Annotated in this window: 55 protein-coding genes and 1 tRNA gene (2 of these 56 cut by a window edge); 36 read left to right on the top strand and 20 right to left on the bottom strand. The window is 34.6% G+C overall.

The window, feature by feature from the left end:
- From ACFFGA_RS00495 to ACFFGA_RS00455, 9 genes are all read right to left on the bottom strand, one after another.
- Positions 1-1,623: the 5' portion of a xanthine dehydrogenase molybdopterin binding subunit gene (locus tag ACFFGA_RS00495; RefSeq protein ID WP_386058087.1), read on the bottom strand. Its footprint begins 708 nt before the window's first position; only the first 1,623 of its 2,331 coding nucleotides appear in the window; the start codon lies at positions 1,621-1,623; the stop codon falls past the left edge of the window.
- Complete coding sequence (locus ACFFGA_RS00490; protein WP_386058085.1) at positions 1,616-3,025, bottom strand: FAD binding domain-containing protein; 1,410 nt, start codon at positions 3,023-3,025, stop codon at positions 1,616-1,618. Before ACFFGA_RS00490 ends, ACFFGA_RS00495 begins: the two co-directional genes overlap by 8 nt.
- 56 nt (positions 3,026-3,081) lie before the next feature.
- Positions 3,082-3,354 (bottom strand): hypothetical protein, encoded by a 273-nt coding sequence (locus ACFFGA_RS00485; RefSeq protein WP_386058082.1) that lies wholly within the window; start codon positions 3,352-3,354, stop codon positions 3,082-3,084.
- Positions 3,355-3,419: 65 nt separating this feature from the next.
- Positions 3,420-3,893 (bottom strand): nucleoside deaminase, encoded by a 474-nt coding sequence (locus tag ACFFGA_RS00480; RefSeq protein WP_386058079.1) that lies wholly within the window; start codon positions 3,891-3,893, stop codon positions 3,420-3,422.
- Positions 3,894-3,953: 60 nt separating this feature from the next.
- Positions 3,954-5,408, bottom strand: a complete 1,455-nt coding sequence (locus ACFFGA_RS00475) for a membrane dipeptidase (RefSeq protein WP_386058076.1) — start codon at positions 5,406-5,408, stop codon at positions 3,954-3,956.
- A 41-nt stretch (positions 5,409-5,449) separates the two neighbouring features.
- A complete protein-coding gene (locus ACFFGA_RS00470) occupies positions 5,450-6,697 on the bottom strand; it encodes an NAD(P)/FAD-dependent oxidoreductase (RefSeq protein WP_386058073.1) in 1,248 nt (415 codons plus the stop codon).
- Positions 6,698-6,751: 54 nt separating this feature from the next.
- Positions 6,752-7,762, bottom strand: coding sequence for a 4-hydroxyproline epimerase (locus ACFFGA_RS00465; protein ID WP_386058070.1), 1,011 nt, complete (start codon positions 7,760-7,762; stop codon positions 6,752-6,754).
- The gene (locus ACFFGA_RS00460) at positions 7,763-9,346 is read right to left on the bottom strand and encodes an aldehyde dehydrogenase (NADP(+)) (protein ID WP_386058068.1); all 1,584 of its coding nucleotides are present in this window, start codon (positions 9,344-9,346) and stop codon (positions 7,763-7,765) included.
- A gap of 1 nt (position 9,347) precedes the next feature.
- Positions 9,348-10,265, bottom strand: coding sequence for a dihydrodipicolinate synthase family protein (locus ACFFGA_RS00455; protein ID WP_386058065.1), 918 nt, complete (start codon positions 10,263-10,265; stop codon positions 9,348-9,350).
- 136 nt (positions 10,266-10,401) lie between these two features.
- Between ACFFGA_RS00455 and ACFFGA_RS00450 the strand changes: the two genes are divergently transcribed.
- Entirely contained in the window at positions 10,402-11,268 is an 867-nt protein-coding gene (locus ACFFGA_RS00450; RefSeq protein WP_386058062.1) for an AraC family transcriptional regulator, read from the top strand.
- Here ACFFGA_RS00450 and ACFFGA_RS00445 read toward each other — a convergent pair.
- Positions 11,269-11,344, bottom strand: a tRNA-Phe gene (locus ACFFGA_RS00445). It abuts the gene before it with no gap.
- Between the two features lie 102 nt (positions 11,345-11,446).
- On the opposite strand from ACFFGA_RS00445, the gene ACFFGA_RS00440 reads away from it, so the two are divergent.
- The 7 genes from ACFFGA_RS00440 to ACFFGA_RS00410 all read left to right on the top strand — a co-directional run bounded on the left by ACFFGA_RS00440 (position 11,447) and on the right by ACFFGA_RS00410 (position 19,207).
- Positions 11,447-12,175 carry a type III pantothenate kinase gene (locus tag ACFFGA_RS00440; protein WP_386058060.1) on the top strand — a complete coding sequence of 243 codons (729 nt, stop codon included), beginning with the start codon at positions 11,447-11,449 and terminating at the stop codon, positions 12,173-12,175.
- A complete protein-coding gene (bamG, locus tag ACFFGA_RS00435) occupies positions 12,175-13,497 on the top strand; it encodes a BamG family beta-barrel-assembly machinery protein (protein ID WP_386058057.1) in 1,323 nt (440 codons plus the stop codon). The genes ACFFGA_RS00440 and bamG overlap by 1 nt, the downstream gene beginning before the upstream one ends.
- A gap of 15 nt (positions 13,498-13,512) precedes the next feature.
- Positions 13,513-14,877, top strand: coding sequence for a hypothetical protein (locus ACFFGA_RS00430; RefSeq protein WP_386058054.1), 1,365 nt, complete (start codon positions 13,513-13,515; stop codon positions 14,875-14,877).
- Positions 14,877-15,443 (top strand): LPS export ABC transporter periplasmic protein LptC, encoded by a 567-nt coding sequence (gene lptC / locus ACFFGA_RS00425; protein ID WP_386058051.1) that lies wholly within the window; start codon positions 14,877-14,879, stop codon positions 15,441-15,443. Before ACFFGA_RS00430 ends, lptC begins: the two co-directional genes overlap by 1 nt.
- Before the next feature lie 37 nt (positions 15,444-15,480).
- On the top strand, positions 15,481-15,672 hold the full coding sequence (locus ACFFGA_RS00420; RefSeq protein WP_386058048.1) for a hypothetical protein: 192 nt from the start codon (positions 15,481-15,483) through the stop codon (positions 15,670-15,672).
- A 3-nt stretch (positions 15,673-15,675) separates the two neighbouring features.
- Positions 15,676-16,965, top strand: coding sequence for a hemolysin family protein (locus tag ACFFGA_RS00415; RefSeq protein WP_386058045.1), 1,290 nt, complete (start codon positions 15,676-15,678; stop codon positions 16,963-16,965).
- A 94-nt stretch (positions 16,966-17,059) separates the two neighbouring features.
- Positions 17,060-19,207, top strand: coding sequence for a SurA N-terminal domain-containing protein (locus ACFFGA_RS00410; protein ID WP_386058042.1), 2,148 nt, complete (start codon positions 17,060-17,062; stop codon positions 19,205-19,207).
- A gap of 108 nt (positions 19,208-19,315) precedes the next feature.
- Here ACFFGA_RS00410 and ACFFGA_RS00405 read toward each other — a convergent pair whose 3' ends face one another.
- From ACFFGA_RS00405 to ACFFGA_RS00395, 3 genes are all read right to left on the bottom strand, one after another.
- Complete coding sequence (locus ACFFGA_RS00405) at positions 19,316-20,323, bottom strand: GYDIA family GHMP kinase (RefSeq protein WP_386058039.1); 1,008 nt, start codon at positions 20,321-20,323, stop codon at positions 19,316-19,318.
- A 135-nt stretch (positions 20,324-20,458) separates the two neighbouring features.
- Positions 20,459-20,602: a GIY-YIG nuclease family protein gene (locus ACFFGA_RS00400; RefSeq protein ID WP_386058036.1), complete on the bottom strand. Its 144-nt coding sequence runs from the start codon at positions 20,600-20,602 to the stop codon at positions 20,459-20,461.
- A 43-nt stretch (positions 20,603-20,645) separates the two neighbouring features.
- Complete coding sequence (locus ACFFGA_RS00395) at positions 20,646-21,947, bottom strand: hydroxymethylglutaryl-CoA reductase, degradative (RefSeq protein ID WP_386058034.1); 1,302 nt, start codon at positions 21,945-21,947, stop codon at positions 20,646-20,648.
- A 149-nt stretch (positions 21,948-22,096) separates the two neighbouring features.
- On the opposite strand from ACFFGA_RS00395, the gene ACFFGA_RS00390 reads away from it, so the two are divergent.
- From ACFFGA_RS00390 to rlmN, 8 genes are all read left to right on the top strand, one after another.
- Positions 22,097-24,328 carry a S9 family peptidase gene (locus tag ACFFGA_RS00390; RefSeq protein ID WP_386058032.1) on the top strand — a complete coding sequence of 744 codons (2,232 nt, stop codon included), beginning with the start codon at positions 22,097-22,099 and terminating at the stop codon, positions 24,326-24,328.
- A gap of 29 nt (positions 24,329-24,357) precedes the next feature.
- Positions 24,358-25,755 carry a peptide MFS transporter gene (locus ACFFGA_RS00385; protein ID WP_386058029.1) on the top strand — a complete coding sequence of 466 codons (1,398 nt, stop codon included), beginning with the start codon at positions 24,358-24,360 and terminating at the stop codon, positions 25,753-25,755.
- 73 nt (positions 25,756-25,828) lie between these two features.
- The gene (locus tag ACFFGA_RS00380; RefSeq protein ID WP_386058026.1) at positions 25,829-27,580 is read left to right on the top strand and encodes a peptide MFS transporter; all 1,752 of its coding nucleotides are present in this window, start codon (positions 25,829-25,831) and stop codon (positions 27,578-27,580) included.
- A gap of 82 nt (positions 27,581-27,662) precedes the next feature.
- Positions 27,663-28,232 (top strand): thioredoxin family protein, encoded by a 570-nt coding sequence (locus ACFFGA_RS00375; protein WP_386058024.1) that lies wholly within the window; start codon positions 27,663-27,665, stop codon positions 28,230-28,232.
- A 56-nt stretch (positions 28,233-28,288) separates the two neighbouring features.
- A complete protein-coding gene (locus ACFFGA_RS00370; RefSeq protein ID WP_386058021.1) occupies positions 28,289-28,615 on the top strand; it encodes a nucleotide pyrophosphohydrolase in 327 nt (108 codons plus the stop codon).
- A gap of 34 nt (positions 28,616-28,649) precedes the next feature.
- Positions 28,650-29,876 carry a 3-phosphoshikimate 1-carboxyvinyltransferase gene (locus tag ACFFGA_RS00365; protein ID WP_386058018.1) on the top strand — a complete coding sequence of 409 codons (1,227 nt, stop codon included), beginning with the start codon at positions 28,650-28,652 and terminating at the stop codon, positions 29,874-29,876.
- A gap of 71 nt (positions 29,877-29,947) precedes the next feature.
- The gene (gene queA, locus ACFFGA_RS00360) at positions 29,948-30,997 is read left to right on the top strand and encodes a tRNA preQ1(34) S-adenosylmethionine ribosyltransferase-isomerase QueA (protein ID WP_386058016.1); all 1,050 of its coding nucleotides are present in this window, start codon (positions 29,948-29,950) and stop codon (positions 30,995-30,997) included.
- A gap of 90 nt (positions 30,998-31,087) precedes the next feature.
- Positions 31,088-32,128 carry a dual-specificity RNA methyltransferase RlmN gene (rlmN, locus tag ACFFGA_RS00355; RefSeq protein ID WP_386058013.1) on the top strand — a complete coding sequence of 347 codons (1,041 nt, stop codon included), beginning with the start codon at positions 31,088-31,090 and terminating at the stop codon, positions 32,126-32,128.
- Positions 32,129-32,187: 59 nt separating this feature from the next.
- On the opposite strand, the gene ACFFGA_RS00350 is transcribed toward rlmN, so the two are convergent.
- Entirely contained in the window at positions 32,188-33,816 is a 1,629-nt protein-coding gene (locus ACFFGA_RS00350) for a T9SS type A sorting domain-containing protein (RefSeq protein ID WP_386058010.1), read from the bottom strand.
- A 134-nt stretch (positions 33,817-33,950) separates the two neighbouring features.
- Here ACFFGA_RS00350 and ACFFGA_RS00345 point away from each other — a divergent pair, with 134 nt between their 5' ends.
- The gene (locus tag ACFFGA_RS00345) at positions 33,951-34,928 is read left to right on the top strand and encodes a polyprenyl synthetase family protein (RefSeq protein ID WP_386058008.1); all 978 of its coding nucleotides are present in this window, start codon (positions 33,951-33,953) and stop codon (positions 34,926-34,928) included.
- 5 nt (positions 34,929-34,933) lie between these two features.
- Here the strand turns inward: ACFFGA_RS00345 and ACFFGA_RS00340 are convergent, their stop codons facing one another.
- On the bottom strand, positions 34,934-36,193 hold the full coding sequence (locus ACFFGA_RS00340; protein WP_386058005.1) for an aryl-sulfate sulfotransferase: 1,260 nt from the start codon (positions 36,191-36,193) through the stop codon (positions 34,934-34,936).
- A gap of 251 nt (positions 36,194-36,444) precedes the next feature.
- Here ACFFGA_RS00340 and ACFFGA_RS00335 point away from each other — a divergent pair, with 251 nt between their 5' ends.
- The 3 genes from ACFFGA_RS00335 to ACFFGA_RS00325 all read left to right on the top strand — a co-directional run bounded on the left by ACFFGA_RS00335 (position 36,445) and on the right by ACFFGA_RS00325 (position 38,993).
- Positions 36,445-37,008 carry an RNA polymerase sigma factor gene (locus ACFFGA_RS00335; RefSeq protein ID WP_386058002.1) on the top strand — a complete coding sequence of 188 codons (564 nt, stop codon included), beginning with the start codon at positions 36,445-36,447 and terminating at the stop codon, positions 37,006-37,008.
- On the top strand, positions 36,995-37,774 hold the full coding sequence (locus ACFFGA_RS00330; protein ID WP_386057999.1) for a hypothetical protein: 780 nt from the start codon (positions 36,995-36,997) through the stop codon (positions 37,772-37,774). The genes ACFFGA_RS00335 and ACFFGA_RS00330 overlap by 14 nt, the downstream gene beginning before the upstream one ends.
- A gap of 124 nt (positions 37,775-37,898) precedes the next feature.
- Positions 37,899-38,993, top strand: a complete 1,095-nt coding sequence (locus ACFFGA_RS00325) for a porin family protein (protein ID WP_386057996.1) — start codon at positions 37,899-37,901, stop codon at positions 38,991-38,993.
- Positions 38,994-39,055: 62 nt separating this feature from the next.
- On the opposite strand, the gene ACFFGA_RS00320 is transcribed toward ACFFGA_RS00325, so the two are convergent.
- Positions 39,056-39,382, bottom strand: a complete 327-nt coding sequence (locus tag ACFFGA_RS00320) for a DMT family transporter (protein WP_386057994.1) — start codon at positions 39,380-39,382, stop codon at positions 39,056-39,058.
- 210 nt (positions 39,383-39,592) lie between these two features.
- Here ACFFGA_RS00320 and dnaG point away from each other — a divergent pair, with 210 nt between their 5' ends.
- Positions 39,593-41,560 (top strand): DNA primase, encoded by a 1,968-nt coding sequence (gene dnaG / locus ACFFGA_RS00315; protein ID WP_386060589.1) that lies wholly within the window; start codon positions 39,593-39,595, stop codon positions 41,558-41,560.
- Between the two features lie 3 nt (positions 41,561-41,563).
- On the opposite strand, the gene ACFFGA_RS00310 is transcribed toward dnaG, so the two are convergent.
- Positions 41,564-42,193 carry a response regulator gene (locus tag ACFFGA_RS00310; protein WP_386057991.1) on the bottom strand — a complete coding sequence of 210 codons (630 nt, stop codon included), beginning with the start codon at positions 42,191-42,193 and terminating at the stop codon, positions 41,564-41,566.
- 133 nt (positions 42,194-42,326) lie between these two features.
- Positions 42,327-43,115, bottom strand: a complete 789-nt coding sequence (nadE, locus tag ACFFGA_RS00305) for an NAD(+) synthase (protein WP_386057989.1) — start codon at positions 43,113-43,115, stop codon at positions 42,327-42,329.
- A gap of 84 nt (positions 43,116-43,199) precedes the next feature.
- Between nadE and gldB the strand changes: the two genes are divergently transcribed.
- Together gldB and gldC are read left to right on the top strand one after the other, a co-directional pair.
- Positions 43,200-44,168 carry a gliding motility lipoprotein GldB gene (gldB, locus tag ACFFGA_RS00300; RefSeq protein ID WP_386057986.1) on the top strand — a complete coding sequence of 323 codons (969 nt, stop codon included), beginning with the start codon at positions 43,200-43,202 and terminating at the stop codon, positions 44,166-44,168.
- Positions 44,168-44,503, top strand: a complete 336-nt coding sequence (gldC, locus tag ACFFGA_RS00295) for a gliding motility protein GldC (protein ID WP_386057983.1) — start codon at positions 44,168-44,170, stop codon at positions 44,501-44,503. Before gldB ends, gldC begins: the two co-directional genes overlap by 1 nt.
- Before the next feature lie 60 nt (positions 44,504-44,563).
- Here gldC and ACFFGA_RS00290 read toward each other — a convergent pair whose 3' ends face one another.
- The gene (locus ACFFGA_RS00290) at positions 44,564-45,463 is read right to left on the bottom strand and encodes a hypothetical protein (protein ID WP_386057980.1); all 900 of its coding nucleotides are present in this window, start codon (positions 45,461-45,463) and stop codon (positions 44,564-44,566) included.
- Positions 45,464-45,712: 249 nt separating this feature from the next.
- Here ACFFGA_RS00290 and ACFFGA_RS00285 point away from each other — a divergent pair, with 249 nt between their 5' ends.
- Positions 45,713-46,336, top strand: a complete 624-nt coding sequence (locus ACFFGA_RS00285; protein WP_386057977.1) for a DUF4230 domain-containing protein — start codon at positions 45,713-45,715, stop codon at positions 46,334-46,336.
- 58 nt (positions 46,337-46,394) lie between these two features.
- Here the strand turns inward: ACFFGA_RS00285 and ACFFGA_RS00280 are convergent, their stop codons facing one another.
- A complete protein-coding gene (locus ACFFGA_RS00280; RefSeq protein ID WP_386057974.1) occupies positions 46,395-46,703 on the bottom strand; it encodes a rhodanese-like domain-containing protein in 309 nt (102 codons plus the stop codon).
- A gap of 48 nt (positions 46,704-46,751) precedes the next feature.
- On the opposite strand from ACFFGA_RS00280, the gene ACFFGA_RS00275 reads away from it, so the two are divergent.
- From ACFFGA_RS00275 to paaZ, 12 genes are all read left to right on the top strand, one after another.
- Positions 46,752-47,321, top strand: a complete 570-nt coding sequence (locus tag ACFFGA_RS00275) for a TetR/AcrR family transcriptional regulator (protein ID WP_386057971.1) — start codon at positions 46,752-46,754, stop codon at positions 47,319-47,321.
- 68 nt (positions 47,322-47,389) lie between these two features.
- Positions 47,390-48,463 carry a 2Fe-2S iron-sulfur cluster-binding protein gene (locus tag ACFFGA_RS00270; RefSeq protein WP_386057968.1) on the top strand — a complete coding sequence of 358 codons (1,074 nt, stop codon included), beginning with the start codon at positions 47,390-47,392 and terminating at the stop codon, positions 48,461-48,463.
- Between the two features lie 60 nt (positions 48,464-48,523).
- Entirely contained in the window at positions 48,524-49,480 is a 957-nt protein-coding gene (gene paaA, locus ACFFGA_RS00265) for a 1,2-phenylacetyl-CoA epoxidase subunit PaaA (protein WP_386057965.1), read from the top strand.
- Between the two features lie 38 nt (positions 49,481-49,518).
- Entirely contained in the window at positions 49,519-49,809 is a 291-nt protein-coding gene (paaB, locus tag ACFFGA_RS00260; protein WP_386057962.1) for a 1,2-phenylacetyl-CoA epoxidase subunit PaaB, read from the top strand.
- Between the two features lie 44 nt (positions 49,810-49,853).
- On the top strand, positions 49,854-50,606 hold the full coding sequence (paaC, locus tag ACFFGA_RS00255; protein WP_386057960.1) for a 1,2-phenylacetyl-CoA epoxidase subunit PaaC: 753 nt from the start codon (positions 49,854-49,856) through the stop codon (positions 50,604-50,606).
- Between the two features lie 53 nt (positions 50,607-50,659).
- Positions 50,660-51,160 (top strand): 1,2-phenylacetyl-CoA epoxidase subunit PaaD, encoded by a 501-nt coding sequence (gene paaD / locus ACFFGA_RS00250; RefSeq protein WP_386057957.1) that lies wholly within the window; start codon positions 50,660-50,662, stop codon positions 51,158-51,160.
- A gap of 62 nt (positions 51,161-51,222) precedes the next feature.
- The gene (locus ACFFGA_RS00245; RefSeq protein ID WP_386057954.1) at positions 51,223-52,005 is read left to right on the top strand and encodes an enoyl-CoA hydratase-related protein; all 783 of its coding nucleotides are present in this window, start codon (positions 51,223-51,225) and stop codon (positions 52,003-52,005) included.
- 42 nt (positions 52,006-52,047) lie between these two features.
- A complete protein-coding gene (locus ACFFGA_RS00240) occupies positions 52,048-52,983 on the top strand; it encodes a threonine/serine dehydratase family protein (protein ID WP_386057951.1) in 936 nt (311 codons plus the stop codon).
- Positions 52,984-53,046: 63 nt separating this feature from the next.
- On the top strand, positions 53,047-54,216 hold the full coding sequence (locus ACFFGA_RS00235; protein WP_386057948.1) for a 3-hydroxyacyl-CoA dehydrogenase NAD-binding domain-containing protein: 1,170 nt from the start codon (positions 53,047-53,049) through the stop codon (positions 54,214-54,216).
- Positions 54,217-54,334: 118 nt separating this feature from the next.
- Entirely contained in the window at positions 54,335-54,742 is a 408-nt protein-coding gene (locus ACFFGA_RS00230; protein WP_386057946.1) for a PaaI family thioesterase, read from the top strand.
- 110 nt (positions 54,743-54,852) lie between these two features.
- A complete protein-coding gene (gene pcaF / locus ACFFGA_RS00225) occupies positions 54,853-56,064 on the top strand; it encodes a 3-oxoadipyl-CoA thiolase (RefSeq protein WP_386057943.1) in 1,212 nt (403 codons plus the stop codon).
- A gap of 251 nt (positions 56,065-56,315) precedes the next feature.
- Positions 56,316-57,671, top strand: the 5' portion of a protein-coding gene (gene paaZ, locus ACFFGA_RS00220; protein WP_386057941.1) for a phenylacetic acid degradation bifunctional protein PaaZ. Its footprint extends 1,146 nt past the window's final position; only the first 1,356 of its 2,502 coding nucleotides appear in the window; the start codon lies at positions 56,316-56,318; the stop codon falls past the right edge of the window.

The raw sequence follows: 57,671 nt of genomic DNA, 5'->3' as shown, positions 1-57,671 counted from the left end.
AGCCATCAATGTTGCTTTTCCGTTTAAATCTGCTGTTGAACTCGCAGCAGAAGGTGAGGTGTTGGCAACACGAGTGGTATTGGTGGTTTCAATCTTAATTTTTTCTATAGGAATCGAAAATACATTAGCAGCAATTTGCATCATTTTAGTATTTACTCCTTGTCCCATTTCTACCGCAGCTGTGCTAATGCCAACACTGCCATCTAAATAAATATGAACCAACGCACGAGCATGATTCATTGGTGTGTTGGTAAACGAAATACCAAAACAAATAGGCATTAATGCGATTCCTTTTTTAAAGCTCGAATTATTAGAATTGAAATCTTTAACCTCTTGTTCTAAAGCATCTAAATCGTAAATGGATTTAGCAGAATTCCAGCTATTTTTGGCTTCTACTTTCTTAGCAATTTGTCCATACGAAAACGTATCGTTTTCATCCAATAAGTTAGCTTCTTGAATAGCTCTTGGATGTACACCAATTTCATGAGCAGCTTTTGCTATGGCTGATTCTATAACAAACATACCTTGAGGTCCACCAAAACCTCTAAATGCCGTGTTTGGCGGCAAATTGGTTCTGCAACTAGCAACGGTTACTTCAACATTTGGCACATAATAACTATTAGTGGCATGGAACAATGTACGCTCTGCAACAGCAGGTGACAAGTCGGCTGCAGCACCAGCATTTTGAAGAAATTCGGCCTCGTAAGCCAATATTTTAAGATCTTTTGAAAGCCCTATTTTATAAGTGCTTTCGTAAGGATGACGTTTGCCTGTCATGCGTAAATCGTCATGTCGATTCAATATTAATTTAACCGACTGATTCAAGTGATAAGTCGCCAAAGCTGCCATCACAGCCCAAGGTGTCGCTTGGTCTTCTTTGCCACCAAATCCACCACCTAGACGTGTGACATCAACTTCAATTTTATGCATGGCAACACCCAAAACACGTGCTACTGTTTTCTGAACAGCAGTTGGTCCTTGAGTAGATGAGGTAATTTTTATATTACCATTTTCCATCGGTTCTGCGTAAGCTCCTTGTGCTTCGATGTATAAATGTTCCTGACCGTTTGAGAAGGTTTCTCCTTCAAAAATATAGTCGCAGTTTGTGAATGCTTTTTCGGAATCACCTAAGCTAAAAGAACGTGGTGCATTAATAAAACTGCCTTTTGCCTTAGCTTCTTTTGCTGTTGTAATGACTGGTAGATCTTCAATTTCAATGTCGATTAAACCTCTTGCTTTTCTGGCAATAAATTCGGTTTTAGCAACAATTAAGGCAATTGGCATGCCCCAAAAATGAACATCTTTTTCGGCAAATAAAGGTTCGTCTGCAATGATGCCACCAATTTCATTTTGACCAGGAATATCTTTGTAAGAAAAAATACGTATGACACCTTCTAAAGCTTCTGCCTTAGAATAATCAATGTGTTTTATTTTTCCGTGTGCTTTTGGTGAATCAAAAACCACAGCGTGAAATGTACCTTGTCTCATATTAACATCGTCAACATACAAGGACTCACCTCGAACATGTGTGTAAGAATCAAGGTTTTTAATGCTTCGTTTTAATGATTTTGAAACCGCATCTAACTTTGTGTTGAGCTCGTTATTGGTCTTGTTTTTATGCATGTTGAACAAAATCGTTTAAAGTGAATTGCTTTGGAAATAACGCTGTAAAATGCGCAAAGAATAATTGTCTTCCTAACAGACGCTTATAGTCGCTCGTACCACGAACATCACTAATTGGACTGATTTCTTTTTGAAGTATCTCGTTAGCTTCTAGTATCGTTTCTGAACTCAAAGTCTTTCCTGCTAAAAATGCTGACGTATCGTGTAAATATTTCGGAATTGCGGCAACTCCTCCAATCGACACATTGGCATCTGTAATAGTTCCGTTATTAACAGTGATACTTAGGGCAGAATTCACGCTGGCAATATCTAAATGTGTGCGTTTGCAAACTTTTTCGAAATTGAAAAATGAGTGCTCTGTTGGTAACTTAAAACTGATGGCTTTTATAAGTTCTCCGTCTTTTAAATCGTATGTCTTATAATCCTGAAAGAAGTTTTTGAGCGCAATTGTTCGCTCTTTATGTTCTTCATTGATAATGGTGATATCGCTATTTAATGCCAAAAAGAAAATAGTCATATCTCCAATAGGCGATGCATTCACAAGATTGCCGCCAAGTGAAGCCATATTCCGAATTTGTTCTGAAGAGACTAATTTTAAATGCTTTTTTAAGTTTGGAAAATAAGAATTGAGTTCGGTGTGATTCCATAAATCGGAAACTGTAGAGTTGGTTCCGATGGTGCAAATTCCATTTTCAATTTTGATGCCTTTTAAATAATCCTTTTCGGCAATAAGATGCACGTCGTTATCTGCTAGATGATCTGCTTGTTGCACGTATAAATCCGTTCCGCCAGCAACATACTTTCCTTTAAGTTGGTTTAAATCGGCAATTTCAATGTCCTTCAAACGTTTTGGAATACTTTCAAAATACGCTGGAATAAAATCATTTTCAACGAGCCAACTAATAGAATTTTGTTTTTGATGTTCTAGTTTTTCAACGACTTGATGAGCCGCTTTTTCAATCGCTTTATAACCTGTGCATCGGCAAATATTTCCACTAATAGCATCTAAGGCATTGTTGTAATTGTGTTCTGAATGTGATAACGCAAAACCAGTTAATGCTACCACAAATCCTGGAGTACAAAAGCCACATTGTGTGGCGTAATTGGCTTTCATCGCTTCTTGTGCTGTGGTTAATTTGTCTTTTAGATTTGTGCCTTCAACCGTGACTATGTGTTTGCCATGTGCATTACCTAATGGTGAAATGCACGATGTAATGCTTTGGTAATTGATAACATCATTTTCTAAAGTACCGACCAAAACGGTACAAGCACCACAATCTCCTTCGCGACAACCAATTTTGGTTCCTGTGAGACGTTGCTCGTAGCGAACAAAATCCAATAAGGTCATTCCAGAATGTTCAGACGTTTTGATGGTTTTGTTATTTAGTATGAAGGTGATCATTTGTTTTGCTCTATATGTAGTTTTATGAAATAATTATTGTTCATAGTTATTTTAAATCACCAATTCTCCTTAATACTTCTTACTCTATCAATAAATGTAGAGGCTTCAATTTCATCAGTTCCAAATCTTTCTTTAAAACGTTCGGCTATTTTTTTTACCCACTTAGATTCAGGGTAAGAATCTAATCCTTCTGCTTCAACTACTTCTATGGCAAAATCATTAGCTTTATAATATTCCATTTTTGAAATACGATTGAAATCCTTAGGAGGAATACAAAATCCCCATTTGACACAAAGGTCACCAAGAAGGTATATTAGTTCTCGTTCCATGGGTGGAACATTCTTTCCAACTTTAAATCCCATTCTAGTTGTTATTTAGTTTTCTAACGTTTTAATTAATACTCAGTCTTGTCCTCTTTCTTAGCCCATTCTTGAAATGGTTCTAATGCAATTTCTCGAGCTAATTGTTCAAACGGAATACTTCGTTTTTCGTAAGGTAATGGAATTTCCTTGTAAATAAACTCGTCATCAAAACCAATATTAGCAGCATCTACTTGGTTACTTCCGTAATACACTTTATCTGGTCGTGCCCAATAAATAGCTCCTAAACACATTGGGCAAGGTTCGCAAGAGGTGTAAATTTCGCAACCATCTAATTGAAACGAATCTAAGTTTTTACAAGCATCTCTAATGGCTGTAACTTCAGCATGTGCTGTTGGGTCGTTGGTTGAGGTAACTTTGTTGTTACCACGACCTACAATTTTTCCATCTTTTACAACGACGCAACCAAATGGTCCACCTTCATTGTTGTTCATGCCTTTTAAAGCTGCGTTAACAGCTTCTTTCATAAATTGTTGTTTATCTGTCATATTCTTTTTTTCTTTTTAAACCCATCCCTATCCATTCCCAGGAAGGGAACACAACATACGTTATTTGAAGTTTCGTTTTAGAAATTCATCTGCATTTATAAATAGTAATCGATCTATAATTTCTTGAGCTGAAATCTGATTTTGCGATTTCAAATTACCACCATTTTTATCGAGGTAGTCTTGAGCTTTTTCAATTAAATACGGTTTAATATCTTTAATATTTTCTGCTGTCCAAAGCCCTTTTATCGGATTGACAATACCATCAAAATCTGAGCCTATGGCGACAGTTTCCCAACAAAATAAATCATTTTTGTTCAAAATTTCGGCAATATGCTGAACTTGATTCCAAATTAAATCCGATTTATTTTTATAGCGATGTTTCTTGCTTGGCCAATAAATTCGAGAATTCCGAATGGCACTTTTGCTAGCAATACGTCGTTCATCTAACTGTAATCCAAAAATACCTTTAGATTTTGCAATTCGCAAGATTTCCGAATCATAAAAGTTAATATCTACATCACTAAATGCTTTACTGAGCTTAGTATCTGATGCTTCCCATTCTACAATAGAACGTTTCCCATTAACCGCTCCATGACTCACAATAATCGGAATATTTTCTTTGGCATATTTGGTTTCTAATAACTGATAATAGGTTTTTCGAGACGCAGTACTCATATGTTTTACATCAATAAGTATGCGTTTGTTTTCGGAATTATCTAATAGTTTGTCAATGACTTTAAAACCCAATTCTGTGATGTCTGAGTTAAGTCCTCTGTTTTGTTGTTTCTTTATTAAACCAATGCCAATGCTTCTGGCATGACCACAAATTTCATTGTAAAAATGGTGTGCTAAGGTGATGAAAAATGGTCTGTGTTCCCAGTTTTTTACTAGGTCAATATGGTTTAAAACGGTCGTTTCATCTGCTGTGTTTTTATCTCTGTCTAGTCCTGTTTCAAAAGCATGAGCACCTTCAATGGTATTAACTAAACTGATGATTTTACTGTCAGTAGTTGATGTGTTAATGTTGTTTTCAATATCAGAATAACTATTAACCAATCGATAGGTATAGGTAACTCCATCAATTATTTGTGCCATATTATGCAATTGCATATAGTAGGCATATTCATCTTTTAAATCTTGAAAATAACTCGAATGATTTCTTAAGTTGTCAATACGTTTTTGACTCACTCCAGCAGCTAAATTCACTAATAAATCTGGAATAAATTTGAAGCCTAACATTTTGTCTTTCAGAAAATGTTTTTCAAAAGGGTAGAGGGAAATAACAGCAACATTACAACCAGCTTTTGCGATTGCAGTTAAATCTGTTTGCGTAAATTTTGTTAGTGTTAGAACTCGGTTGACTTGTCTTTCTAAAAAATTAGGTGGACTATAATGCCAAATAGAATTTTTACGACCACTGTTTAACCTGTTTTGTTTTGGTGGTTCGTATTTAAAACTCTTGCCATAAGGTTTTAATGAAGGATGGCAATGTAAATCGATATAAGATCTGCTCATAGTCTAGCTAATTATGACCACGAAAAGATACTTGTTTTTTGTTAGAATTTTCTATCTGGATGATATGGATTTAGATCAAGCGACGTTTTTTTGTCTGAAATAATCTCAGAAACTAAAAGCCCAGTTGCAGTTCCCATACTCCAACCCATCATAGCGTGGCCAGCAGCAATAGTTAGGTTCTTGCATTTTGAAGATTTACCAATATATGGTAATCCATCTGGCGAAACAGGTCTTAAGCCACAAGCAGCATCAGCTTTTTCTTCTTCAGAAATCTTAATATTTGGGAAATATCTGCTTGCAGCATTGGCAATTGCTTCAACACGATTTTTATTGATTTTGTGGTTTATTCCTGCGATTTCCATTGTACCAGCAAAGCGTGTAAAACCATGCATTGGTGTTACTGCTGCTTTAGCTTCAGCCAGAATTGATGGTAAAGTAATACCTGTTGGTTCAGTGGTGTTGATGCGATAACCTTTTCCTGCTTGCAGCAGTAAGTTTAGTCCTAGTTTTTTGCTTAGCAACGCACTCCATGAACCTGCAGCTAAAACAAATTCATCTGCCACTAAGGTTTGTTTGTCGGTTTTTACAGAAGTGATGCTTTGGTCGCTTATTGTAATGTCTATAACTTTTTCATTAGTATAGAAATTTACTCCTGCATTTTTTAGATGCGATTTCATCTCGTTCATAAATTCGTGAGGAGTAGAATGGTGGTCGCATTTATAATAGATAGCTCCAATAGCATTTATTTCTACATTGGGTTCCAGTACTTTTATTTCAGTAGGATTAACCTCTTTTGCTTCTAAACCCAATTCTACAGCCATTTTAGCCATTTCTAATTCTTCATCGAGCATTTTTTGAGTTTGACACAACATTAATAGGCCTTTCTTTTCATATTGAGATGTAAACCGTTCTGAGGTTTTTATCTCTTCGTAGAGTTTTTGACTTAACACCGAAATATCTCGAATTACAGGAGCTGATTTTTTAACATGGTTGGCGTTGCACGATTTATTAAATGCCCAAGTCCATTTTATAAAATCTGAGTCTAATCGTGGTTTTATGTACAGAGGGCTGGAAGAATTAAACATCCATTTTATGCCTTTTTTCATCACACCAGGTGCTGATAATGGGATGATATGACTTGGCGATAAATATCCAGCGTTGACATAAGACGCACCAGCATCTAGATTAGATTGGTCAACAACAGTGACGTGATGTCCTTCTTTTTTTAGGTAATATGCGGAACATAAACCTATGATTCCTCCGCCAATTATGACTATTTCTTTTTGCATATTTACTATGTTATGAGATCCTGAAACTAGTTCAGGATAATTTGATATTATAAATCAAATTACTTGAAAACCATAAGCATAAGGATCGTCTTTTGGGTCAATGGTTATGCTATTATGTCCATATATTTTTGCCCAACCCTTTATACTAGGTATAATTGCTTTTTTACCGTTTAATTCTGTTTCTTTTTCTATGCAACCAATAAAGGTGCTGCCAATATAGCTTTCATGGATAAATTCTTCACCAACCTTAAGCTTTCCTTTGGCATGTAATTGTGCCATTCGAGCAGAAGTTCCAGTGCCGCAAGGACTTCTATCTATGGCTTTATCTCCGTAAAATACGGCATTTCTACCATGTGAATTTTCATTGATAGGGTTTCCAGTCCATAATACATGAGATACATCTCTTATGGTTTCGTTTTCAGGATGGATAAAATGATTTGGATATTTTTGATTAATACGTTCTCTAATGACTTGCGAATATTGAACAATCTGCCCAGCTGAAAAATCCTGAACTCCAGAAAAATTTTCCTGTGGATCGATAATGGCGTAAAAATTTCCGCCGTAGGCAACGTCAAAAGTAAGCTCGCCTAGTTCAGGACAGTTAATGATTAAACCTTCTGCGGCCAAATAGCTTTTTACATTTGTTAGTTTTACCCAATCAACCTTATTATTGGTTTGTTGGTACTCAATCTCTACCAAACCAGCAGGAGCTTCCATTCTAATTTTCCCTGGGATTTTAGGATTTACTAACCCTTCTTCAATAGCTATAGTAATGGTGCCAATAGTTCCGTGTCCACACATTGGCAAACATCCTGAAGTTTCGATAAAAAGAATTGAAAAATCATTTTCAGGTTGGTGAGGTGGATATAAAATACTGCCACTCATCATATCATGACCACGAGGTTCAAACATTAAACCTTTTCGTATCCAATCAAATTCATTTAAGAAATGTTGCCGTTTTTCACTCATGGTTTTTCCAATGAGTTGTGGTCCACCTTCTTTAATCACTCTTACTGGATTACCGCAAGTGTGAGCGTCAATGCAAACAAACGTATGGGCAGCCATCTAAATCGTATCAGTAGTTTGTTTATTGTTTATCAATCTAGAAATCCCAAGTGGGTTTTCGTTCTTCAATTCATCAGGAAGCAAGTCGTTTGGCCAATTTTGATAACTAAAAGGTCGCACCCAACGTTTAATAGAATGAACTCCAACAGCCGTAAAACGACTATCTGTTGAAGCAGGATATGGACCTCCGTGAGTCATTGATGGGCAAACTTCTACACCTGTAGGTACACCATTAAAAATGATACGTCCAACACGGTTTTGTAGTGCAGAAACCACTTCAGGATAATTTGAAGCTTCGCCTTGTTCTGCAATGATAGTTCCTGTGAGTTGTCCTTCTAATTGTGATATGATTTGTTCCAATTGTTTTACGTCTTCACATTGCACAACCATTGAAAATGGCCCAAACACCTCTTGATGAAGTGTTGGATTATCCAAAAAGGTTTTGCCTTCAACTGTTGTGATGGTTTGTCTGGCATAATTGGTTTGCACTTCTGAATCATAATCGGCAACAACAGACAAGTTGGATTGCGATGTTACATTTTGCTTGTTGTTTTCATAAGCTCCAATAATGTTTGGGTGCAACATGCACGAAGGTTCAATCTTTATGATTTCATCTGATAAATTCTGAATAAAACCTGAAAGGGCTTCACTCTTAATTCCTAATAACAATCCTGGATTGGTGCAAAATTGACCTGTGCCTAATGTGATTGAACTAGCATAAGTTTTAGCCAGACTTTCACCTCTACTTTGCAAAGCTTTTGGTAGCATAATAACTGGATTAATACTTCCCATTTCTGCAAAAACAGGAATTGGCTCTTCGCGTTGGGCTGCTAAATCGTATAAAGCTCTTCCTCCTCTAATACTTCCTGTAAAACCAACAGCTTTAACTTTGGGATGCTTTACTAGTTGGGTGCCAACTTCAATTCCGCTAGAGTTTAGATTGGAAAATATACCATTTGGCATATCCGTTTTTTCTATGGCTTTTACAATTGCCGAAGCCACTAATTCGCCTGTGCCAGCGTGCATTGGGTGCGATTTTACAATTACAGGACAACCAGCAGCAAAAGCAGCAGCAGTATCTCCGCCAGCAGTGGAGTAAGCCAATGGAAAATTACTTGCGCCAAAAACGACAACTGGTCCTAGAGGAATCAACATTTTTCTGAGATCCGATTTTGGCATCGGTTGGCGTTTGGGTTGTGCTGTATCAATTGTGGCTTCTACCCAAGCACCATCGGCAACCAGTTCGGCAAACATTCTAAGTTGACCAATGGTTCGTCCGCGTTCGCCTTTTGCTCTTCCTTCTGGTAATCCGGTTTCTGAACAGTAGGTTTGTATTAATGTATCATCAAGTGCCAAAATTTCGTCTGCAATTGCGTTTAAAAACTTAGCTTTTTGTTGTCCAGAAATGGTTCTTAAAGTTTTAAAAGCTTCAGATGCCAATTGCACAGCTTCATTAATTTCATCTGATGTAGCTTCGGTAAAAACGTCCGCATTTTCAATATTCAACTGTGGATTAAAAGTTTTATAGGTTTTAGTTCCTTTAGCTGATAATTGATTTCCTATATAATTTTTCCCTGTAATCATCTTATAAATTTTTATACTCTGGTAAAGTTGGTCTGTTTTTTAAACCATCCTCAATAACTTTTAAAACATGTTTGCGTTCTTCTCCATGTAGTGGTAAGCGTGGTGCACGAACATTTTCTGTTCCTATTCCTGTTGCAACTTCTGCCAACTTTATATTCTGTACTAATTTAGGGTTTATATCTAACTCTAACAATGGCAAAAACCATCTATTGATTTCTATAGCTTCCTTAATTCTGCCTGCCTTTTGTAATTCGTAAATTGCACAGGTTTCTTTTGGAAACGCACATACTAATCCTGCGACCCAACCATCAGCTCCCATAATTAAACTCTCTAAGGCAATAGTATCTACTCCAGTTAATATTTTTAAACGGTCACCAAATCTGTTTTTAATTCTTGTGATGTTTGTAATGTCTCTGGTGGATTCTTTAACAGCTTCTATGTTTGGACAAGCCTCCAAAAGTTCGTCAAACATATCTAGCGTAACTTCGATTTTATAATCTACAGGATTATTGTAAATCATAATTGGTAAAGATGTACTGTTGGCTATAGCCTTAAAATATGCTACAGTTTCGTTGTCACAGGCTTTATACCGCATTGGAGGTAATAGCATAAGGCCTTGAGCACCATCTTCTTCGGCTTTTTTTGCACAGTGTATTGCTTCTTTTGTACTCTGTTCTGCAATGTTAATGAGTACAGGTACTTTTCCTTTGACAAAAGCAACCGTTTCTCTTGTCAAAGTTCGTTTTTCACTATCTGTCAGTGTACTGGCTTCACCTAAAGTACCACCTAACACAATGCCATGAACTCCTGCATCTAATTGTGCTTGGATATTTACTTTAAATGTCTTTAAATCTAGCTCATCGTTTTCTGTGAACTTAGTTGTAACTGCTGGCATTACGCCTTCCCATTTTATGCTCATAACTTATGATATTTTGTTCGTCAAAATTATACATGCCTTTACAGTTTTTGTAATAGTTTGTTATTTTATAGTGATATTATATTATCCATTTTTTATTATTTATTGTTATTTTTGAATAGTATTCAATCAATTTAATTTGAAAGCACTCCCATTTATTATTCCAAAACCAGACCAAGCCAACTTGATTTATCAGGTGGATAAGGTGAAAGTATTTTATGATAAGTTGCATCAGCATGAAGAAATCCAGCTAAGCTATATAGTAGAAGGTCAAGGTGCTTTAGTTGTTGGCGATACTGTAAATAATTACACTAGAGGAGATGTTTTGGTGATAGGAAGTGATATTCCGCATGTATTTAAAAGTGATAAGGATTCAGAAGCATCACACATGTTGAGTTTGTTTTTTACAGAAAAATCCTTTGGTCAATCGTTTTTTGATTTGGAAGAATTGAAAGGTATTCAGGCTTTTTTTGAACGTTCTAAATATGGCTTTAAATTAAATTCGAACCAGAATAAGGCCAAACGTCTCTTTCTTCAACTTGAAAATGCTTCAAAATTTAACCACTTTGTTATCCTGTTGCAGTTATTGGATCTTATGGTGAATTCAGACTATAAAAGTTTGTCTTCCTTTGTTTATGATAAAAAATATAGTGATGTTGACGGTGATCGTATGCGAAATGTATTTGAATTTACTTTGAATAATTATGATAAGGATATTTCTTTAGAAGAAGTGTCAAAGATTGCTAGTATGACAAAAAATGCTTTTTGCAAGTACTTTAAAAAACGTACCAATAAAACGTATGTTCAGTTTTTGAATGAGTTTAGAATAGAAATGGTATGCAAACTATTGAAGGAAAAAAGCGATCATTCTATAGCTGAGGTTGCTTATTTATCGGGTTTTAGGAATATGTCTAATTTCAATCGGATTTTTAAAACTATTAAAGGAGGGACTCCAAGTTTGTTTTTAGAAACCAAAAAACCCGACTCAATTGAATCGGGTTTTTGATGGTGGTGCCTCCAGGAATCGAACCAGGGACACAAGGATTTTCAGTCCTTTGCTCTACCAACTGAGCTAAGGCACCAATTGCTTAATTAAGCGGATGCAAATATATATGCATTTTTATTATTCACAAAAAGAAAGTTGTAAAATTTGATTTTATAAATTTGTACCATATAAAAAGCTTATGAATCTTATCGTTGATGTTGGTAATACCTTTGTGAAATTTGCAGTATATAATGACTATGATTTAGTGCATAAGGTGAGTTTTGAGCTTTTAGAGTTTAAAAAGCAATATAATTTATTGCAGAAAGCGTTTCCTAAGCTCAAGTCTGCAATTGTTTCTTCTGTTGGTCGTTTGTCAAAAAAACATGTTGAAATTATTGAAAAGGACTTAAAAGTTATAGAACTTAGTTACAAAACAAAACTGCCTTTCACCAATCTTTATAAGACTCCAAAAACGCTAGGTGTAGATCGTATGGCCTTGGTTAGTGCTTCTGTACGTCAGTTTCCAGATAAAAATGTTTTAATCATTGATGCTGGTACATGTATAACCTATGATTTTATTACGGATAAGAATGATTACTTAGGAGGTGCTATTTCTCCTGGAGTTCGTTTACGATATAAGACCTTGAATAATTTAACGGCTAATTTACCGTTATTAGAAACAAACCAGCCAAAAACAATAATTGGAAACTCTACGGAATCATCGATTCATTCTGGTGTTGTGTTTGGAGTAATTAAAGAAATTGATGGTGTTGTAGACCATTATCAGTTAAAATACCCAGATTTAACAGTTATTTTAACAGGTGGAGATGCCAAATTTTTGTCAAACCAATTAAAAAATAGCATATTTGCCAATTCAAATTTTCTATTGGAAGGTTTGAATTTTATTCTAGATTTTAATTCAAAATAATGATAAAAAAACTCATTGTAATCTGTATTGCAATTTTTGGCTATAGTGCTTTTGCACAACAGGGTACCGCATCTCCATATTCATTTTATGGTATAGGAAGCCTAAAATTTAAGGGTACAGCAGAAAATCGTAGTATGGGTGGTATAGGTGTTTACTTAGATAGTATCCATGTTAATCTTAGAAATCCAGCAGCTTATGTAGGTAAAAACGTTGAAACTTATCCTTTTGATGGAGAAAGTAGGCCTGTAAAATTTACAGTTGCAGGTACGATGACTGATGCTACTCTAAAAGGTTCTTCTGGAGAGGCAGAAACTAATAGCTCTACATTTGAATATATGGCTCTTTCTATACCAGTAGGTAAGTTTGGATTTGGATTTGGGTTGTTGCCATATACTTCTGTAGGTTATAAATTAGATGACGTTAATGATAATAATGATTTAGAAAGTCGTTTTGCTGGTGAAGGTGGAGTTAATAGAGTTTTTGCAGGTTTTGGCTATCAGATTTCTAATAAATTAAGTGCAGGTGTTGATATCAATTATAATTTTGGTAATATTCAAAACTCAGCAATTGTCATTGAATATATTTCAGAGGATGAACCTGCACAATACCAAACAAGAGAATTTAATAGGTCCGATTTAAGTGGTCTTAGTCTTAATTTTGGTCTTGGTTATAAAACCATGGTTTCTGATAAATTAGAACTGTCTGCTACAGCTACTTTTGCACCTAAATCTAAGTTGACTTCAGAAAATGAAAGAACTTTTTCTACGGTTTCTGTGGATTCAGAGACTTACGATGTTACTAGAGTTTGGCAAAGCCAAGAAGCCGATTTAGAAAGTGATGGTTTAGAAAGGACAGAATTAACATTGCCTGCCCAATTTTCGTTAGGTGCTGGTTTAGGAGATCCAAAATCTTGGTTTGTAGGTGCAGAGTATAGTACGCAAACTACTAGCGATTTTTTTAATCCTGTTTTTAGTAGTAACAATACTTCTTACGAAAATGCCTCTCAACTTTCTGTTGGAGGATTCTATATCCCTGATTATAATGCCTTTTCTGGCTATTTTAAGCGTGTGGTTTACAGAGCAGGTTTTAACTTTGGTAACACAGGTTTAGTTATAAAAGATGAATCGATAAAGGAGTTTGGCATATCTTTTGGTTTAGGTTTACCGATTGGGAACCGAAACCTATTTTCAAATGCCAATTTTGGTGTTGAACTTGGTAAACGAGGAACAACTAAGAAAAATTTAATCCAAGAGAATTTTATAAACTTTAACTTAAGTTTATCTTTGAACTCTAGATGGTTTAGACAAAAGAAGTATAACTAACAATAAAATAACAAGATGAAGACGAGAATTACTATACTGTTTCTAGCGCTTTTTGCGAGTTTTAACATTGGTTTTGCTCAGCAAGACGAAGAGTGCATGAACAATCTGTCAATTTTTGATAGTTACGTAAAGAGCAAAAAATATGACGATGCCTATGGCCCATGGAAAATTGTTCGTGAAAAGTGTCCAAAGTTCAACAGAGCCATTTATGCTCATGGTGAAAAAATACTAACGCACAAAATTGAAAATTCTTCAGGTGCAGAACAAGTGGCTCATATTAAGGATTTAATGAAGCTTTATGATCAAAGTAGAGAGCATTTTGCTTCAAAATATGACCTTGGTGAAATATTGGCCGATAAAGCAAATTTAGCTTATAAGTATAAGACAGAATTAAACATGACTGATGAGCAAGTTTATAACATGTTTGATGAAGCCTACAAAAAAGATGCTAAAAACTTTACAAGTGCAAAAGGACTTTATACCTATTTTTCTTTAGCTGTAGATTTATTTAAAAGTGATAAGAAGCCAGCACAAGAAGTTTTTGATAAGTATGATGATGTTAATGAAATTATAGAAAATCTTATAGCTGGTTATACAACGCAACTTAATAAGTATGCGGAGAAGGAAGCAGCTGGTACTGCTTTAACTAAGAAAGAAGAAAGATACAGGTCTAGTTATGAGTCTAACATAGATGCCTACGAAAATCAGATTTTAGGTAGTATGGACAAAAAACTTGGTGATATAGCAAATTGCGAAGTGTTAATTCCGTTATACCAAAAGAATTTTGAAGAAAACAAAAGTAATGGTGTTTGGTTGCAACGTGCAATGAACCGTATGTACTCAAAAGGATGTAAAGAAGATCCATTGTTTTTAAAGTTGGTAGAACAAAAAAATAGTATTGAGCCAACGGCTGATACAGCATTCTATTTATACTTGTTAACTGGAGAGCAAAAGTATTTTGACCAAACGGTTCAATTAGAAACTGATCCTTTAAAAAAGGCAAAACTTTACAAAAAACTAGCACAAGAGCTTAAAGGTAAAGGTAGCTACGGTAAAGCAAGACAGTATTATATGGAAGCTTTAAAGTTAAATCCATCTGATGGTTCGCCTTATTTAGCAATTGCAGCTATGTATGCAAAGAGTGCCAATAATTGTGGAGACTCTAACTTTAACAAAAGAGCAGTATTCTGGTTAGCTGCAAATGAAGCAGAAAAAGCAGGTAGAGTAGATGGACGTTTAAGATCTGCTGCGGCTCAAACAGCAAACAGCTATAGAGCTAGCGCACCTTCAAAGTCAGATATATTTACTGAAGGTAATTCAGGGCAAACAATTAAAATAGGATGCTGGATTGGACGCTCGGTAACAGTACCAAGTATTTAATGCAAATAAAACATTCACATATCATAAAAAACTTAGTCACAGCAATTGCTGTGACTTTGTTTTTTTCATGTGAAAACGATTTTGACGAGGTTCAAAAAGTTGGAGTTCTTCAAAATCAACCCATAGGAGAGGCTGAAAACATTGATTTAAAATATACAGAGCTTCAAGGTGATTCTGTACGTTTATTGGCAAACCTTATCAGTCCAAAAATGTTGGACTACTCCAATAGAAGTTTTGCGTTTAGTGAATTTCCTGATGGTATTTTACTAAAGGTATATGATGAAAAAAACAATTTAACTACCATTCGCTCACAATACGCTATCTTTTATACCGAAACCGATATTATTGATTTAAGAGGTAATGTTACCATAACAACCCATGATAATGAAGTTTTGATCACAGAGCAGTTATACTACAATGAAAAATTAGAGTGGGTATTTACTAACGAACCCTGGGTATTTACACGTTCAGAAGGGCCTCTTTATGGTATAGGCTTCGATTCAGATAAAGATTTTAAAAACTTTCAGATGTTAGAAATGGGAGGCGATTTTGAACTCGATAATTAACTATCTTTGTAGCTCTAATACTTAGATAAACTAACTGATGAAAATTCTAAAATTCTTTCAATACGCATACTTAATCTTTGCAGCACTTTTTCTATGGGATGCTGTTACTAACTGGTCTGTAGACAGAAACAGAGCTTATATGTCTTTGCTTTTTGTTGTTTTGGCCATATTTATGTTCTTTTTTAGAAAACGGTTTGCAAAAAAGTTTGAAGACCGTAATAAAAAATAATATATGACTGTAGATCTGGTCATCATTATAACCACACTAATACTTTCAGCCTTTTTTTCGGGTATGGAGATTGCTTATGTATCTTCTAATAAAATACATATAGAACTAGAGAAAAAACGGGACGATTTTTTAGGGCGGATTTTAGCCAAACTTACTGAAAAGCCTTCAAAATATATTGCTGCTATGCTTATTGGCAATAATATTGCGTTGGTAATTTATGGTTTAAAAATGGGTGATGTTTTGGTGCGTTGGTTTCAGTCCATGTTACCATCAGATAGCGCGGCATTAACGTATTTGCTTACCGATTTACAGTTGTTATCTCAAACAGTAATTTCTACTTTGATTATATTAATTACGGCTGAGTTTTTACCAAAAGTATTTTTTCAAATTTATGCTAACACTTTGATGAAAGTATTGGCTTTGCCAACCTACATATTCTATCTGTTGTTTACTTGGATTTCAGATTTTGTGCTTTGGATTTCAGATGCTGTATTAAAATATATTTTTAAAGCTCAAGGCGAAGATGTTGTATTAGCTATGACTAAGGTGGAACTAGGAAACTACATTAGTGAGCAGATGGAATCTGTAGAAAATCATGATGATGTAGATAGCGAAATTCAGATATTTCAGAATGCACTAGAATTTTCAGAAGTAAAAGCAAGGGAAGTTATGGTGCCAAGAACCGAGATTACTGCTGTAGATATTTCGGACTCTATAGAAAACCTAAGACAACTTTTTATTGAAACAGGAAGAACAAAAATCATTATATATAAAGATACTATAGATGATATTTTGGGTTATGTGCATGCCTTTGAGTTGTTTAAAAAACCAAAAAGTATCAAATCCATCATTATTCCTGTAAGTTTTGTTCCAGAAACAATTCTTATAAAAGATGTTCTTAACATTCTAACTAAGAAACGACAAAGTATAGCAGTTGTAATTGATGAATATGGTGGAACTTCGGGAATTATGACCGTAGAGGATATCATTGAAGAACTCTTTGGCGAAATTGAGGACGAACATGATACTGTGGAATTGATAGAAGAGCAGATCAACCAACATACTTATAGATTTTCAGCCAGATTAGAGGTCGATTATATTAATGAAACCTACAAATTAAATCTTCCTGATAGTGAAAATTACGAAACATTAGGTGGTTTAATCTTAAGTGAAGTTGAAGGAATTCCTGAGGAAAATGAAGATATTCAAATTGATAATTTCAAGTTTACCATTGAGGAGGTTTCCTCTACAAAAATCGACGTGGTGCATCTTAAAATCCTAGAAGTAGACTAGAAGTATTTTAGGCTTATAAAAACTACACTTCTCCTTTTATAATTAATAGGAAAGTACTATTTTCGCAGACTTATTTATACGAAAAAATTAGACTATGGCAGTTTTAAATAAAATTAGACAACGTTCATTAATATTGATATTAGTCATTGCATTGGCATTGTTCTCATTTGTAATTGGTGATTTATTCAAAAATTCTGATGCACTTACAGGTGGAGCGCAAGACGTTATTGCAACCATTAATGGAAAGGATATTCATAGAGATGAGTTTCAGCAAAAGGTAAAAAATTATCAAGATAGATCAGGAGGTAGAGTAACCAATACCCAAGCGATGAATACGATCTATAACCAAGAGCTTAGAAAAATCATTTTAGAGAATGAATTTGACGAGTTAGGTTTATCTGTTGAAAAAGATGAAATGCGCGATTTGCTTAAAACTAGCTTTTCTTCATACCCTGAATTTCAAGACGAAAATGGAAACTTTGATGTTAACCGATTAAATGCATTTATCGCAAACTTAAAAGACCTTAATGGTGCAACCGCTCCATTAGGTAACTTTTTGGTGAATTATGAGAGTTGGGCAAGCAATGAGCAAACTATTGCTACTAATGCTATACAACAGTCTTACTATAACATGATTAAAGCAGGTGTTGGTACTACCATCGCTGAAGCCGAAGATGAATATTTAGCCGATGCCAAAACGGTTGATATTAAATATGTTCAAGTGCCTTACACTACTATAGCAGATAGTTTGGTAGAGGTCACTAAATCTGATGTAAAGGCTTATATGAAAAATCATGAAGATAAGTTTACGGTTGATGCCAGTAGAGAAGTGGTTTATGTAGAATTTAAGGAAGAAGCTTCTAAAGCAGATGAAGATAACATAAAAGCAAGTTTATTAGCATTAAAAGCTGATAAAGAAGAGTATAACGAAAGCAGTAAAAACACTGAAACTATTCCAGGTTTTGATTCTACTAAGGATATAGAAGAGTTTGTGAACTCTAATTCAGATATTAAGTATAACGATTCTTTTTTAAGAGCTGCGGAGTTACCAGCTATTGCAAAAGATAGCCTAATCAATTTAGAAGTAGGTGAATATTACGGTCCGTATAAGGATGGTGAGTATTTTAAATTATCTAAAGTTGTTGCTGTAAAGGAAATGCCAGATTCAGTAAAAGTAAGACACATTTTAGTGCCTTATGCTGGTGGGCAAAGAGCTGACGCTTCTGTTACTAAGACTCCTGAGGAAGCTAAAGCAACGGCAGATAGTATTTTAGCTAAAATAAAGAGTGGTACTAAGTTTATGGATTTATTAGAATTATCTTCTGATAAAGTAAGTAACGAGCAAGATGGTGAAATAGAATTTGCATATAATGCAGGTATGGCTCCAGAGTTTAAGGCGTTTTCTTTTGAAAATAAAAAAGGTGATGTTGATGTAGTAGGTACCTCTTTTGGATATCATGTTATTGAGATTTTAGAGCAGAAAAGCTTTAACAAAGCTGTTAAGCTCGCAACAGTAGCCAGAAAAATTGAGCCATCGGATCAAACACTTCAAGACGTATTTAATAAAATGTCTAAATTCGAAATTGCTGCTAAAGATGGTGATTTTAATGAGTTAGCAAAAGAACGTGATCTAACCGTAAAGCCAATTACGTTTAAAGAATTAGACGAAAATATGCCAGGTTTAGGAAGTCAAAGACAAGTTGTGCGTTGGGCTTTTGAAGATGATACTGACATAGGTGATTACAAAAATTTCCCAATTTCAGGTTTTGGATTTATTGTTGCTAAACTTGTTGAAAAGAATGAGGAAGGTTTAATGAATGTAGAAGATGCTTCTGTAATTGCTGCTCCAGAAATTAAGAAAGAGAAGAAAGCGAAAATGATTCGTGAGAAACTATCTGGAACAACTATAGATGAAATTGCTAAGAGCCAAGGACAAAGCCCAAAAACAGCAGCGGCTATCACAATGAAAAACACAACGCTTGCTGGTGCAGGTGTAGAGCCAAAAGTTGTTGGTGCTGCATTTGGTTTAGCTCAAGGTAAAGTATCTCAGCCTATTGATGGTGAAAAAGGTGTTTATGTTTTAGAAGTAACTAAAATAACTGAAGCTACTAAGCTAGATAATTACACTTCAATAATTAACAGATTGAACACTGAGCGTAGAAATACAGTTCAGAATAAAGTATATCAAGCCTTAGAGAAAGCTGCTGATATTGAAGACAACAGAGCTAAGACGGTTTACTAATTAGCTTTAGAGTATAACTTTAAAAAGGCTTTGCAGAAATGTGAAGCCTTTTTTGTTCATTACTTATACTTTGTTATGCTGAATTTATTTCAGAGTCTATAGGTTTAATTAAAGCACCATCCCAGAATACGGAATAACAACATCGAACCCTTTAGAGGTGAAATAAGCCGTAGGATCAGTCTCAGAAGTTGCCAAAACAAAGTCTCCTCCCCAAGCACCTAAACTTTTAACAGATCCTTTAAAGTCTTTAAACAATCTCAATTTTATAGGCTTTTGGTCAATGAGTTTAGAGATAATAGCTTCGTGTGCGTTTATCAGGTTTTCAAATTCTGAAAGGGATTTACAAGCAATTATAGACTCAGTAATTTTATTAATATCTTCGATTATTGAAGCGTCAATCTTAGCTTTCTTTCGGTAAGTCGTTATACCATCTCTACTGTTTTGTTTTTGGTTGAGATAAACAAAATAGAGTTGAGATTTAAAGTTAGGGTCAAAATTAACTGGTTCAATTAATGGTTTTCTTGCAAATCTTAATTGATAAGTAATCGGAGTATTATGTTGTGCACAGGCAATATCATAACCACTACCTTTAAAGGTTTTTTCTAATAGTTTATAGGCATCAATATTTGCCCAATTAGCAATATTATTAATTAGAGTTGAAGATGTACCCAAACCCCAAAGTCGATTAAAATCTTGGTGTGTTGTAACGTTATAACCTTGTTCAGCATTTAAAAACTCTGAATTTAAACTATAAGTTTCCTGTATAATCTGAATTAATCGTTTTGAAACATCCGAATAATTTTTCGCTTTTACTCTAAGCCGAGCAGCTTTATCATTAATTAAAAACTCATCCTCAAACCAAACTTCGTCTAACTCATTACAGCTTTTCCAAACTATAGTATTTGTGTCATTCTCTTCTACAGTTAAACTTTGACCATATTTTGTTGGTAATGCCAAAGCTTTTGCTCCATCTAGAACGACATATTCGCCAGTTATTAATAGTTTACCGTTGCTTCTGAATGTTTTTGGTTGATTTTTCAAATTGAGTTTATGAGTTATTGTGTTGTTATTCGGTGGCTGAGCGTAGCCGAAGCCACAATGCATAATGACTATCATTCTTGCATTCTGATAATTTATTTAATTCTTCTAATTTATTTTGTATTAAAGCTTCTTTTTTTGCCCTACTCCAACCTTGAATTTGCTTTTCTCTATAAAAAGCATCATCGATTCTTTGATGTTCTTCAAGATAAACTAATTTAATTGGTAAACGTTTTTTTGTGTGATTTGCCCTTGTCCATTTTGATGTTTTGTTATGCGGTCATCAATATCTATAGTACTTCCTGTGTAATAGGAGCCATCTGAACATTCTAATATATATGTATATCCTATTGGCATTTTTGTTATGTGTGACTTCGACTACGCTCAGTCACCAGCGTAATTAACCTCTTATGTTTTCAATAGCTTCGGCTACGGCACTATGGGTTACAGTATTAGTTTTAAAATGCTCAACAAGTTTTGTTTTTTCCTCAGAAGTAGCTTCAAACTGATTTAGAATATTCATTAAATGCATTTTCATGTGTCCTTCCTGGATACCTGTGGTTGTTAGAGATTTTAGTGCACCAAAATTTTGTGCTAGTCCAGCAACAGCAACAATTTTCATGAGCTCTTTTGCCGTTGGGTTTTCTAATAACTCCAAGGAAAATTTAACCAGAGGATGTAAACTTGTTAAACCTCCAACTGTGCCTAAAGCCAGCGGAATTTCAATCCAAAACTTAAAAATACTATTATCAATAGTGCAATGCGTTAAGCTGGTATAAGTTCCGTCTTTTGAAGCATAAGCATGCACACCAGCTTCAACAGCTCTAAAATCATTGCCAGTAGCTAATATTACAGCGTCAATGCCATTCATGATACCTTTGTTATGGGTTACGGCACGATAAGGCTCAACTTCTGCAATATTAACAGCTTGTTTAAACTTTTTAGCAAACAACTCTGGGTTAGAAATGTCTTTGCTCTTTAAGTCTTCAACTTTACAGGACACTTCTGCTCTTACCAAGCAATTTGGTACATAATTAGACAAAATACACATCACAATATCTAAGTCTCCAACTAAAGCAGTTTTAGCTTCGGCCTTAAACGTCTTTGCAAACTGCTCTAGGCAAGAATTTATGAAATTTGCACCCATGGCATCAAGCGTTTCAAACGTGGCGTGCAATTGATAATAATTCTTTAATGCATTAGATTTGTTTCGCAGTTGTATATCCAAAATACCACCACCTCTGCGTTGCATATTTTTGGTGATGTCTTGAGTTTCGGAAATTAATTTAGGTTTTACAGTTTCAAAAAAACGGTTTAGCTCTTCAAAATTGCCATTGTATGTAAAATGTACTTGTCCAATTTTTTCAGTAGAAATAACTTCGGCTTTAAAACCGCCTCTATCCTTCCAAAACTTAGCCGCTTTACTTGCAGCTGCAACAACTGAACTTTCCTCAATAGCCATTGGTATAGTATAAAGCCTGTTGTTTATGGAAAAATTAGGAGCAACTCCTAGAGGCAAATAATAGTTAGTGATGGTGTTTTCTATAAACTCATCATGTAACTTCTGTAACTTATTATCAGTATTCCAATATTGCTTTACAAGCGTCCATGCCTTGTCTTTATCAGTAAAGTATGTATTTAAAAGCCATTCAATCTTTTCAGATTTAGAGAGCTTAGAAAAGCCAGAAATTGCGTTTGGCATGTTAAAATTGGTTTTAAAACACAAAGATACTTATCATTGGCATAAAATGTGTGCATAAACTACCATTATTGCCGATTTACTGTTAATAAAGGCGGATTTTTGCATATTTTTTAGTAAACTTGGCATTGCTTTATTGAAAAATAAAATATATGAATTTTAAACATTTTGTGGCCTTAATTGGTTTTATTACTACATCTTTAATTTATTCTCAGAATAAACAAATTACACTCAAAGATATTTGGAGTGGTACTTTTAGAACAGAAGGGATGCAAGCTTTGCATTCCATGAATAATGGAAAACAGTATTCAGTTTTAAATATCGATAGGCAGAATAGAACAGCGACAATAGATATATACGATTATAAAACTTTAGAGAAAGTAAAAACCTTGGTGTCATCTTCAGATATAGAAGAAATTCAAGGTTTTTTTGATTACAGTTTTAGTGAGGACGAATCTAAAATCATTCTTACAACCAATTCAAAACCAGTTTTTAGACGCTCTACTTTAGGCGAGTATTATATCTATGATATTGCTACAAAAAAAGTAACTAAAGTTTCTGATAACTTAGTGCAGGAGCCAACGTTATCTCCAGATGCAACAAAGATTGCTTATGGTTATGAAAACAATCTTTATGTCAAAGACTTAAAATCAGGACGTGTTGAGCAAATCACTACTGATGGTGAAAAGAATAAAATCATTAACGGTATTACGGATTGGGTTTACGAAGAGGAATTTAGTTTTGTTAGGGCTTTTGATTGGAATGCAAGTAGTAATCAAATAGTTTTTATTCGTTTTGATGAAACTGAAGTGCCTGAGTTTTCAATGGATGTTTATGGATCAGATTTGTACCAAACGCAGCAAGTATTTAAGTACCCAAAAGCTGGTGAAGCCAATTCTAAAGTATCATTGCATTTGTATGATTTAGGTTCGAAAAAAGTATCAGAAATTAAAGTCGATAAGTCTTATACGGATTTTTATATCCCAAGAATTAAATGGACTAAAGACGCTAATATTTTGAGCGCTCAGTATATGAATCGTCATCAAAATGAATTAGACCTTTGGATGATAAATACCAAGACTATGACATCGGATTTGGTAATGGCAGAAAAAGATAAAGCTTATATTGATGTAACGTTTAACCTAACGTTTTTAAAGGATAATAGTTTTATTTGGACCAGCGAAAAAGATGGCTACAATCATATTTACCATTATGCAAAAGATGGTACGTTAATCAACCAAGTTACTAATGGTAATTGGGAAGTGACAAACTACTATGGTTTTAACGAAAAAGAGAATACAATTTATTACCAATCTACTGAAAATGGGTCGATTAACAGAGATGTTTATTCCATTAAATTAAATGGTAAAAACAAAAAACGTCTTACTAAAACAGAGGGTACTAATAGTGCGTCGTTTAGTGCAGATTTCACGTATTTTATAAACACACATTCTAGCGCAACAACTCCACCTGAGTACACTTTAAATAGTGCTAAATCAGGTGACCTTGTAAAAGGAATTAAAGATAATGACAGACTTGCTCAAAAAGTCGGAGATTATGTGACTTCTAAAAAAGAATTTAGTACCATTAATGTTAATGGTAATGACCTAAATATGTGGATGATTAAGCCAGCAGATTTCGATGCTAACAAAAAATATCCACTGTTTATGTATCAGTATTCTGGTCCAGGATCACAGCAAGTGGCTAATCGTTGGAATGGTACAAACGATTATTGGTACCAAATGCTAGCGCAACAAGGTTATATTGTGGTTTGTGTAGATGGAAGAGGAACAGGTTACAAAGGAGCTGACTTTAAAAAAGTAACACAAAACGAATTAGGAAAATACGAAGTAGAAGATCAAATTGAAGCTGCAAAAAAGCTAGGAGCTTTACCATACATAGATGAAACCAGAATAGGAATTTGGGGCTGGAGCTATGGAGGTTTTATGAGTAGTAATGCGCTATTTAAAGGTAATGATGTCTTTAAAATGGCAATTGCTGTTGCACCAGTAACAAGCTGGAGGTTTTACGATACTATTTATACAGAACGTTACATGACTACTCCAGATGAAAACCCAAGTGGTTATGATGATAATTCGCCAATAAACCATGTAGATAAATTAGAAGGAGATTTCTTATTAATTCACGGTTCTGGTGATGACAATGTACATTTACAAAATACCATGCGAATGGTTGAAGCATTAATTCAGGCAGATAAACAATTTGAATGGATGATATACCCTGATAAAAATCATGGTATTTATGGAGGAAATACTCGTTTGCATCTTTACAAAAAGATGACCAACTTTATCCATAAAACTTTAGGTGATAAGATAGAAAAGAATGAAGAGGAAGAAGCAACATCATCTAAAATTAAAGGTTAAACTAACTAATACTAATTAATATAAATTTTATGTCAACAGCAATTAAACAACCGCATCAAAAAGAACTATTTGGACACCCAGTAGGTCTATTCATATTATTTTTTACCGAAATGTGGGAACGCTTTTCTTACTATGGAATGCGTGCAATTTTGGTACTATACCTTGTGGCACAGTCAAGTGGAGACAATGCAGGTCTTGGTTGGTCTAACGGTGAGGCACTTGCGCTTTATGGATGGTACACAATGCTGGTATATGTGGCCTCAATTCCTGGTGGATGGATAGCAGATAAATTTTTAGGACAAAAAAAATCGGTTTTATATGGAGGTATTCTCTTAGTAGCTGGTCATAGTATTTTGGCAATTGAAGAGATGTGGGCATTTTACTCTGGTTTAGGGCTTATAATAGCAGGTGTAGGAATGCTAAAACCTAATATTTCAACAATGGTTGGAGGTTTATATAAGCAAGGTGATATTCGAAGAGATAAAGGATTTACTATCTTTTATATAGGTATTAATATTGGTGCCTTTTTGTCGAGTTTAATCGTTGGCTATGTTGGTGAAGTACATGGTTGGCATTATGGTTTCGGACTTGCAGGAATAGGAATGGCTTTAGGATTAATCCAATATTTGGTAGGTCAAAAATATTTAAAAACAGTTGGTAATTTTACAGGCGATTCAGAAAATGAAGAAGAAAAAGCGGCCATGAAACGTCCTTTGACCAAAGTAGAAAAGGATCGTGTAGTAGTTCTATTTATTTCCTTTTTATTGGTTATTGTTTTTTGGGGAGCTTTTGAACAAGCTGGTGGATTGATGAATATTTATGCAATGGATAATACCAATAGAATGTTAATGGGATGGGAAGTTCCAGCATCATGGTTTCAATCTCTAAATGCTATGTTCATTATTTTCTTAGGAACCACAGTAGCAGCTTACTGGGCTAAGAGAAAACTAAAGGGTAAAGTAGCAACATCACTTTTTAAGATGATTGTTGGATTAATAATTATGGGAACTGGTTTCTTTTTTATGTCTGCTGCATCATCTCAGTTTGAAAGTTCTGGGTCATCAGCAATGTATTGGTTAGTATTGGCTTATTTATTCCATACTATAGGTGAGTTATGCATTTCACCAGTTGCGTTATCTTATATAACTAAATTAGCTCCTTTGAAGTACGCTTCGCTAATGATGGGTGTTTATTTTGCAATGACAGGTTTTGGTAACAAACTTGCAGGTTTGCTAGGTGAAGCTTCAGAAAGCTTGGGCGAGTTTACGATATTTACTGGTATTGCAGGTTTTTGTGTAGTATTTGGTTTATTGGTTATGGTTTTTAGAAAAAAGCTAGAAACACTTACTCATGGAGCAGAGGATAATGAAAGAGAAGTTCTTGAGACAGAAAAGTACGAATTGGCAGATCCAGACATTAATAACTAAAATAAACTTCTTTACCCTTTCATAAGATAATTTTATGGAAGGGTTTTTCTTTGACTAACTAAATAATCAATATATGAATACAGATATCGAAAATCTATTTAAAGACAAGGTCATAGGGCATCCAGCTGGACTATTTGTGCTGTTCTTTACAGAAATGTGGGAGCGTTTTTCTTATTATGGTATGCGAGCGCTATTAGTAATGTTTTTTACAGCATCTCTACTAGATGGTGGTTGGGGCTGGCCACGTGAACATGCGTTTGCAATTTTTGGTACCTATACCTCATTGGTATATCTTTCTACTTTGCTAGGTGGTTATATGGCAGATAAAAAAATAGGATATAGATGGGCAGTTGTAATAGGAGCTTTGCTTATGACATTAGGACATGCTTGTATGGCATTAGAAACCTCATTTTTCATCTATTTAGGACTCGCATTATTAGTATTTGGTAGTGGATTCTTTAAACCCAATATGACATCTATCATTTCAGAAATGTATGAGGGTAAAGAAGAGAAAAAGGATGGTGCGTACACAATATTTTACATGGGTGTCAATGCAGGTGCATTTTTAGGTATTTTGCTTTGCGGCTACTTGGGAGAAAAAGTAGGATGGTCATGGGGATTTGGTGTGGCTGGTATATTTATGTTTTTTGGTTTATTACAGTTTTGGTTTGCACAAGGTATTTTTGGTAAAATTGGTTTAAAGCCTGAAAACCAAATTGAAGAATTGGAAGAAGTGGCTGAAAATACTTCAGATAAGTTAAATCCATTCACAAGAACACAATTAGCAATTATCCTAATTGCGGCAATTTTAGGCTTAAGCTGGATTTTAAATGACCCTGTTTCCAAAATATCAGAAGGTGAGTACAATTTATTTGATTTCAACCTATTTGGTATTGCAGGAACAAATATTGTAATCCTTACTGCATTAATTCTATTTATAGTTCTGTTGGTGATTAGAATTCCAAAGTACTCTAAGATTACTCGAGATAGGATGTTGGCCGTTGTATTTTTTGCGTTTATAACCATTTTCTTTTGGGCTATTTTTGAGCAAGCTCCTGGCTCTTTAACTATTTTTGCTAGAGATTATACACAAAGGGTACTAACTGGTGATACAGCTTTAACTTTTAAAATAGTTAATTCTTTAATGACTATTATCCCTCTTGGGATTATTACATGGGTTTTGTGGTTGCTGTTCAAAAAGACATTTTCTAGATTTGCTTTATCAAACATTATCCTTAGCTTAAGTTTTGTGATTATATGGGCCATTGCTATTTGGATGTTGTATTCTGAATTTGTAAAGGACATTGCAGAAGTACCAGCGTCTTGGTTTGGTGTTCTAAACTCTTTGTTTATCATCACATTTGCGCCGTTATTTTCTAAATGGTGGGAAAGTAAATACAATCCTAACGCTAATATGAAATATGCTATTGGAATGATACTTTTAGGTATTGGAATGGCATGTGTGGCAATTGGAGCTTCAGATATTCCGGTAGGTGCTAAAACTGCGTCAGTGAGCATGATTTGGCTTATATTGGTGTATTTCTTTCATACTATGGGAGAATTGTGCGTGTCACCAGTTGCCTTGTCTTATGTAAGCAAGTTAGTACCTGGTAGAATGATTGCTATGATGTTTGGAATTTGGTATCTAGCAGTTGCCATAGGTATGAAACTAGCCGGTGTTTTTGGTGAGTCTTCAGAGGCGATTGCTCAATCAGAAGGTTTGAGTTATTTCTTTTGGTTGTTAACAGGTATTGCTGTTGGTTTAGGTCTATTGTCAGCTTTATTATATCCAGTAATTAAAAAACTAATGCACGGAGTACGCTAGTAAAACCGTTAAAATAACTTAAAATGCTCCTCATAAGGAGCATTTTTTGTAAGTTCGGTATAAGAATTGCAACAAATCAGGTATGAAAAAATTACAAATATTAATAACGTTTATAGCTTTTGGAACTCTATTATCTTTTCAAGAAGCTACCAAAACTACTGAAAACGAAATCAACTGGGTTACTATGGAAGAGGCGATTGCACTTCAAGAAAAAGAGCCTAGAAAAATATTTATGGATGTTTATACCAATTGGTGTGGTCCATGTAAAATGCTAGACAAAAATACATTTCATAATGAAGATGTTGTTAACTATATAAATGAACATTTTTACGCAGTTAAGTTTAATGGTGAAGGCAATGCATCTGTAACTTATAAGGATAAAACATTTGGTAACCCCAATTATGATCCTGCTAAAGCAAATAGACGTAATAGCGCGCATGAGTTTGCATCATATCTAAAAGTTAGAGCATACCCAACTATGGTGTTTTTTGATGAAGAAGCTAATTATATAACACCAGTAACAGGTTATTTAAAACCGCAGCAATTAGAATTGTACCTCAAGTTATTTCAAAGTGATAAATACAAAGAAATGACGACTCAAGAGCAGTTTAATGAATACTACAAATCGTTTAAACCTACATTCAAAGAGTAACTAAAGTATTTGTATGCTATATTTAGCTCACTTTCTACACAAACCAAAAAGCTATAATGAACATAAAAAACGCACAAAAAGAAGTTGATGAGTGGATTAATGCTCATGGAGTAAGATATTTTAATGAGCTTACCAATATGGCACAACTTACCGAAGAGGTAGGTGAAGTGGCTCGTATTATTGCAAGGCGTTATGGCGAGCAAAGTGAAAAGGAAAGTGATAAAGATAAAGATTTAGGAGAAGAGCTAGCAGATGTAATGTTTGTTGTGCTTTGCTTGGCTAATCAAACAGGAATAGACTTACAGCAAGCGTTTGATAAAAAAATGGAAAAAAAAGCAAAACGTGATCACGATAGGCATCATAATAACGAGAAATTAAAGTAGTTTTGTAGCTTCATTTTATTATCGATTCTCTCTTATGGACATTAGTATCCAAAAATCAAAACTTCTTAATCATCAAAGCATTCAAATAACTGGGTCAAAAAGTGAGTCTAACCGTTTGCTTTTACTCAAAGCGCTATATCCTCAAATTAATATAGAAAACCTTTCAAACTCTGATGATTCTGTTTTAATGCAAAAAGCATTGCAATCAGATGATAAGGTGGTTGATATTCATCATGCTGGTACAGCAATGCGTTTTTTAACAGCATATTTTTCAATACAAGAAGGACGCGAGGTTATTTTAACAGGTTCTTCAAGGATGAAAGAGCGACCAATAAGAATTCTGGTGGACGCCTTAAAAAGTTTAGGAGCAGACATCAGTTATGTGGAAAATGAAGGATTTCCACCTTTGAGAATCTGTGGGAAAAAGCTAACAGAACATAAAACTTTCCTTGAAGCCAATGTAAGTAGTCAATACATTTCGGCATTACTCTTAATAGCATCAAGTTTAGAAAATGGTTTGGAATTAAGCTTAAAGGGTAAAATCACATCTGTACCTTACATAAACATGACGCTGAGTTTATTGGATGAACTTGAAATTAAAACCGAGTTTAACGATAATGTTATTAAGGTAAAACCTAAAACCTCAGAACTAAAGCCTAAAACACTTGTGGTAGAATCCGATTGGTCATCAGCATCTTACTTTTATAGTGTGGTTGCGCTTAGTGAAGTAGGATCCAAACTTGAATTGGCATCTTATAAAGAAAACTCATTACAAGGGGATTCGGTACTGGCTGAAGTTTATAAAGATTTTGGTGTTGAAACGCATTTTAAAGGAAATTCAGTAACACTTACAAAATCATCCGACGTTAAAGAGCAAACATCCATTGATTTAGACTTGAGTAATGCACCAGACATTGCACAAACCATATCAGTAACTGCCTTTGGTTTGGGTATAGAGTCTAATTTAGTTGGGCTGCATACACTCAAAATTAAAGAGACTGACCGATTAGTAGCCTTAAAAGCAGAACTCGAAAAATTAGGTGCGGAAATTTCCATAACAGATGCATCATTGCATTTAAAGCCATCTAAAACTATTATAAGCAATGCATCCATTGCTACCTATAATGATCACAGAATGGCAATGGCATTTGCGCCTTTGGGTTTAAAAACAGCAATACATATTCAAAACGCAGATGTTGTAAGTAAATCCTACCCACAGTTTTGGGAAGACTTTAAGGCTATAGGATTCAATTTGAAATAAAACCTTCATTTACTTGACAAGGCCTATGTTGAGATTGTATATTTGCAAACTCAAAAAATAAATAAAATTATATGAAATTATCACACTTTAGTTTTGACCTTCCAGATGAATTATTAGCTGAACATCCTGCAGAACATAGGGATGAAGCAAGATTGATGGTTCTCAATAGAGAGAAACAAACTATAGAGCACAAACTTTTCAAGGATGTTATTGATTACTTTGATGAAGGTGACGTGATGATTTTAAATAACACCAAGGTTTTTCCAGCGAGATTATTTGGTAATAAAGAAAAAACAGGCGCTCGTATTGAAGTGTTTTTATTACGAGAGTTAAACCAAGAACAGCGTCTTTGGGATGTATTGGTAGATCCTGCACGTAAAATAAGAATCGGTAATAAACTTTATTTTGGCGATGACGAAACTTTAGTTGCAGAGGTAATAGATAACACCACTTCTAGAGGTCGTACCTTACGTTTTTTATATGACGGATCTTACACAGATTTTAGAAGAAAACTAACAGAATTAGGTGAAACCCCTCTTCCAAAGTATATTAAAAGAGATGTAGAACCAGAAGATGAAGAGCGTTACCAAACCATATTTGCTAAAAATGAAGGAGCAGTAGCAGCACCAACAGCAGGATTACATTTCTCTAAACACCTATTAAAACGTCTAGAGATTAAAGGTGTTGAAATGGCTGAAGTAACTTTGCACGTTGGTTTAGGAACATTTAATCCAGTAGAAGTAGAAGATTTATCTAAACACAAAATGGATAGCGAGGAGATTGTAATAACTCCTAGAGCTGCAGCTATTGTAAATAAGGGTATTGAAAACAAAAAACGTGTTTGCGCAGTAGGGACAACATCTATGCGTACTATTGAAAGTTCAGTGTCATCTAACGGTAGATTAAATGATTTTGATGGTTGGACTAACAAGTTTATTTTTCCTCCTTACGATTTTAGTATAGCTAATTGTATGATTACAAATTTCCATACACCAAAATCAACTTTATTAATGATGGTATCAGCATTTGCTGGTCATGATTTTATGAAGAAAGCTTACGAAGAAGCAGTAAAAGAAAAGTATAAATTCTATTCTTATGGTGATGCTATGTTAATCATTTAGTATATAATTATAAACAAAATAGGAAGCCTCTTAATTGAGGCTTTTTTTATGGGTAGTTAATACCATTTCAATTAAGTACTTTTGCATTAAATGGAAATAAAGAAGAAAGACATACGAGCACTTACCAAAGAGCAACTTAGAGAGTTCTTTGTAAAACAAGGAGATAAGGCGTTTAGAGGTAATCAGGTTTACGAATGGTTATGGCAAAAATCAGCACATAGTTTTGAGGATATGACAAATATATCATTAGACACAAGGCAGATGTTGCAAGACAATTTTGTTATTAACCACATTAAGGTAGACCAGATGCAACGCAGTTCTGATGGTACTATAAAAAATGCTGTGCGCTTACATGACGACTTAATTGTAGAGTCTGTATTGATTCCTACTGCAACACGTACAACGGCATGTGTGTCATCACAGGTCGGATGTAGTTTGGATTGTAAATTTTGTGCCACTGCGCGATTAAAACGAATGCGAAACCTTAATCCAGATGAAATTTATGATCAAGTAGTAGCGATAGATAATGAAAGTAGATTGTATCATAACAGACCTTTAAGTAATATCGTTTTTATGGGAATGGGAGAGCCGCTCATGAATTATAATAACGTGCTTAAAGCCATTGATAAAATTACATCTCCTGAAGGCTTAGGAATGTCTCCAAAGCGCATAGTAGTCTCTACTTCTGGTGTGCCAAAGATGATAAAGAAGATGGCTGATGATGAGGTGAAGTTTAAGTTGGCTGTATCCTTACACTCAGCAATTGATGAGGTAAGAACATCTATAATGCCTTTTAATGCAACGTTTCCGCTAAGTGATTTAAGAGAAGCTTTACAATATTGGTATGCAAAAACCAAAAATAGAATTACTTATGAGTATGTCGTTTGGGATGGTATTAATGACAAACGAAAAGATGTAGATGCTTTGGTAGAATTTTGCAAATTTGCACCAAGCAAGGTCAATCTAATTGAATACAATCCTATTGATGATGGTGAGTTTCAACAAGCCAATTCAAGGGCTTTAGATATGTATGTTGATGTTTTAGAAGCGAACAATATTACCGTAACCGTTAGACGCAGTAGAGGAAAGGATATTGATGCAGCCTGTGGACAATTGGCAAATAAAGGATAAGAATAAAAAAAGCGGCAATTTATTAATTGCCGCTTTTTATTTTTGTATATGATAATGGTTTAATTCTTTACAAACTTAATTGTCTTAGAATTTCCACCAATATTTACTTTAGCTAAATACACTCCATCGTTTAATGAAGAAACATTTATAGACTCTGAAGAAGTCGATAATGACTTAGAAATTACTTGTTGACCTAACAAAGAGTAAATTTCAATCCCGTCAAAAGGACTATTAGACGACTCAATGTTTAGTACTTCTAAATCTTTGTTATAATTGTAAGTAAAGTTATTTCTATCAAAATCGTTTACACTTAGTGTCTCTGTTATTTGTATACCTAATACAAAAAACACGTCACTATTTGCAGCACTTGTATTCGCATGTATACCAACATAGAAATCACCATCAGCAGGTGCAGTATATGTAGCTGTACTAGAATATGCTTGAGTAATTAAGTCATTACCTCCAGTGTCACCATACGCACCAGATTGAGTAATACCTGTATATGTGCCAATAGTAGATTGAGTTACAGCTGTTGACGAAGGTGTGTCTGCAATTACTAAATTAAAAGATTCATTTGCGGTACCATGAACATCAACACTATTATAAATAACGGTTACAGAATATTCTGCGCCCATTGTTCCACTAATAGCTGGAGTAAATAACCAGTCGTCTTTCGCTATACCTGCTCCACTAGGAAATACATTAGCAAAATTATCGAACGTACCATCGCCATCTAAATCATTTATTCCAGTGTTAAAAGACCAACTTTCATCATCTACATTACTGTCTTCAGTTGTATAACAAGAAAAGTATGCATTACTACTAGCCCAATCTTCTGAGTAAGGTAATCCGTAAGTAGAACAATCATAAGCAGATGTAAATGAAATAGGTCCAACCCACTGACTATCACCTTCAGATCCACCGCAATTTGTTCTTATATAAAAGTCATATGTCGTATTAGCTGTTAACGGAGAAAATGTATAAGTTGGAGAAGTTAATCCTGATACTGTTGTTCCGCCACCTTGTGTAAAACCATTTGCACCCCATTCAATCTCCCAAGTTGGTGTTCCAGGATTAATATCTGTCCAATTCAATTCAAATGAGGTAGTTGTAACTGATCCAGCAGTAAAGCCTTCAGGTACGTTGCAAGTTGGTGCTTCTTCAACTAGTATGTCATCAATGTCTAGAGAAGCGCCATCTGAGCCATAATAATTAAATAATAATTGAACATTACTATTCCCTGCATATGCAGAAAGGTCCAATGTTATTTCGTACCATTCATAACTAGTAAAGGTTCCTAAATCAGCTTCAGTCCATATTTGAGTTGTAGTAGTTCCATCGAAAACACTAACAATAGCATCGTAATTATCAAATGGCGTAACTCCCCAATAGTAGCTCATGTTTACATAAAAAACTAACTGTGGGTTAGTGGCACTAGACAAATCGATAACGGGAGAGGTTAATGTTTCATCTTGTAAACCAAGTGCGGCATCGTATGCAACTTGTGCAGAATTAGTGCCAGTATTAGGGTTGGTTGTACTAATAGTCCATGTCTCGTTTGCATTTGTTTGATTATGTGTCCATCCAGCAGGAGGTATAGTTCCGCTTTCGAACCCTTCAGTTAGGTATTGAGCCTGAGTGAAATAACCAAGACTGAGCGTTAAAATTAATAAAGTAATTTTTTTCATAAAGTTTGTTTTTTAGATTAATAGCGATAAAGTTACAAATAATTGTTTTTATGAGATGTTAAAAATCTATAATTCATATTTTAATAATAAAAGCTGTTGAGAATTTGTAATTTTACCAAAGTTTAAAGCTTTAAATGAAAATCACTGAACAAATAAAACAACCTATAGCTTATGAGATGGAACTTTTCGAACAAAAGTTTCAACTCTCTATGGCTAGTAAAGTAGCGTTGCTTAATAGAATTACCCATTATATTGTTAATAGAAAGGGTAAACAAATGCGACCAATGTTTGTGTTTTTGGTGGCTAAAATGATGAATAACGGTGAGGTAAGTGAACGTACTTACAGAGGAGCTTCGGTTATAGAATTGATACATACAGCGACTTTGGTTCATGATGATGTGGTGGATGACAGTAATAGACGGCGTGGTTTCTTTTCAATTAATGCACTTTGGAAAAATAAAATTGCTGTACTTATTGGTGATTACTTATTGTCTAAAGGTTTGTTGTTGTCTATAGATAATAATGATTTCGATTTGCTTAAAATCATTTCAGTTGCCGTCCGCGAAATGAGCGAAGGTGAATTACTTCAAATAGAAAAAGCCAGACAACTCGACATTACAGAAGATGTCTATTACGATATTATTCGTCAAAAAACAGCTACATTAATCGCAGCATGCTGTAGCCTTGGAGCAGCTTCTGTAAAACCAAATACACCAGAGGTAGAGACTATGCGTAAGTTTGGGGAATTAATAGGTATGGCATTTCAGATTAAAGATGATTTATTTGATTATGGTGAGGAAAAAATAGGAAAGCCAACAGGTATAGACATTAAAGAACAAAAAATGACCTTGCCATTAATTCATGTTTTAAACAACTGTTCTAAAAAAGAGAAATCTTGGTTGATCAATTCGATAAAAAATCATAATAAAGATAAACAACGTGTAAAGGAAGTTATCAATTTTGTTAAAGCAAATGGTGGATTGGAATATGCTATAACCAAAATGAAAGCATTTCAAAAAGAAGCACTAGATATATTAAATTCTTACCCAGAATCAGAATACAAATCGGCCTTAAATCTTATGGTGGATTATGTTATTGATAGAAAAAAATAGCCCTTTTAGAATAAGTTTAAGTTTGTGATATTGTCATCGTCCGGTAAGTAACCATAGCATCTCCAAAAAAGTTCGCCTTGCCCATTATATTTCCAAACAACCTCATTGTTTGGAGTTACCTCCCAAAAGCCATAGTCACCTTCGGCTATAAGAGTATTTCCGTTTTGCAAACGTACGGCTCCAGAGATTCGACCAAAGTAAAAATCTGGATCTGTAAAACTCCATACTATATTTGGCTCATTGTCCGTATTTGGTAGTAATGAAAAGTTTTCAGGCATATTTAACTCCATTACTGTAGATTGGTCAACGCCATTAACATATACCAATAGATTTCCTGCACCAGGTTCGTTTCCTTCTAGTAAGTTAGGAAAATGATTATTGTAAAAAAGGCGTTCTCCTTGAGTGTTTTGGTAGGCTCCTGGATTGCCAAATCTGTATAAAAGGTTACCTCCTTTATTATAATTTCCGCCAGAATTGGTTGTAGCTTCTGCAGTTGTTGTGCTATGATCTATTACCCAAACTTCATGATAATAATTGACGCTTAAATAAATAATATCTTTTTCTTCATCATAGTCAATACCATTAGCGTGCATTATGTCACCACTTTCTACAACATTGTAATTAGAATCTATTAGCTGAGGATTGTCACTTACATTTCCATAATTTGGTAATGTGTTAAAGCGGTCTTGAATAATATGATCAAAACTATGCCACTCCCAAACTATTTGGTTAGTATTAGGATTAACCTCAACTAAAACTTCAGGAAAGATATCAGTTGTAACAGTATCAACACCTGCCTGTGCTGCTTCACTGCTTGTAATTTTTTCCCAAGCAATAAATAAGACATTACCATTTGGTAACATTTCTACATCGTGATGCGCAATTACATTCTCAGACGAATAGTTATATTCCCAATCTGTGCTTCCGTCAGAATTAAGAATTTTTATAATACCTCCATATCCACCAAAAGAAAAACTAGGATTTTCTGCTTTAAACATGCCTAGTAATTTACCGTTTGGTAAAATTTCTAAATCATTACCTAAGTTATCTTCAAAAGTCCATTCGTGGACTTTAAAACCTTCTTTATTTAATAGATAGGAAGAGGTGCCACCATTTTCTACTGCCAGAACATATCCATTTTCAAGCTCATCCGCGTTGTAAACTTCAATATTTTCCGATAAAGTGACAGGTGGATTAGTTTGTTGATCATCATTATTATTGCAACTCATGAATAGAAGTGCAACAAGTACCAAAACATATTTCATAGCAGTTTTCTTGTAAAATTAACAGTAATAATGATAAGTACAATCAATAAGAAATATAATTTATTTATTGTCGATAAATGGTTTAAGCTAAACTTATCTTATTTTGCTTAATAAAATGTGATTAAAATTATTTTTGTAACTATTTAAAAATCAAATATTTATAATTTAATTGAAATATTTTTCACTTTCCAGACAACCCTTGGTAACAAAATTGCGTCTTTATAAATAGAAGCGCAATTGTAAATAATGAAATGAAAGTTATTCAACTTCATAAAAACGAAACTAAACTCATACAAAGAGCTGCTAAGCAAAATCGCGAAGCACAACATGTATTGTACGAGTTGCATGCGCCAAAAATGCTAAGTGTCTGTAGATACTATATAAAAGACGTACACCAAGCAGAAGAAGTAATGTTGAATGGTTTTTTTAAAGTGTTTAAACATTTAAAATCATTTAAAAATGAAGGTAGTTTTGAAGGCTGGGTAAGACGAATTATGGTAAGAGAGTCGATTTCTTATTTAAGACAAAAAAAGCAAATAGAATTTGCTACAGAAGACGAATATATTGAACATGACTATTCCAATAACATCAAAACCAATATTGAAGTCGCAGAGATTCAACAACTCATAGATAGCTTGCCAGAAGGGTATAGAATGGTGTTTGTAATGTATGCCATTGAAGGGTATAAACACAATGAAATTGCCGAGCTACTGAATATTACTGAAGGTACATCTAAGTCGCAATTGTTTAAAGCAAGACAAATGCTTCAGAAAAAAATTAAAGAATTAAATAACAACAGTTATGGCACCAATTAAATTTGAAGAACAATTAAAAGATAAGCTCGAAAAGCGAACCTTATCTCCATCAGCAGATGGTTGGGCTAAACTATCTGATAGATTAGATGCCGAAGAGAAAAAATCCAAAAGTCCATGGTTTTGGTGGGTGGGTATTGCCGCAGGTGTGCTTATTATGCTTGCCATCATAGTACAAGCTTCTGGCTCTAAAGGCATTCAGGATACTACGCCAAAGTTGGTAGAAGAAGAGAAAACAATCGAGCACAAAATAGACGATTTACAACCTAATCTTAATGAGGCGAATCCTACTGAACTAGCAATAGAAGATGAACAGATTGAAACTGAAGAAAACATAGAAGAAACTGTAAAAAAACCAGAAATTATTGATTACAAATCCGTAATTGATAAAAAGCCAAAAGCTAAAACACAATTAGTTGACCATAGTAAGTCTGAAGATGCTCAGGAAACAAATGAAGTCAATAAAGATCGACAAGCATTAATTAACCAAACGGAAATCAATAAAAATGCTGTGGTGCAAGCGATTAAGGATTTTAAAGCTGAAAACACAACAGTTACAGACAGAGAGGTAGATTCCTTATTAAAACTTGCGAGCAAAGAGCTTTTTAAGGCTAAGTTACAGAAAGAGACATCAAAAACGGTTGATGCAGACGACTTGCTCATGAGTGTGCAAGATGAAATGGGACAATCCTTTAGAAGCAAGGTTTATGAAGCGCTTAAAGATAGTTACGAAACCGTAAAAACAGCAGTTGCAGAACGTAATAACTAAAATCCCTTTGAAAAAAAAGGGATCTCATAAAAGAGAACTGAAAATTTTTATCAAATAAACATCAATAATCATTAATCAATTCACCTACGCCAAGGCCACGGTGAACAAAGAAAAACGAACAGTTATGAACACAATTACTAGAATAGCAGTGCATTTAGTCATATTACTAACATTTGCTATAACCCAAGGGCAAGAAACAAAAGTCGATAGTACACAAAAAGCATCGAATAGCTTAAAAATTGAAACACTTAAAAATTTAAAAAGCAAAATTGAAACTGAAGAGCGTGAGTTTCTAAAAGCCGAAATCGAAGCGATAAATCAACGCTTAGATGATGGTAAAATTACAGCAGCCGAAGCTGAAGACTTAAAGAAAGAAGCAGCTAAAAAAAGAGCATTAAATATAGAAAACCGACTTGCAATTATAGATAATAAAATTGCATTACTAGAGCGTAACAACACAGATTACAGCAATAACGATAATGATGGTTCTTATGTAATTAGCATTGGAGGCAATAATGAATATGGCGACGAATTTATTTTTATCGGCAATAAGAATAAAAGAAAACCGAAAAAGTACGACAGACGTACAACTACAGATATTGTATTTGCCTTTGGTTTTAACAATGCGTTGATAGAAGGTGAAAGTATTGACGATTCTCCATACAAAATAGGAGGCTCTGGTTTTGTAGAACTGGGTTATGCCTGGAAAACAAGAATTTTTGATAATACCAACTTTTGGAGATTAAAGTATGGGTTCTCTTTTCAATGGAATAAGCTGGATATAAAAGACAATAATTATCTGGTAAACACAGATGGAGATATCACCTTGGAAGAGTTTCCTTTAGATTTGAAAAAAGCAAAATTCAGAACGACAAACTTAGTGTTTCCTGTACATTTAGAATTTGGACCTTCTAAAAAAATAGAAAAGGAGAATTATTTTAGATATTCTACTTACAAAAAACTAAAAGTAGGGCTAGGTGGTTATGCAGGTCTTAATATTGGCAGCATGCAAAAACTAAAGTACAAGGAGGACGATAAACGCGTAAAAGATAAGCAACGAGGAGGTTATGAAGTTAGCGAGTTTGTGTATGGTGTTAGTGGCTACGTGGCATTAGGTGGAGTTGCACTCTATGTAAAGTACGATCTTAACCCATTGTTTAAAGACCAGGTTATTGACCAAAATAATATTTCAGTCGGAGTCCGTTTTGATATGGACTAAATCAATCAATTTTTGAGTGTTAAAAAAGCCTTGATCTAGAAATGGATTGAGGCTTTTGATTTTTAACTAGAAACTACTTTTAGTCCAACAATAGAAATAATTAAAGTAGAGATAAAAAATAAACGCCAAAAAGTAGCAGGTTCTTTGAAGAATAAAATTCCAATGAGGACTGTTCCTACTGCTCCAATACCTGTCCAAACAGCATAAGCAGTGCCAATAGGAAGCTCTTTGGTTACTTTTACAAGCAAAAGCATACTAATAGCCAAACAGATTAAAAACCCAATATACCAATATGTGGTTTCAATTCCGGTTGATTCTTTGGCTTTGCCAAGACAAGCCGCAAAAGCAACTTCAAATAAACCTGCAATAATTAGTAAAAACCAATTCATTTTAATTAGGGATGTTATTTGTTTTTATCAAGAGTTAAACGAAGTTCGATGAAAAACTTTAGAAAGTCAAATTACTTATGGTTATAAATTTTTAAAACAATTTCTTTGTCTTAAATTTACAGACTTGTCATTCCTGCGTAGGCAGGAATCCACAAAGAACTAATAAAGTTAATAAAATAGATTCCTGCCTTCGCAGGAATGACAGAAAATTTGATTTCACAAAACACCATAGCACAAGTATTTGAAACCGCTCGCGTAGAGGAGGTTATTGGTGATTTTGTACAGCTTAAAAAATCGGGCAGTAACTTTAAAGGCTTAAGTCCTTTTAGTGATGAGCGTTCTCCAAGTTTTATGGTATCTCCAGTTAAGCAAATCTGGAAAGATTTTTCGAGTGGTAAAGGAGGCAACGCTGTTACATTTTTAATGGAACACGAGCATTTTACTTATCCCGAAGCCATAAAATACTTGGCAAAAAAGTACAACATTGAAATTGAAGAAACCGAACGTACAGACGAAGAAAAGGCACAGCAAAATGCCAAGGAAAGTCTGTATTTGGTAAGTGAATATGCTAATGAGTATTTTCAGAAAATATTACACAAAACAGACCAAGGTAAAGCTATTGGTCTAAGCTATTTTAAAGAGCGTGGTTTTACAGAAGAAACTATTAAAAGGTTTCAATTAGGTTACTCTTTAGATGAATGGCAAGCCTTTACAGACGACGCTCTAGGTAAGGGTTATAACATCGATTTTCTTGAAGCTACGGGACTTACCATTGTAAAGGAAGAGAAACGTTTCGATAGGTTTAAAGGCAGAGTCATGTTCCCAATTCATAGTATGAGCGGTCGTATTCTTGGCTTTGGTGGACGTATTTTAACCAACGATAAAAAAGCTGCAAAATACCTTAACTCACCAGAAAGTGAAATCTACCATAAGAGTAAAATCCTCTATGGTTTGTATTTTGCAAAGCAAAGTATTGCTAAAGAAGATAATTGCTATTTGGTAGAGGGTTATACAGATGTTATTCAGTTTTACCAAACCGGAATTAAAAATGTGGTATCGTCTTCTGGTACAGCTTTATCAGCTGAGCAAATCCGTTTAATTAATCGACTTACCAATAATATTACAGTACTTTTTGATGGTGATGCTGCAGGTATTAGAGCATCCATTCGTGGTATAGATTTAATATTAGAGCAAGGAGTTAACGTTAAGGTTTGCACGTTTCCAGATGGTGAGGATCCAGACAGTTTTGCTAAATCCAATACTTTAGAAGAGCTTAACACTTATCTAAAGGAAAACGCTAAAGATTTTATTCAGTTTAAGGCATCGCTTTTGGTTAAAGAAGCAAATAACGATCCCATAAAAAAGGCTGAAACGATACGGGAAATTGTAAACAGTATTGCAAAAATACCAGATTCTATAAAGCGCGAAGTTTACATCCAAGAATGTGCACGCATTATGGATATAAGTGAAAATGTGCTGTTTAGCACACTAGCGCAAATAAGCAAGAAAGATTTTCAGGAAGCGAATAAAAATTTTAAACAAGAGCAAAAAGCTTTTGATGTGGTTAGAAATGAGCCGCAACCAAAGCGAAAAATAGATGTTCAGTTTGAGTTAGAACGAAAAATTATAGAAATCTTAATGCTTTATGGTGACAGAACAGAGCAATTTGAAGACTTAATCTTAAAGGAAGATGAAGTTTCAGGAGATTTAGTCTTAGAGCCTACAATGCATGAAGCTAAGGTTTTTGAAAAAATATACTTAGATCTTCAGGAGGACGAAATGCAGTTTACCAATGAGAAGTTTAAAGTATTGTATTATGCCATAATTGATAGGCTTAACCAGGACGAAAATTTTTCAACAAAAGATTTTATCAATAATCTAGACCAAGAGGCAGCTAGTACAGTTACCAGTATTTTAATGGAGGATGAAAAATACAATCTTCATGATTGGGAGCGTAATCAAATTATCCCTAAAGAAAAGGAACATTCAGTATCGCAATTGGTAAGTCAAACAATTTTAAGTTTACGTTGTTTTTTGATTGACCAAAAAGTAGCCGAATATAAAAATGAAACCTTAAGAGAATCATCCGATACTAGGGCTATAATTGAAGATGTAAAAGACTACGTAGGTCTTAAAATGTTATTGTCTCGTAAACTTGGAAAAGTCATAGGAGGCTAACAACTAAGTAAGGTTGTGATGCTTTGCTTGGTGAATTAAATCTACAATATTAGTAACGTTCAATTTCTTGAATAATCTCGCCTTATAGGTGCTCACCGTTTTTTCGTTAATATCTAGCTCTTCAGCAATTTCCTTATTTTTTCTACCAATAGAAAGTAGCTTTAAAACTTCAACCTCTCTTGTCGATAATTTTTTAAACAATCGGCTTCGACTTTTACGAGTGTCTTCATAACGTAGATGCTTATCCATCTTTTCGCTTAGTGAAATTTCACCATTGTTTATTTTTCTAACGGCAGCTTCAATTTCTTCTACACTTGCTGACTTGTTTAAGTAACCAGAAGCACCAGCTTTTAGTGTGCTTATAGCATAGATTTCCTCTGGTTGATGACTAAACATCAAAACATTTACAGACTTATTCTCTTTTTTTATAGCTCTTAAAGCTGTAATTCCATTAAGCTCTGGTAAATCAACCTCAGATATAATTACATCGACTTTATGCCGCCTTACAAATTCAAAAATTTCAATACCACTGTTTAATTTTCCAACAACTTTAAGATCTGGTTTACTATTTAAGAAAAGTTCTAGGCCAGTTCTTATAATAGGATGACTGTCAACAATCAAAATATGTATCATGACAATTGATTTTTTTGGTTAGGGTTAATTTGTACAATAGCAAAAACTAAGTCAAGAGTTCTGTGGAGATTTGTGTTGCAAAAGTAACCAAAAATTAAACAGACTCAGCAATTTATTCGATAAACGGCAAATTTTATCTTAAAATTTTAGGGATTTCGCAAATAGGTATTGGAACCATTTTGTGCTGATTTCTACTGTTATAGCCCATAAAAATTTTAAAAACCTCGTGTTTTCTACCTGTAAAATCATCAGCGGTTTTGCCTTCATCTTTCATCTGCATGGCCCATTCTAGTTCAGGGTAAGACGCTCCAATTTGATCTTCATCACTACGCGCATCACCAAATAAACCATCACTAGGTGCAGCTTTTATTATGGACTCTGGTACTTCCAAATACTTGCCAATTTCATAAACCTCAGACTTAAGTAAATCTGCAATTGGACTTAAATCTACACCACCATCTCCATACTTAGTATAAAAACCGACGCCAAAGTCTTCAACTTTGTTTCCGGTTCCTGCCACTAAAAGGCCTAATAAACCTGCATGGTAGTAAAGCGTGGTCATACGCAAACGTGCTCTTGTATTAGCTAAAGCCATATCTACAGTAGCTTGTTTTCCGTCTAAGCTAACTTCGGTTTTAAATTCTTCAAAAACTGGAGTTAAATCTACGCGTGTATCACTTACATTGGGAAAACGCCTTTTTAATTGTGCAATGTGCTCTTGTGCTCTAGTAACATGGCTTGCAGCTTGATGAATCGGCATTTCTATACATAAAAGGTCTAAACCTGTTTTTGCACAAAGTGTTGAGGTTACTGCAGAATCTATTCCTCCAGAAATTCCTATAACAAAACCATTAACTCTGGCTTTTGTAGCATAATCTTTTAACCAATCTACGATGTGATTTACAACCTTTTCTGTTTGCATAATGTTTAAAATTTAAATCAAAGAAGTGTACCTTTGCACAACAAAAATAACAGAAACGTGTTAGGATTAAAAATGTTTCGAAAAATGTTGACAAGAATTTACATTGTATTAATATTTGGTTTTGTTTTAGTGTCTTGTAATGAGGATTCTAAACTGGAAAATGAGATTTTAAAAATTGAAGCTAATTTTGTTGTAGAACGCTTTGATACGGCTTTTTTAAATGCGGAGCCAAGGGATTTGCCAAAATTGAAATCGGCTTATCCGTTTTTGTTTCCGCAACGTGTCCCAGATTCCATATGGGTAAAAAAGCTCAACGATACTTTAGAGAATGAAATTTTACAAGAAGTTAATAAAGCGTTTGGGAATTTTAAAGACACTAAGAGAGAAATAAAACAATTGTTTCAGCATATTAAGTACTACGATAAAGTGTTTTCATTGCCTAGAGTTGTAACATTGACAAATAATGTTCAGTATAGAGATAAAGTTATTGTAACGGATAGTATTGTTTTAGTAGCTCTGGATAATTATTTGGGAAAAGACCATAAGTTTTATGTAGATGGCGGCATACCTCAATATTTAGCTAAAAATTTTACTAAAGACCAAATAGTTGTCGATTTAGCGGAAGCCTATGCTAAGAAGTATGCTTACCAATCCAATAGAAAAACATTTTTGGATGAGATGATATACTATGGCAAATTGCTCTATTTTAAGGATAAGATCATTCCATTTAAAACTGATGCTGATAAAATTGGCTATACAGAAGATGAATTAAAATGGGCTGCAGCTAATGAGAGTCCAATATGGAGTTATTTTATAGAAAAGGAATTGTTATTTAGCACAGATAGTAAATTACCTAATCGTTTTATTGCAGATGCACCTTTCTCAAAATTTTATTTAGAATTAGACAATGAATCGCCAGGAAGATTGGGACAGTATATAGGCTGGCAAATTGTAAAAGCTTATGCAGATAGTACAGGCGAGGATATAATGACTATAATCCAAGAAGAACCAGAAGAAATTTTTAACAAAGCAAAATTTAAACCTAAGAAATAATGTCTAAAACCATAAAATCTAAGATAGAACTGAATGTAGAACTCGATGAAAATCGTGTGCCAGAAAAATTAAAGTGGTCTGCACAAGATGGTGGAGTTAACAATGAAGAAGCAAAAGCTATTATGCTTTCGGTTTGGGATAGTAATGCGCAGGAAACTTTAAAGATAGATTTATGGACTAAGGACATGCCAGTAGATGAAATGAAACTATTTTTTCATCAAACCTTAGTAACCATGAGCGATACATTTTTGCGTGCTACACAAGATGAAAAAATGACAGCTACAATGAAGGACTTCTGTGATTATTTTGCGGAGAAATTGGAGTTGAAGAAGTAATATAGCCTCACGCTATTCAAAACTTTATGATTTAGGGTATTGGTAATAACAAGGTTAAATCTATAGTGAGGAAATACTTTTTGTAGGAATCGTTGTGTAATAAGGTACAACATTAAAAAGGTGAGAAGAAGGTGAGTTGATGTACTCAGGGTTTTCAATCTGTTCTTCCATAAATTTAGCAGTGTCATAAACCTCCCAAGCAGTTAACTTGTTATACTTTCCGTTATTTGTTTTAGATTCAAGTTTGTTTTTTGAAATCAATTTATCGGCAACATCTCCTTTAACAAGTTTCATGGTTTTGTAAGAGCTATTTCCATTATTAATTTCCAAAGCTATCCAATAAAATCTTTCATTGAAGGTCTCCTTTTTTGGTTTCCAGTTTAACATGTTCGTTAAACTTGTTGAAGGTCTTTTTGTGTGCTCATTAGTGGTTTTAAGGACATCTGGACTGGTGTTTTCAGTTTCAACAACATCTTCGTTGAGGTCTTCATAAGCTAGTTGAGTCTCTTGTCTAAGCGGTATTGCTTTATATTTAACTTCAAAAGCGGTTGGTACTTCTAATAGGAAATTTACTTCAACTTCACTGTTGTTTATTGTGAGCTCTTTGATTACAGAAGCAATTTTGGTGTTGGGTCTAGGAATGGGTTTGGTTAGTTCCTCAGAACTTTCCTCGATATCTTCATGTCTCAGTAATGTCATTAATATGCGTTTGTCAATTAATTTGGCCTGAACAACCAATCTACCAAGAGGAGTTCCGTTGAGTGGAATTTTAGTTTGGTTTTCACCAACTTCAACAGTTTTTTCAAAATCCTGATTAAAAATTTCTACGCTATATATCGTTCTGTCACTTTCAAGCAGCAAACTGTCACCATCTTTATTTAAACTATGCTTTAGTTCCTTAGCCCTAAAGTTTATGTTTTGTAATAAAGTGGACTTTTGTCCGTATGTATATATAGACAAAAGTGTAAAAACTAATATGCAAAAGTTTTTAAACATTAAAATGGATTAATTAAATGTTGTTACATAAAATGAGGAATAACAACATTGTAATGCACTAAAATATTGAATATTGGTGTGTTGTCATTAAATTCAAGGTGCTTTGCATTTTTTATAGCTAATATGTTTAGGGCATCGGTATAATGCAAAAAAATGGGTTTTAAAAAGCTGTTATTTACTAAAGATTAATTAGCATTTTATTTAAATTAGCATATGCGAAAAATATTATTTGGAGTCATTGTTACATTAGGAATCTTATTCACTTTTAAATATTGTGGTGATAAAAAAGAGGATAAAATTGTACTTCAGGAAAACACGGCTTTAATACAAGAACAAATTAAAAATGTCGGTAAACTTGTGATTACCGAAGGTCATTTTAGTGAAGTGTTCACTTATAAAAATTCTAAAGCTGTTTTTGCAGATTTGTTAGAAGCCAAAAAACAAGCTATAGTTATTGTAAATGCGGATGTTACAATTGGCTACGATTTAAGTAAAATTGAATACGAAGTAGATGAGTTAACAAAAACGCTTAGAATAAAAAATATCCCTAAAGAAGAAATAAAAATAAGCCCAGATTTTGAGTATTATGATATTCAAGCAGATTTTTTAAATCAGTTTGAAGCCAAAGATTACAATGAAATTAAAGAAATAGTCAATAAATCTTTGATGAAAAAAATTGAAGCTTCAGATTTAAAGTTGAATGCACAAAATCGATTAATAAGCGAGCTTTCAAAATTCTTAATTCTAACCAATTCGTTAGGTTGGACACTAGAATACAATCAAACTCCTGTTGAGAGTCTTGAAGGTATTGGAGATTTAGGAAAGCTACAAGATTAATTATAACATTAGCATTGAATTAAGAAATAGCCAAAAAGTCATTTCCTCAGGAAAGCATTTAAGAAAGGCTTTTTTTTAAACTCACCCAACCACCACCATTAGTAGCGTCGATATTATGTAGATTTAAAAACTTTGCTGCTTTTGCAGAGCGTACTCCACTTGCGCAACATGCTATAACAGGTTTATTGAGTTTTTTAACTTCATCTACTCTGTTATTTAATTCGTCTAGTGGAATATGAATGGCATTTTCTATATGCCCATCATTCCATTCGCGTTGCGAACGTACATCCAAAATAACGGCTCCGTTCTTAATATAAGATTCAACTTGCCGTTTCTTAGTGCCAAAAATAAAATCTAAAAACCCCATAGTTTCTTTTTGTTTAAATTTACAAATATTAAAAGACTTTATTAAACATTGAAAGTAAATACACGTAAAGAAGAGATTGTAAAAACGGCAGCAAATCTCTTTAAAGATAAAGGATTTAGCGCAGTAACCATGAGAGATTTAGCTACTGCTATGGGCATTAAAGCGGCAAGCTTGTACAATCATATAAACTCAAAGCAAGAAATTTTAAAAATTATAATAATCTCATTAGCCGAAAACTTTACTGAAGGGATGCAGCATATTTTAAAATCCGATAATACAAGTATTGAAAAATTAGAACAAGTAGTAAAATTGCATGTAGATATTACCTCTAAAAACACCTTTGAAATGGCATCTCTAAATAATGATTGGATGCATCTTGAAGAAAAGTTAGAGTATTATCTCACTCTGCGTTCTGGCTATGAAAACGATTTTCGAAGTATAATTTTAGAAGGTGTTCAACGAGGTGAAATAAGGGATGTTAATGTAGATGTTGTGCTGTTTTCAATGCTATCCACGTTAAGATCATTGTACTTATGGATCCCTAAAAAGGAAGATTTAAATCCACATGAACTTTCAGATAATTTAAGTAATGTGCTCATTCACGGAATTAACAAATAATTTCATTTTTATTTCTTAACTTTGTCAAGTAAACTAACAATTGTTAGTTTGCGCAATTAAGAATAAATATGGTGCAATTTTATAAGCTTAAAATTCAAGATATATATAAGGAAACAGACGATTGTTCTGTGATTTCCTTTGCAGTTCCAGAGGAATTACAAGACGAGTTTAAATTTAGCCAAGGGCAACATTTAACCTTAAAGGCTGATATTAATGGTGAAGATGTGCGTCGTTCCTACTCGCTTTGTTCAAGTCCTTTGGATAACCAATGGAAAGTTGCCGTTAAGCAAATTGCTGGAGGTAAATTTTCAACCTATGTTAACGATGTGTTGCAAAGAGGTGATGAACTAGAAGTGATGCCTCCAAGTGGTACTTTTGGAGTGGCATGTAATTCTAAAAATTCTAAAAATTATCTCTTCTTTGCAGCTGGTAGTGGTATTACACCCATTTTGTCTATGATAAAGACGCATTTAGCAGCAGAGCCAAACGCAACTTGCAAGCTATTTTACGTAAATAAAACAGCAAAATCCATTATCTTTAAAGAGGAACTAGAGCAACTTAGAAACACGTATTTCGGAAGATTGGAAATCTATTATTTCTTAACCAAAGAACGAAGGGATATCGAATTGTTTAATGGACGTTTTGATGATGAAAAAATGAAAGTTTTGACAAAAACTTTCATTGATATTCCAGATACAAGTGAAGTGTTTCTGTGTGGACCAGAAAAAATGGTGAATTATGTAAGCAACTATTTAATAAACGCAGGTTTACCAAAAGAGCTCGTTCATTTTGAATTATTTGTAACCGGACTTTCAGACGAAGACATCAAAAGAGCTGAACGTTTAGCACAGCAAAATGTTGAAGGTACCCAAGTTACAATTGTAGATGGTGGAAAGGAATTTGCTTTCACTATGACCAAAGAATACGATAATATTCTTGATGCCGCTTTAGGAGCAGGAGCCGATTTACCGTTTGCATGCAAGGGTGGTGTTTGCAGTACTTGTAAATGCGAAGTAAAAGAAGGAAGCGTAGAAATGAAAATAAATTACGCGTTAGATGATAAAGAAGTGTCGCAAAACTTAGTGCTAAGTTGTCAAGCCGTACCAACATCAGATAAAGTAGTTGTCGATTTCGACGTATAACATTCCCACGAAAGTGGAAATCTCTAATTACTAAAAACTATTCACCAAATACTAAAAATTATGAGTGAAGAACAAATAAAAAACTTAGAAGCACAATTTGAAGCACGAATTGCTCGTGACGAAAAAATTGAGCCTAAAGACTGGATGCCAGAAAAATATCGCAAAACGCATATTCGTCAAATGTCGCAACACGCACATTCCGAAATTGTGGGCATGCTTCCTGAAGGCAATTGGATAACAAGGGCACCTTCGTTGAGACGTAAAGTAGCATTGTTAGCAAAAGTGCAAGACGAAGCTGGTCATGGATTATACTTATACTCAGCGACCGAAACTTTAGGTATTTCTCGTGACGAAATGTATGAGCAATTGCATACAGGAAAAGCAAAATACTCTTCAATATTTAATTACCCAACAATCACTTGGGCAGATATGGGAGCAATAGGCTGGTTAGTTGATGGTGCAGCAATAATCAATCAAGTACCACTTTGTAATACGTCTTACGGACCTTACGCAAGAGCTATGATTCGTGTGTGTAAAGAAGAAAGTTTTCACCAACGTCAAGGTTATGAAATCATGATAAAGTTGGCAAACGGAACACCAGAACAAAAAGAAATGGCGCAAGATGCATTAAACCGTTGGTGGTGGCCAAGTCTTATGATGCTTGGGCCAACAGACGACGTTTCTGTGCATACAGAACAATCCATGAAATGGAAATTAAAGCGTAAATCTAATGACGATTTGCGTCAGCAATTTATAGATCAAACCGTGCCGCAAGCAGATTTAATCGGGCTTACAATTCCAGATCCAGATTTAAAATGGAATGAAGAACGAGGTAGTTACGATTTTGGTGAAATAGATTGGGACGAATTCTGGCAAGTAGTAAAAGGTCATGGGCCATGTAATAAAGTACGTATGAAAGCAAGAGTTGGTGCTTGGGAACGTGGCGAATGGGTTAGAGATGCTGCCATGGCTCATGCGGTAAAGAAACTAGAAAGAAAACAGAAAGAAGCAATTTAAATTTCATTGAAAACAAGATGAAACAAAACATATAAATTATGTCTGACAAAAAAAACTGGCCACTTTGGGAAATCTTCGTAAGAAGTAAAAACGGATTAGAACATAGACACTGTGGAAGTCTTCATGCTACAGATGCTGAAATGGCATTAGAAAATGCACGCGATGTTTATACGAGAAGAAATGAAGGAGTAAGTATTTGGGTTGTAGAATCTAAAAACATCACAGCTTCAAATCCGGAGAATAATGGTGAAATGTTCGAGCCTGCACAAGATAAAGTCTATCGTCATCCAACATTTTACGATTTACCAGACGAAGTAAAACACATGTAATAATTGTCATTCCTGCGAAGGCAGGAATCTCATGAGGAAAAACTATGAATAATAATTTATACAACTACATATTAGGAATAGCAGACAACAGTTTAATCCTAGGTCAAAGATTAGGTGAATTATGCGGTCATGGACCAAGCCTAGAAACAGACATCGCTTGTACTAATATCTCATTAGATTTATTCGGACAAGTCAGAAGCTATTTTCAGTATGCAGCCGAAATAGCTGGTGATGATAGAACAGAAGATGATATCGCAATGCTACGTAAAGAGCGAGAGTATAAAAACGTTTTGTTGGTTGAACAACCAAATACTGATTTTGCTTATACTATTGGTCGTCAGTTTTTATTCGATGTGTACCACTTAGCGTTTCTTTCAGAATTACAAAAAAGCACAGATTTAACATTGTCCGCAATTGCAAATAAATGCATCAAGGAAGTAAGTTACCATGAACGTTTTTCTTCAGATTGGGTAAAGCGTCTTGGAGATGGAACCGAAGAAAGCAATGAAAAAATGCAAGAAGCGATTGATGCTTTGTGGACCTATACAGACGAATTGTTTCATCAAACAGAAGCAGATAAAGCAATGGTTGAAGAAGGAATAGGTGTTGATGTTACAAAACTAAAAGAAGCTTATTACAAAAGAGTCAATGAACTTTTGGAGGAAGCAACACTTAAGGTTCCGGAATCAAAATGGTTTCAAAAAGGAGGAAAAGAAGGTGTGCATACAGAACATTTAGGGTATTTATTAAGTGACTTGCAATACATGCAACGTACCTATCCTAATATGGAATGGTGATAAATCTTTGATTTGTCATCCTGAACTGGTTTCAGGATCTCATCATGAAAACTATGACAACAACAGAACAAAACATAGATCAAATCTTAATTCCAATTCTGGAAAAAGTGTCTGACCCAGAAATTCCAGTATTATCCATCATGGACATGGGAGTGGTACGTACTGCTGTTATAGAAAATAATATAGTTAAAGTCGAAATCACACCAACTTACAGTGGTTGTCCAGCAATGGATGTCATTGGTGATGATATCAAAAAAGCATTAAAAAACGCAGGATACGAATCTAAAATAGAATTGATTCTGCATCCAGCTTGGACAACCGATTGGATTACACCAAGAGGTCTTAAAGCATTAGAAGATTACGGTATTGCAGCACCTTTAAACGCAGAAGCAGATAAGGATGTTTTGTTAAATGGAAAACGATTGGTAAAGTGTACCAATTGTGGATCAAAAAACACAAGATTAGTAAGTCAGTTTGGTTCAACAGCATGTAAAGCACAATTTCAGTGCGATGATTGCCAAGAACCATTCGACTATTTTAAATGTTTAAAATAATCTAAAAGTAAAAGTGTACTTTCCTGTAAGGTTTTTAAAACCTGATAGGTATTAAAAAAAATATGAACGAAAGCATACAACTTAAAATAGAAAACAAAGTAGCGTACATCACGCTTAACAGACCAGAAGTATTCAATAGTTTCAATCGTGAAATGGCATTTTTATTACACAATACATTAGACGCTTGCGAAAAAAACGATGAAGTAAGAGCAATTGTGCTTACAGGAAACGGAAAAGCATTTTGTGCTGGACAAGATTTAAAAGAAGTTACAGATCCAGATTTAAATCCAGGATTTAAAAAAATATTAGACGAGCATTACAATCCAATCATTACCAGAATTCGTTCTATTAAAAAACCAATTATTGGAGCAATTAATGGAGTCGCAGCAGGAGCAGGAGCAAATATAGCTTTAGCTTGCGATGTCGTTGTAGCACACGAAAAAGTAAGCTTCATTCAAGCATTTAGTTTAATCGGTTTAGTTCCTGACAGTGCAGGAACATTCTTTTTACCAAGATTAATAGGTTTTCAAAAAGCATTAGCATTAGCGATGTTAGGCGATAAAATTGGAGCAGAAGAAGCTGAAAAAATGGGAATGATTTACAAATGTGTTCCAACAGAAGAATTCGAAGAAACAATTAATAAGCTAGCTATAAAACTAGCAAATATGCCAACAAAAGCATTAGGTATGATTAAAGAATTGTTCAATAAATCCATGACAAATGATTTAGAAGGGCAATTAGCATTAGAATCTAAATTACAAATAGAAGCAGCACAAAGTGAAGATTATAAGGAGGGAGTTACTGCATTTATAGAAAAACGTCAACCAAACTTTAAAGGGAACTAATATTTTTTTGTCATCCTGAACTCGTTTCAGGATCTCATAATTATGGATAAACAAACCCTCATACAAACCCACAACCGAATAAAACCTTTTATTCACAAAACACCTGTGTTAACCTCACGGCTGTTAAATGAAAAGGCTGGCTGTAATTTGTTTTTTAAATGTGAGAATTTCCAAAAATTGGGAGCTTTCAAAATGCGTGGTGCTTCAAATGCTATTTTATCACTTTCTGAAGAGGAAAGACAGCGAGGAGTAGTAACACATTCGTCAGGTAATTTTGCGCAAGCCGTTTCATTGGCTGCTCAAAGATTGGGTGTTAAGGCGTATATCGTAATGCCAGAAAATGCTCCTCAAATAAAAAAGGATGGTGTAAAAACCTACAATGGTGAAATTATAGAATGTGAGTCTACACTTGAGGCAAGAGAAGCCACGGCCTTTAAAATAAGAGATGAAAAGGGTGCTTCATTTTTACACCCTTCTAATCAAGATGAGGTGATTTATGGAAATAGCACGGCAGCTATTGAACTTTTAGAAAAGCAACCAAATTTAGATATTATACTTACACCAGTAGGTGGAGGTGGACTTATTGCAGGTACAGCTTTAGCGGCTCATTTCTTTTCAGAAAAGTGTAAAGTGATTGGTGGTGAACCTGCTGTTGCAGATGATGCCTATCGTTCGTTGATTTCTGGTAAAATTGAGACGAATGGTAATTTTCATACTATTGCAGATGGTTTAAGAACGACCTTAGGAGAACGAAATTTTCCTATCATTCAAAAGTATGTCGATAAGATTATTCGTGTTGAGGAAAACGATATTATAACTGCGATGCAACTCATTTGGGAGCGTATGAAAATTATAATTGAGCCGTCAAGTGCGGTGGCATTTGCAGCAGTGTTGAAGAATAAAGAAGAATTTAAAAATAAAAACGTCGGAATAATTTTATCTGGCGGAAATGTAGATATAACAAATCTTCCCTTCTGATTAATTGAAGGATTGTCCCCTTGAGGGGACTTTAGGGGTGTTTAAAGAATTGAATAAAAAAATATGAACATAGGAATAATCGGTTCAGGAACAATGGGAAGCGGCATAGCACAAGTTGCTGCTACTGCTGGTTGCAAAGTAAAATTATACGATACCAATAAAACGGCTTTAAATAAAGCTAAAGACACATTAGAAAAAATCTTGTTGCGATTAATTGAAAAAGGTAGAATAGATACTGAAGAGAAAAATAGAATTCAAGGCAACATTTCTTATGTAGATAGTCTAAAAGACTTATCAGATTCGAACCTAACGATTGAAGCTATTATTGAAGATTTAAGTATCAAGAAAAAACTATTTATTGAATTAGAAAGCTATGTTACAGATGATTGTATCATCGCATCAAATACATCAAGCCTATCCATTGCTTCAATTGCTTCATCGTTAAATAAACCAGAGCGTTGTGTTGGTATTCACTTTTTCAATCCAGCACCTTTAATGAAATTGGTTGAGGTCATTCCAGCGATTCAAACATCAAGTGAAGTGCTTGAAAAGTCAATACAAGTTATTTCTGACTGGAAAAAAGTAGTAGCAGTAGCTAAAGATACACCAGGATTTATAGTCAACAGAGTCGCAAGACCTTTTTATGGCGAAGCATTAAGAATATATGAAGAAGGTATTGCAGATTTTGCAACTATTGATGATGCGATGAAAAGTATCGGTAAATTTAGAATGGGACCATTTGAGTTAATGGATTTTATAGGTAATGATGTTAACTACATTGTAACCGAAACCGTTTTTACAGCTTTCTATTTCGACCCAAGATACAAGCCAGCATTCACGCAAAAACGGTTTGCAGAAGCAGGTTATCTCGGACGTAAATCAGGAAAAGGCTATTATGATTATGATGAAAACGGTCGCATTGTCATTCCGAGCAAAGCGAAGGAATCTCATGATAATGAACTAGGACAAAAAATATTCGATCGTGTTTTAGTCATGCTAATAAACGAAGCAGCAGACGCACTATTTTTAAACATCGCTTCAGCTGAAGATATAGATAATGCAATGACTAAAGGAGTCAACTATCCTAAAGGATTATTGGCTTGGGCAGACGAAAAAGGTATTGATTGGTGTGTGTCTAAATTAGACGAATTATATAACGAATATCATGAAGACAGATATCGTTGTAGTCCATTATTACGAAAATTGAACAGAGAAGATAAAACGCTTTTTTAACTGAACGTCAGTTCGAGTGAAATTGCTTTTTTTGCAATTTTGTATCGAGAACAAGTGAAACTTCTCGATACAATTTGCTCGAAGCTCACAAATCACTCGAAGTGACGAAAGAATACATATGAAACCAGAACAAATTCCATATAAAATGTTATCTCAAGACGCTTACAGCACTTGGCTAGGAATTGAAATCCTAGAATGTGAAATCGGACGATGTAAAGTCGGAATGACCATTAGAAAAGAGATGCTAAACAGCATGAACAAAGCACATGGTGGAATCAGTTATTCATTAGCAGATACAGCATTCGGATTTGCAGCAAACACTCATGGTAAATATGCAGTTTCCATAGAAACAAGTATCAATCATATTGAGGCATTGAACGAAGGTGATTATTTAGTAGCAGAATCAGTCATAGAAAAAGTAAATAACAAGTTAGGCTTTAATATCATTGAAGTCAAACGAGGTGATGAACTTGTAGCACTTTTTAAAGGTGTGGTTTACAGAACAAGTAAATCTTGGGAAGAATAAATAGAAACTATTTGTCATTCCGCACTTGATGCGGAATCTATAAATTAATAAAAACAGTAAATAAAGAAGTTTGATTTCAATTTCGATTTCGGCTTCAATTTCAAAATAACATGGAAGCATACATAATAGACGGAATTAGAACACCAATAGGAAACTACAAAGGAACTTTATCTGCTGTTCGTACAGACGATTTAGGAGCATTAGTAATTCAAGAAATTGTAAAACGAAATCCAAACATCCCAAAAGAAGCTTATGACGATGTGATTATGGGTTGTGCAAATCAAGCGGGAGAAGACAATCGTAATGTTGCACGTATGTCGTCTCTTTTAGCTGGATTACCATATACCGTTCCGGGTGAAACAGTTAATAGATTATGCAGTTCAGGATTATCAGCAATAATTCATGCCAATCGTGCTATAAAAGCAGGAGATGGCGATGTGTTTATCTCTGGAGGCGTAGAAAATATGACACGCGGACCATACGTCATTGCAAAACCATCAAGTGCCTTCGGGAATGATTCTAAAATGTACGATTCAAGTTTTGGATGGCGATTTATCAATCCGAAAATGCAAAAAATGTACGGAACTGATGGTATGGGAAATACAGCTGAAAATCTTGTTGAGAAATATAATATATCAAGAGAAGATCAAGATAAATTCGCACTTTGGAGTCAGAAAAAGGCAACCAAAGCACAAGAAAACGGACGTTTAGCAAAAGAGATTGTAACGGTTGAAATTCCGCAGCGTAAAAAAGACCCAATTCAATTTTCAAAAGATGAGTTTGTAAAACCAAATACATCTTTAGAAGTATTAGCAAAATTAAGAGGTGCTTTTAAAGCAGAAGGAGGAAGCGTAACCGCAGGAAATTCTTCAGGATTAAATGATGGAGCTGCTGCTACCATTATTGCAAGTGAAGATGCCGTAAAAAAATACAACCTTAAACCATTAGCCAGAATTGTAAGTTCTGCAGTGGTTGGTGTCGAACCAAGAATCATGGGAATTGGTCCTGTGGAAGCTTCAAATAAAGCACTGGAAAAAGCAGGATTAACAATGGACGATATGGACATTATAGAACTAAACGAAGCCTTTGCAGCACAAGCTTTGGCGTGTACACGTGCTTGGGGATTGGCAGATAACGACCCAAGACTAAACCCAAATGGAGGCTCTATTGCCATAGGTCATCCACTTGGTGTAACAGGAGCAAGAATATCATATTCAGCTGCTTTAGAGTTGCAGGAACAAAACAAGCGCTATGCATTAATCACCATGTGTATTGGTGTAGGTCAAGGGTATGCTTGCGTGATTGAAAATGTGAATTTATAAAATAATTTGGGCGTTATCACAAGGGTTGCGCTTTCGGCAGTCGCTTTTTTTGAGAAAAACAAAAAAGAGCTTCACAAAGCCTCAATCGCTAACGCGTACTTACTCAGACGCAAACACCTCACAGGTTTTTAAAACCTGTGAGGTCTCAAAATAACGAGTTACATCCTGCAAGGTTTTTTAGAACCTTGTAGGTATTTAAATTAGAAAACTAACTAAAAGCCCTTTCCTTTGGAAAGGGTTGGGATAGGATTATGAATAAAATACAGCACTACGTCCAAGGAAACTGGACAACAGGAAAAGAAGAAGGAACACCAATTCTAGATGCAGTAACAGGCGAAGCCTTTACCAGCGTTGCAATTGAAGGTTTAGATATTCCAGAAATTCTTAACTATGGAAGAACAAAAGGAGGAGAAGTCCTTCGTAAAATGACCTTCCAAGAACGTGGAAACATGCTTAAAAGTTTAGCATTGTATCTTACCAAGAGAAAAGATGCATTTTACGATTTAAGTTACAGAACAGGTGCAACAAAAGTAGACAGCTGGATAGATATAGAAGGAGGTTTCGGAAATTTATTTGCTAATGCTTCACTTAGAAAATTATTTCCAAATCAATCCTATCATGTTGAAGGAGATGCTATAGATTTATCGCGTGGTGGACGCTTTATGGCACATCATATTATGGTTCCTAAGAAAGGAGTTGCAGTGCATATTAACGCATTTAATTTCCCGGTTTGGGGAATGTTAGAAAAATGTGCAGTAAACTGGATGGCTGGAGTTCCCGCAGTAGTCTTACCTGCACCTTCATCATCGTACTTAGCTGAAGCTGTTGCAAAAACAATTATTGATTCGGGTATTTTACCAGAAGGTGCATTACAAATCATCAACGGAACGGTTAAAACCATTTTAGATACCGTAGAATCTCAAGATGTAGTAACCTTTACAGGTTCTGCACAAACAGGAAGATTGCTAAAAGCACATCCAAGATTAATTCAAGAGTCAGTGCCATTTACTATGGAAGCCGATTCGTTAAATGCTTCTATTTTAGGAGAAGATGCAGTTCCTGGAACACCAGAATTCGACTTGTTTATAAACGAAGTCAGAAAAGAAATGACCGTAAAATGCGGACAAAAATGTACTGCAATACGTAGAATTATCGTTCCAGAAAATTTGGTTGAAGACGTTCAAATTCAGTTAGGAAAAGCACTAGATAAAGTCACCATTGGTGATCCAAGATTAAAAGAAGTTCGAATGGGATCATTGGTAAGTCGCCAACAAGTACAAGCGGTTCGCGATTCTGTTAATGATTTAGCCAAAGAAGCGCAAATCGTTTATGGTGATTTAGACAAAATTGAAACCATTGGTGCAGATGCTAAAAAAGGTGCTTTTATCAGTCCTATTTTATTAAGAGCAGACCATCCATTTCAAAATACCATTATTCACGAACGTGAAGCATTTGGACCTGTAAGTACCATTATGCCTTATAAAAATTTAGACGAAGCCATAACCTTGGCGCAAATGGGTAAAGGTTCGTTGGTGTCTTCTATTGCAACAAACGATGATAAAATAGCTAAAGATTATGTAGTGAATGCTGCTTCACATCATGGAAGA

The sequence above is a fragment of the Winogradskyella pulchriflava genome (assembly GCF_042434315.1).
In the GTDB taxonomy this organism is placed as follows: Bacteria; Bacteroidota; Bacteroidia; order Flavobacteriales; family Flavobacteriaceae; genus Winogradskyella; species Winogradskyella pulchriflava.
This window is presented reverse-complemented; position numbering and strand designations above follow the sequence as displayed.

Coding starts and splice junctions, on each gene's coding strand:
- ACFFGA_RS00490 (WP_386058085.1), bottom strand. CDS start 3,025: ATGATCACCTTCATACTAAATAACAAAACCATCAAAACGTCTGAACAT.
- ACFFGA_RS00485 (WP_386058082.1), bottom strand. CDS start 3,354: ATGGAACGAGAACTAATATACCTTCTTGGTGACCTTTGTGTCAAATGG.
- ACFFGA_RS00480 (WP_386058079.1), bottom strand. CDS start 3,893: ATGACAGATAAACAACAATTTATGAAAGAAGCTGTTAACGCAGCTTTA.
- ACFFGA_RS00475 (WP_386058076.1), bottom strand. CDS start 5,408: ATGAGCAGATCTTATATCGATTTACATTGCCATCCTTCATTAAAACCT.
- ACFFGA_RS00470 (WP_386058073.1), bottom strand. CDS start 6,697: ATGCAAAAAGAAATAGTCATAATTGGCGGAGGAATCATAGGTTTATGT.
- ACFFGA_RS00465 (WP_386058070.1), bottom strand. CDS start 7,762: ATGGCTGCCCATACGTTTGTTTGCATTGACGCTCACACTTGCGGTAAT.
- ACFFGA_RS00460 (WP_386058068.1), bottom strand. CDS start 9,346: ATGATTACAGGGAAAAATTATATAGGAAATCAATTATCAGCTAAAGGA.
- ACFFGA_RS00455 (WP_386058065.1), bottom strand. CDS start 10,265: ATGAGCATAAAATGGGAAGGCGTAATGCCAGCAGTTACAACTAAGTTC.
- ACFFGA_RS00440 (WP_386058060.1), top strand. CDS start 11,447: ATGAATCTTATCGTTGATGTTGGTAATACCTTTGTGAAATTTGCAGTA.
- bamG (WP_386058057.1), top strand. CDS start 12,175: ATGATAAAAAAACTCATTGTAATCTGTATTGCAATTTTTGGCTATAGT.
- ACFFGA_RS00430 (WP_386058054.1), top strand. CDS start 13,513: ATGAAGACGAGAATTACTATACTGTTTCTAGCGCTTTTTGCGAGTTTT.
- lptC (WP_386058051.1), top strand. CDS start 14,877: ATGCAAATAAAACATTCACATATCATAAAAAACTTAGTCACAGCAATT.
- ACFFGA_RS00420 (WP_386058048.1), top strand. CDS start 15,481: ATGAAAATTCTAAAATTCTTTCAATACGCATACTTAATCTTTGCAGCA.
- ACFFGA_RS00415 (WP_386058045.1), top strand. CDS start 15,676: ATGACTGTAGATCTGGTCATCATTATAACCACACTAATACTTTCAGCC.
- ACFFGA_RS00410 (WP_386058042.1), top strand. CDS start 17,060: ATGGCAGTTTTAAATAAAATTAGACAACGTTCATTAATATTGATATTA.
- ACFFGA_RS00405 (WP_386058039.1), bottom strand. CDS start 20,323: ATGATAGTCATTATGCATTGTGGCTTCGGCTACGCTCAGCCACCGAAT.
- ACFFGA_RS00400 (WP_386058036.1), bottom strand. CDS start 20,602: ATGCCAATAGGATATACATATATATTAGAATGTTCAGATGGCTCCTAT.
- ACFFGA_RS00395 (WP_386058034.1), bottom strand. CDS start 21,947: ATGCCAAACGCAATTTCTGGCTTTTCTAAGCTCTCTAAATCTGAAAAG.
- ACFFGA_RS00390 (WP_386058032.1), top strand. CDS start 22,097: ATGAATTTTAAACATTTTGTGGCCTTAATTGGTTTTATTACTACATCT.
- ACFFGA_RS00385 (WP_386058029.1), top strand. CDS start 24,358: ATGTCAACAGCAATTAAACAACCGCATCAAAAAGAACTATTTGGACAC.
- ACFFGA_RS00380 (WP_386058026.1), top strand. CDS start 25,829: ATGAATACAGATATCGAAAATCTATTTAAAGACAAGGTCATAGGGCAT.
- ACFFGA_RS00375 (WP_386058024.1), top strand. CDS start 27,663: ATGAAAAAATTACAAATATTAATAACGTTTATAGCTTTTGGAACTCTA.
- ACFFGA_RS00370 (WP_386058021.1), top strand. CDS start 28,289: ATGAACATAAAAAACGCACAAAAAGAAGTTGATGAGTGGATTAATGCT.
- ACFFGA_RS00365 (WP_386058018.1), top strand. CDS start 28,650: ATGGACATTAGTATCCAAAAATCAAAACTTCTTAATCATCAAAGCATT.
- queA (WP_386058016.1), top strand. CDS start 29,948: ATGAAATTATCACACTTTAGTTTTGACCTTCCAGATGAATTATTAGCT.
- rlmN (WP_386058013.1), top strand. CDS start 31,088: ATGGAAATAAAGAAGAAAGACATACGAGCACTTACCAAAGAGCAACTT.
- ACFFGA_RS00350 (WP_386058010.1), bottom strand. CDS start 33,816: ATGAAAAAAATTACTTTATTAATTTTAACGCTCAGTCTTGGTTATTTC.
- ACFFGA_RS00345 (WP_386058008.1), top strand. CDS start 33,951: ATGAAAATCACTGAACAAATAAAACAACCTATAGCTTATGAGATGGAA.
- ACFFGA_RS00340 (WP_386058005.1), bottom strand. CDS start 36,193: ATGAAATATGTTTTGGTACTTGTTGCACTTCTATTCATGAGTTGCAAT.
- ACFFGA_RS00335 (WP_386058002.1), top strand. CDS start 36,445: ATGAAAGTTATTCAACTTCATAAAAACGAAACTAAACTCATACAAAGA.
- ACFFGA_RS00330 (WP_386057999.1), top strand. CDS start 36,995: ATGGCACCAATTAAATTTGAAGAACAATTAAAAGATAAGCTCGAAAAG.
- ACFFGA_RS00325 (WP_386057996.1), top strand. CDS start 37,899: ATGAACACAATTACTAGAATAGCAGTGCATTTAGTCATATTACTAACA.
- ACFFGA_RS00320 (WP_386057994.1), bottom strand. CDS start 39,382: ATGAATTGGTTTTTACTAATTATTGCAGGTTTATTTGAAGTTGCTTTT.
- ACFFGA_RS00310 (WP_386057991.1), bottom strand. CDS start 42,193: ATGATACATATTTTGATTGTTGACAGTCATCCTATTATAAGAACTGGC.
- nadE (WP_386057989.1), bottom strand. CDS start 43,115: ATGCAAACAGAAAAGGTTGTAAATCACATCGTAGATTGGTTAAAAGAT.
- gldB (WP_386057986.1), top strand. CDS start 43,200: ATGTTGACAAGAATTTACATTGTATTAATATTTGGTTTTGTTTTAGTG.
- gldC (WP_386057983.1), top strand. CDS start 44,168: ATGTCTAAAACCATAAAATCTAAGATAGAACTGAATGTAGAACTCGAT.
- ACFFGA_RS00285 (WP_386057977.1), top strand. CDS start 45,713: ATGCGAAAAATATTATTTGGAGTCATTGTTACATTAGGAATCTTATTC.
- ACFFGA_RS00280 (WP_386057974.1), bottom strand. CDS start 46,703: ATGGGGTTTTTAGATTTTATTTTTGGCACTAAGAAACGGCAAGTTGAA.
- ACFFGA_RS00270 (WP_386057968.1), top strand. CDS start 47,390: ATGGTGCAATTTTATAAGCTTAAAATTCAAGATATATATAAGGAAACA.
- paaA (WP_386057965.1), top strand. CDS start 48,524: ATGAGTGAAGAACAAATAAAAAACTTAGAAGCACAATTTGAAGCACGA.
- paaB (WP_386057962.1), top strand. CDS start 49,519: ATGTCTGACAAAAAAAACTGGCCACTTTGGGAAATCTTCGTAAGAAGT.
- paaC (WP_386057960.1), top strand. CDS start 49,854: ATGAATAATAATTTATACAACTACATATTAGGAATAGCAGACAACAGT.
- paaD (WP_386057957.1), top strand. CDS start 50,660: ATGACAACAACAGAACAAAACATAGATCAAATCTTAATTCCAATTCTG.
- ACFFGA_RS00245 (WP_386057954.1), top strand. CDS start 51,223: ATGAACGAAAGCATACAACTTAAAATAGAAAACAAAGTAGCGTACATC.
- ACFFGA_RS00240 (WP_386057951.1), top strand. CDS start 52,048: ATGGATAAACAAACCCTCATACAAACCCACAACCGAATAAAACCTTTT.
- ACFFGA_RS00235 (WP_386057948.1), top strand. CDS start 53,047: ATGAACATAGGAATAATCGGTTCAGGAACAATGGGAAGCGGCATAGCA.
- ACFFGA_RS00230 (WP_386057946.1), top strand. CDS start 54,335: ATGAAACCAGAACAAATTCCATATAAAATGTTATCTCAAGACGCTTAC.
- pcaF (WP_386057943.1), top strand. CDS start 54,853: ATGGAAGCATACATAATAGACGGAATTAGAACACCAATAGGAAACTAC.